A 46453-nucleotide genomic window follows, 5' to 3' on the forward strand; every position below is an offset into this window, starting at 1 on the left:
GTTGGTTGGACAATTATGTTTATTGTTGCAATACTTGTATCTGTAATACAAGGTGCAAGGCCTACTAAAGTATAAGTAAACGTTGAAGATGTAGCGCCAACGGCTGGTGTGAAAGTTCCTACTCCTGCATTGAATACTCCGCCTGTTCCTGAAGTGCGTGTCCAAATTCCTCCTGTTTGTTCTCCAGTAATTAAACTAAATAAATCAATGGTAACTGAACTAGTTTCGCAAACTGTAGTAGTGCCATCGGTTCCTGCGTTAGGCTGTGGATTTATTGTTATTGTAGCAATACTTGAAGCATTTATACAAGGTGCAACGCCTACTAAAGTATAAGTAAAAGTAGAAGTTGTAGCGCCAACTGCTGGTGTAAACGTTCCTGCTCCAGCATTGAATACACCGCCAGTTCCTGAAGTACGTGTCCATGTTCCGCCTGATTGTTCTCCAGCAATTAAACTAAATAAATCAATGGTAGCTACACTGGTTTCACAAATTGTAACAGCACCATCAGTTCCTGCTATGGGTTGAGCAATTATGTTTATTGTAGCAAGACTTGTATCTGTAATACAAGGCGCAACGCCTATTAAAGTATAGGTAAACGTTGAAGTTGTAGCGCCAACGGCTGGTGTAAATGTTCCTACTCCTGCATTGAATACCCCGCCTGTTCCAGAAGTTCGTGTCCAAACGCCTCCTGTCTGTTCTCCTGTAATTAATCCGAATAAATCAATGGTTGCAATACTAGTTTCGCAAAATGTAGTAGCACCATCAGTTCCTGCAATTGGTTGAGCAATTATGTTTATTGTAGCAAGACTTGTATCTGTAATACAAGGTGCAACACCTACTAAAGTATAAGCAAAAGTTGAAGTTGTAGCGCCAAGGGCTGGTGTAAATGTTCCTACTCCAGCATTGAATACTCCGCCTGTTCCTGAAGTACGTGTCCAAACGCCTCCTGTTTGTTCTCCAGTTATTAAACTAAATAAATCAATAGCTGCAATACTGGATTCACAAATTGTAGTGGTGCCATCAGTTCCTGCATCAGGTTGACCGCCTATATTTATTGTAGCGATACTTACATCATTTATACATGGTGCAACTCCAAGTAATGTATACTCAAAAGTAGAAGTTGTAGCTCCAGCTGTTGGAGTGAATGTTCCTAAAACAGAATCGAATACTCCTCCAGTTCCTGAAGTACGTGTCCATGTTCCGCCTGATTGTTCTCCTGTGATTAAACTAAATAAATCTAAAGGGATTAAACTGCTTGCACATATAGTTACGCCTCCATCTAAACCTGCATCGGGTTGCTGATTTACAGTAACTGTTCTAGATATATTTAACGGCTGTGAACAGATAATAATACCTGAAGAGTCTAAATTTCTTACTCCATTTAATGTATAAGTTCTTGTTGAATTTAATGTTTCGTTAATAATAAATAAACCAGAAGCAGGGAATATTGAAGTTTGAATTGGTCCACCATCAATTGTATAATCAAAGGTTGCTCCGGGAGTTCCAGTATAGGTTACAGTTACACTACTACCATTACAAATGACCGAATTAGAAACACTCAATGTAGCATTTGGAACTAAATTAACAATTAAATTAAAACTAGTTGTACTAAAACATCCTGTTGAAATATCGGTTACTCTAGCATAAATAGTCTGTGGATTTGATGTATTTGAATATATATTTGGTAATGGTAATATATTATCAATAGCATTTGAAATTGTAGTATGAAATGAAATTGTATTTGATACGGTATTAGAGTTTATTAGAGGTCTTAGTGTATTGAGATCGAAAACCCCCACATTTGGAGTATTGCTACAGGTTTTTACATCAGCAATTGAATTGGCTGTTGGTGGTGTTGGAAAAGCTCCTGCTCCCGCAGTAGCAGTTCCTGTCCATTGTATTTGAAAACCACCATTTCCTACTGGTCTATCAACAGCAATATAATAGGTTTGTCCAGGATTTACAGTTAACCATCTCACGAATCCATTCCCATTCGCACCTGGTCCAACTGAAGTTGCCAATGTAGTTCCTACCATCCCTGTAACATTGCTTGTTAATCCGGCAAGAGCTGGATTAGTTGAACAACATCTAATTGGAGGTCCTAAAGCACCGCAAACAGCATTTGCTGCAAAAACATAAAAATCATAATCAACACTGATTGCTGGATCATCTGGAATTAAATTAAAACCTAGAGAACTACCTGGGATAACAGTTGGAGCAATCGTGATTTTTAACCATAATGAATTACTCTCGGTTCCTCCGCAAGAATTACTAACAATTTCTTGGAATTGACCAATACCGCTGGCATTGGAAAAGAAAGTCCCATTACCACATACTGTAACCGCTCTTACACAATCATTTGGGAGAGTTTGTGCAACAGTCGAACCAACTGAAATTAACACTAATACTATTATTAAAATCTTCTTCATGAGAACTTTCTTTTATAACACAATAGCCAATCTCAAAATTATGAGATTAGCTATCATTTTACAATCATTAATTATATTAACTTTTTAACTTTATTATCAATGAATGTTTTTTGTGTATGTATGTTTAAATTAATCTTAAATCTTATTTTTTAACTATTACAAATTCAGATCGTCTGTTTTGCGCATTCTCTTCTTCTGAACATGGCTCACACTTGATTTTTGGTTCTGAATTACCAAATCCTTTTCCAGAAACTCTATCTTTTGTTATCCCTTTTGAAAGTAAATATTGTACAGTTGATTGAGCTCTTCTCTCTGATAATTTAATATTATAATTGCTTTTCCCTTTTGAGTCGGTGTGAGATTTTACAAAGATAACCATTGATGGATTTTCTTTCATCACTTTTACCAATTTATCTAACTCATTTGCACCTTGAGCGGTGATATTACTTTTATCAAAATCAAAATACACATTTTTTAAAATCACTTCGGTTTCTGTAATTATCACTTCTGAAGGAACTAACTGTGCTTGAACGATTACTTGACCAGATTTTGTTTTTTGTATTGGAAATGATTCTGTTTCGAAATTATCCGCTTTTACAACAAAAGTATATGCTGTTTGACATTCGATATCATAACTAACTTTACCTTCCGAATTGGTTTGCTTTGTTTCAATGGTATTTCCTTTAGTATCTAAAATAGATACTGTAGCATTAGTCAATATTGCCCCTGTTTGTTTGTTGGATACAACAGCAATAGCTTCAGCTACACAAACTGGTGTTGCTGCAAAAATAGCATCTGTTCCATTTCTATTGGAAGCAAAATAACCTACATTAGCTGTTGTGTTAAATGACAATGAAAAATCATCTTTCTCACTATTCACTGGCTTTCCAACATTTTGAGCTTCTTCCTTTTTATTTAAATCAACTTTAAAAACATCCAATCCACCAAATCCTTGTTTTCCCGAAGACGCAAAATAAAGAGTATTATCATCTGTAATAAAAGGAAAGTTTTCTTTTCCAGGTGTATTAACATTAGGACCTAAGTTTTGTGGTTTTCCATAACCATTTGCTTCAATGGAAACTTTCCAAATGTCAGATTCACCCAAACTATTTGGCATATTGGAAGCAAAATACAACGTTTTGCCATCTTTACTTAAACTTGGGTGTGTTATAGAATAGCTAGTACTATTAAATGGTAATGCTTCAATTTGTGTCCATTTACCATCTTTTTTTGTTGCTTTATAAAGTCCTTGTTGACCAATTTTTGTTTTAGTAGATTTATTGTTTTCATATTGACCTTCACTATGACCATCTCTTGCAAAGTACATGGTATTTCCATCACTGCTGATAGTAACAGGTCCATCATGATAAGCGGTATTCAATTCACTAACGCTGGTTGGTTCTGAAAAAGTTCCAGACTCACTTCTAGTAGCTTTGAAAATATCCAAATAAGGTTGATTTATCCACTTATCAGTCTTTTTAGAACTATTTCTTGTACTTACAAAATACAGCGTATTTTCATTTGTTAATACAGCACCAAAATCACTCTGTCCATTACTTTTAATATTGGTTTCAGCAATATCAAACATTTTGGATTTATTAGCTAAACTTGGAATATAATTTGGATTGGCTTTATGCTCTTTGGCTCTACTATCATTAGGAGATAAACTAGCAAAAATATCCATCTGTTTATTAGCTTCTTGATATTTGCCTTGAACTTTTAAGGTTTCTGCATAGTGATAATATATTTCAGCAACATTTTTCTCTTTGGTAGCTTTAGCATACCATTTAGAAGCTTCTGAAGTATTGAATACATTGTAGTAACTCTCTGCAAGTTGTGTGTAAACATATTGGTTAGCATTTTTACTATCTGCAAGTTTTAAATACTCATCTATTGCGCCAATATATTGATAACTTTCAAATAATTTATCCGCTTTTTCAGTTGACTTATTTTGAGCATAACTCACTGTTAACAACAAAATCAAACTTAATGTAATATATTTTTTCATTTTAATTGATGCTTAAGTATTAGAAAAATCTTGGTGAAACAGAAACTTTTTTAGGGAAATTCAAATCAAACAATAGCATAAACTCATGGGATGCTGGCGTTGTTGTGTTCAAGTCAGACATAACATGATCATAAGCATACCCTATTCGAATACTTGGTGTTACTGCAAAATTTAGCATCGCTCCAAATGAATCATCTAATCGATAAGTGGCTCCAGCCTCAAATTTTTCAAAAAATAAAAAGTTAGCTGACACATCTAAAGATGTTGGTGCATTGAAAGCTGACTTTAACATAAAGGATGGTTTGAACTTAGTGTTTGCTGATAAGTCAAAAACATATCCACCCGTTAAAAAATAATGTTCAGTTTCATTTCCAAACTCATAGGTATTATCGTTTACTGTTAAATCAAGATGTGTACTATTTAACATGTTGGGCACAGAAAAAGCAACATAGTATTTATCGGTATAATAAAATACTCCAGTTCCAATATTAAAATAGGTATTGCTAGTATTTTCACTAAAAGCGATATCTCCTGGTTGTGGAACAAATCCGTTTCCAATATCTGAAAACAGTCCTATGTTTTGGAAAGTTACACCAGATTTCAAACCAAATGCCAAGTTATGACCATTTCCTAAACGAAGCGTGTAAGAGAAATCGGCATATATATTATTCTCTTCCACTGGTCCAATTTTATCAGAAATGGCAGATAATCCCAAACCAACATTTTTTCCAACTGGACTATGAAAAGAAAAAGTTGCTGTCTTTGGTGCTCCTTCTAAACCAACCCATTGTTGTCTATATAAAATAGCTCCAGATAAGTTTTCTTTTGAACCTGCATAGGCTGGATTCACCACACTCATATTATACATGTATTGGGTATAATGTGGATCTTGTTGGGCTTGAACTTCCAATGCGAACAATGATAGTAATACTAGTGCTAAATATCCTTTTTTCATTAGGCTTTTCATTTTTATTAATTAATAGTTTGACTTAAATATAACCGAAATCAAACTTTTTATGTTTATTGATTAATATTCTCTGTTAATATAAACCCATCCTGTTTTACTAGCTCCATCAACTGTATGTATGCTATAGAAATAAGTTCCGTCTGGCAATTCATCTCCTTGATCTGACTGTCCTTTCCATTGATTGGTGTATGTACCATTGTAGTAAAATACAGTAGTACCATAACGGTTGAAAATAGTAATTTCTTTTACTCCATATCCTGTCAAATCAAAAGTGTCGTTGAAACCATCATCGTTTGGCGAAATACCTTTTGGTATGATTTTACAAGGATTATAAGCCACTTCAAAATCATCAAAACCTTCACATCCATCAACTGAAACTGAAACGCTAAATGTTACAGGCAAAGTAACTGATGGATTTTGCTCTAAATAATCACTAACATTAAATGTCGATGCATTTGAACCAAACACTGGTGTATTGGATACACTCCAACTGTAAGTTACATTATTTGGATTGAAAGAACCATTAACTGGTTGTGCGTCTAATACTAACTGTTGGTTTTGACAACTATCATCTATCACAACAACAGGTTTTGATGAAATGGTCAATATTGAATTACTTGATCCAGCAATTGTACATGTTGAACCATCTGCTGCAATACTATAAACTACAGTATACGTTCCAGGTAAACTTCCAGAAATGTTTATTTCACCTGTAGTACTATTGATTACTAATCCCGTTGGGGTTGCTGTGAAAGTTCCTCCTGTTGTAAATCCAGCAGAAGTTGATGGTAATGCATTAGCAGAAGTTGCACAATAATTACTATCATAGCTAAATCCTGTTACTGGATTCACTCCTGAAGTAATAACTAAATTAGCTGTAGATGTTGCAGCTGCAGTACACGTTGTTGTATTGGCAGCCAATGTGTAGGTAATCACATGCGTTGCAACTGTAGCTGTTGCTAAATTTACTGCTCCAGTTGTTGGATTAACAGTAACCGTTGAAGAACTGTATACGCCACCAGTAACAAAATTAGGTGTCAATACAGGAAGTGGATTAACAGCTGCGTTAATACAAGTTTGAGCATAGCTAAAAGTAACATTTGGTGTAGTCAATGGATTTACAGTTATTATAGCTGAACCTGTTTGTGTTTGACTACAAGTTGTAGTGCCAGATACCACACTCACTAATGAATATGTACTACTTGTACTTAATACTGGAGTTGTAATTGATGCGGTTCCTGTGGCATTCAATGTTATGGTTTGGTTAGAACCACCATCAACTGTATAAGTCACTATAGCATTTGGTGTTCCATTGAACGAAACAAGAGCAGTTGTTCCTGTACAAATTGATGTTGTTCCTGAAATAGTAGCCGTTGGCAAAGCATTTACTGTTACTACAGCAGTTCCTGTTAGTGTTTGACTACATGATGTTGCTCCTGAAGTAACACTTACCAAGGCATAAGTAGTAGTATTAGTTATAACTGGTGTTGTAAGAGTAGCAAAACCAGTATTATCTAGGGTAATGGTTTGGTTAGTACCACCATCAACAGTATAAGTTACAGTTGCGTTTGGAGTACCATTAAATGTAATCACTGCTGTTGCACCTGAACAAATTGCTGTTGTTCCAGAAATGGTTGCTGTTGGTAGAGTATTTACAGTTACTACCGCAGTTCCAATTTGAGTTTGACTACAAATTGGTAATCCCGTTGAACTCACATTTACTAAAGTATAGGTACTGTTTGCAGTTAATGAAGGTGTAGTTACTGTAGCTAAACCACTCGCATCTAAAACAATAGTTTGGTTTGTTCCACCATCAACAGTATAGGTTACAGTAGCATTTGGCGTACCATTAAATGTAATTACTGCTGTTGTTCCAGAACAAATAGTTGTTGTTCCAGATATACTAGCTATTGGTAAAGCATTTACAGTTACTACTGCCGAACCTGTTTGTGATTGACTACAAACTGGAGTTCCTGCCGAAGTAACACTCACTAAGGCATACGTACTATTTGCTGTTAATGTTGGTGTAGTTAACGTTGCTGAACCTGTGGCATCCAAAACAATGGTTTGACTTACTCCTCCATCAACAGTATAAGTCACTGTAGCATTTGCAGTTCCAGTAAATGTAATTACTGCAGTTCCACCTGAACAAATTGTGGTAGTTCCAGAAATAGTTGCTGTAGGTAATCCATTTACAGTAACTACTGCAGAACCAGTTTGTGCCTGAGAACATGAAGTTAAACCGGCGCTAGATACATTTACTAAATTATATGTAAATACTCCAACCGCTGAAGTTGGCACACTGATTGAAACATTATTTCCTGTTGTAGTGGTTATAGTTTGATTGGCACCTCCATTTACATTATATGTAAAAGTATATGGACTTGCTCCATTTGCTCCTATAAATGTAACAACTGGACTAGCAGCATTCAAACACACTGTTGAATTTCCTAAAATAGTAGCTGTTGGCAATGAACCTACTGTAATTATTGCAGAACCAGTTTGTGCTTGACTACAAGTTGATGTACCTGAAGTAACACTTACTAAAGTATACGTGCTATTTGAAGATAATGCTGGTGTTGTAATTGTTGCAGCGCCAGTAGCATCTAAAGTAATCGTTTGGTTTGAACCTCCATCAACAGTATAAGTAACCGTAGCATTTGGAGTTCCGTTAAATGTTATTACTGCTGTGGCACCTGAACAAATAGAGGTTGTCCCTGAAATAGTAGCTACAGGTAATGCATTTACTGTTACAATTGCAGCACCTGTTTGCAGTTGACTACAAATTGGTAATGCTGTTGAACTAACGCTAACTAAAGCATAAGTACTGTTTGTTGTTAATGCTGGTGTTGTAATTGATGCTGTTCCAGCAGCATTCAAAGTTATCGTTTGATTTACTCCACCATCAACAGTATAGGTTACAGTTGCGTTTGGTGTTCCATTAAATGTAATTACTGCTGTTGAGCCAGAACAAATTGATGTAGTTCCAGAGATAGTAGCTGATGGCAAGGCATTAACTGTTATTAAAGCATTACCAGTTAGTAATTGACTACATGTTGGCGTTCCTGCAGAAGAAACACTCACCAAAGTGTAATTACTATTCAAAGTTAATACTGAAGTTGTCACTGTTGCCGAACCACTTGCATCTAAGATAATTGTTTGGTTTGAACCACCATCAACAGTATAAGTGACCGTAGCATTTGGTGTTCCATTAAATGTAATTACCGCAGTTGTTCCTGAACAAATGGTTGTTGTGCCAGATATAGTTGCCGTTGGCAAATCATTTACTTGAACTACAATTTGAGCACGTGAACCTTCACATCCAACACCATCAACTGAACTTACATAGTAAACTTGTGTACTTCCAGCAACCGATGTGTTTGGTGTAGGCGCAATAGTTGTACCTGTTCCTCCTGTTGCACTTGTATACCACAATAAGGTATTTCCAGTTGCAACAGTAGCTGTTAATGGAGATGCCGTGGCGTTCAAACAATAAACTGTTGGATTCACCACAATTGGAGTTTCTGCATTTCCTTGTTTGGTAATGGTTATTGTTTTATCACAATAACGTGTTTTCCAATGAAAGACATAGTTTCCAGGAGCCGTAAATCCGCTTACTGCAGTTGCTCCAGTGTTTGGAGAAGCAATAGTGGTTACTGCTGGATTTGTTGGTTCAGCTTCCCACATTCCAACTCCATTAGCATCAAAATTCATCGATGTTGTGGTACAGTTTAATGTAGTATTAGCCGTTGCGATATTGATATCCGTATTTGGTATAAAATTAGCAGCATCTAAAACGTGACCGACTGCATTTTCCTTCACTCTGAATATAAATCGAGTTGTTGTTTGACCCGATGGTACTATATAATTACCTTCAATAAGTTGCCAAACTAGTGTATTAGAAAAATTTTCCACAACTAATGTAAACGGACCAGATGGCGGACCTGCATACAACTGAAGTGTAGATCCATTTGTTCTAGTAGCGGAAGCAAAACTGTATGACATTTGAGGTATTTCAGAAGTATCAAAATCTCTATACAATCCTTTTATATTAGGATCATTTGGATCCCATGCAGCTGCACCATCTTGTATTAACTGAATACACTGCCCTCCTGAATAAGGAGTTACATTTCCTGAATTTGTGGCCTCCTGAAAGAACATTGTTCCCGAAACAGTATTTACTCTCCAACCTGGTACAACTCTCGCATTAATAATAGTAGAAATTCCAGTTACACTTTGCATTGGTAGTTTTTCAAAATCATAATTAAAGGCATTCATATCACAAGCATTTGGTGTTGTAATACATATGCTAAATGTTTTATTTGTAGCAACAGGATCATCTAAGGTAAACCTAATTTTATAGGTCTTACCTACAACCAATTCACTGCTATACATGGTAACCATCGAATTATTTTCGCTACATCCTTTTTGAAGTAATGATCCGTCTGGTTGCACTTCATATAAGGCCATCATTATTTTTGGCCATGCACCTTGATAAGAAGAAGCATAGTAAGTACCAGGAGCGAGATTACCAATTTCAATAGTATGTACTTTTGAAGTGGCAATAAAGTCATACCAAATATCTCCTGAATTATTTCCAGTACAAGTAGTCGGATTTGGAGAGACGGTAGCACCAATAAACGAGGCATTAATACCCGAAACATCACATGTTGTTCCAGTATTAACTGGTAAACGTATAGCTGTACTTGACTCGTCATTTCTTATGAATACTTTTGGACCCGTCCAGAAACTCTTATCATTAGCGCTACAAATAGCACGTACAAAAAATTCAAAAGTTCCCCCTGTTGGATTTACAAAATCAGCAGCGGTAGGTGTATAAGTTGGGGAGTTTATAATAGTTCCTGATTGTGGAATAGTTCCATTGGTAACGGGCTGCACAAATACTTCCCATTGTGTTTCAGAACCACCAGGCGTCCAAGTAAAAGTTCCTAAATTGTTGACCGCTACATTAGTTGGTTGAGGACAAGTAACAACTCCACAATTAGCCACTGCTGTGAAAATATTAGTATAAGGAGTTCCTAATCCTAATGGACTGGTCCAAACAATATTATTCAATTCGTCTCTTATGACTACTTGAGCTTGTGTGTACTGAGCTCCACTACCACCACCAGCGTTATAATACAATGAATATTCAACGCCTCTGCACAAAAAGACGTCATAATCTATAGATGTAGGTTGATTTGCACCAGTATATGGAAATATTAAATTTTGAACAATAACACCGTTTTGTCTCACTTCAACACTTTCATATACGTGACCTGTACTACCATTAGTAACCGTCATTTTATATTGACATACATTAGAATAATCACATTTTGTAGTAAACGTAAATGGTCCAACCCATTCACTTTGTGAAGATCCACTACAAATAGCTCTAATGTAATATTGATATTGAGTAGACGGAATTAAACCAGTTATAGTTTTAGGGTGTGTTGTTGTAGTAACAAGATATTCAGGAAGTGTGGCACCAACTGGTGCTGGAGTACCAGATGGCTGTACCGATATTTCCCAAGAAGTTTCAGAACCTACTACTTCCCAATTAATATCTGCAGTTGTATCAATAACATTAGTAGTTGTAACATTTATAACAGAAGGACAAGCTGGGATATCTTCAACAATTACATTATCAATAAAGGTGTATTGACCTCTATAATTCCATGGATTAGATGGGAAGAAAGGGGTCTGAAAAGCAAGATTAATATTTGTAGGAACAGTAATGTCCGTCAAATTAATAACCATTTCTCTTGCAATTGGATTGTTAATTACCTCATGAGAAAATTGAATATTTTGAACTCCTGTTTGAGTAATTGTGGCGTTATTGGTTAATGTTATTAGAGAACCCTGAACTGCAGCAACATAAGTAGGATAAGGAAATGGAAAACCTGGGATGTAGATAAAATCCCCTACTCTCACATCTTGTGGAGACGGTAATGTAACGGTGTTTGAACCTGTTACAACACCATTGGCATCTGTATATAAATTTAATGAATTCTCATATAAAATAGTTGAGAATTGATCAATTGCTGCACCAGTAGTAGACAGTCTTACTTTTAAATCTTCTTCAAAAAAGGAACTGTATGTTTTGTAATAAAAACGTAATCTTTGGTTTGGACGTGCCATTAAAGTTGGTGAAATCAACCAATCATTATTATTTCCATTAGAACCTGTCATCATAGCCGCCATTTGATCACCAAAAATCGGATTCGCTGTTTGGTTAAGAAACCATTCACTACCATCTGCATTGCCATTTTCAATAGCCCAACAGGATTCTGTTGTTGAATTACTGTCAAATGTTTCAGTAAAAGGAGTTGGTAAAGCAATACAAGTAGTTTTGAATCGAAATGGACCAACCCAGTTACTACTTTCTGTAGCACTACAAACTGCTTTAACATAATACTCATATAGAGTGTCAGGTGATAAACCAACAGCGCTGTAAGCTGGAGTTATGTTAACTGTTGTTCCAGATCCTGTTGGAACTCCAGATCCTGGGCTTTGAATAACAACTTGCCACTGTGTTTCTGTATAACCTGCAGTCCAACTTAAATTGGCTGTAGTTGTTGTAATCCCTGAAACATCCAAATTTGCAAGATTAGGATCAGGACAAGGTGGTGCATCATCAATAACCACATCATCAATCATTACAACACCAGAATTTGCTGGATCTGTCATCGTTGGTGGCACTCTGAAGGCAATATAAAATGTTCCTGTTCCAGTAAATAAAACAGAATCCTCTTGATAAGCACCGTTTGTAAAATCATGTGATGGAATCAATGTAGTATAAGTTGCAAAATCAGGTGTTGGAGACATTAATACTTCAAAATTACCTCTTGGAGATGGGTAAAAAAGTGAAGTAGCAGCTCTGTATTGAAATCGAAGTCTTTTTAGTCCAACAACATTAATTGGAACACTAATTAACCAATCGTCAAAGGAAGCGAAAGGATTCATAAAAGCTCCTTGGGGTTGTATACTGGCTTCAGTTGCGCTAATTCTCCATTGCGCTACATCACCAGCAACATTTCTGGTAGTCCAACAGAATTTTTTGGAATTTACATCACTATCGTTAAAACTCTCGTAATAAGGTGAAAATTGGGCTATACATGATGTAATAAACCTTGTTGGACCTATCCACTGACTTTGCAAAGTTGAGCTACAATATGCTCTAACATAAAATTCATATCTGGTAGACGGAATTAATCCTGTTAAAGTATAAGGATTAGTATTTACCAATTGTCCTGGTGTTGAAGCCGTTGGTGCTGGTGAGCCAAAGGGTTGTGCTATAATTTCCCATTGTGTATTGTTGTAACCATTTGTCCAAGATACTTCAGCTGATGTAGAAGTTATAGAACCTGGGGTAATAACAGGATATTGAGGTTCTGAACAGGCTGGTAAATCTTCTATATAAACATCATCTAGATAAAACCAATTTCCTTCTTGTAAAGCTCCCTCTGGTAGTACCCATGCAATACTAACATCACCCACTATAGTATTAGGTATTGGAACTATTATTTCAACATAGTTATAAGCTGTAGTATATTGTGCTAAAGGAATTAAAACTGTAGTAAAGTTATTTGGCCCAACTCCAGTTGTAGAAATTCGAACTTCAAATGAACATTTTCCTCCGACAGGATTATTCACAATTAGACCCCAATTACCATAGTTATTAAACTTGAATCGCAATCTCTTTTGAGTAACCCCATCAAAATTAAATTGAGGCGAAATCAACATATCATTTGAATTTTGTGTTCTACATCTTGCTACTGGCTCACTAAACGCACTATTTCCAAAAGCAAAAAATTGCAAATCATTATTCAGATTTTGTTGCGACCAGCACTCCAATGTAGAATCATTAAAACCTGTATAATAAGGTAATGGGAAAGGATTACATGGTGTAGTGAAAGCTCTTGGGGTGCTCCAAGGACCAGGGATACCACCACAAACTGATCGAACATAAAGATTGTATTGTGTCCCTGCTGTAAGTCCTGATATTGTATTACCCACATTAGTATTTGTTGAGGTCAAAACCGTAGATCCAATTGGTGCTCCAGCACTAAATGGCATAGCCACGTATTCCCAACTACTAACTAAATTCTGCACATTATTCCAAGAAGCAACTGCAGAGGTTTGCTGTAAACTGTCAATAGTTAATGTTGCAGGAGCTGGACATGTTGAACCGCTTATGGTAAATGTAAAACAAATACCTGCCCCAGGATTAGAACGTTGGTAAGGAGAAGAAATAACAAATATATATGTTTGACCTGCTACAACATAAAAATTAGAGATGTTATTAGTTTGCTGATTACTTTCTGTAGTCATCGCCCCTAAACAAGATGCAGAAGTTCCAACCCCTGTACAACTATCAAAAATAAAAACACTAGATGAAGAATTGTAACAATTATTTCCACCTCCACCACTAGCAACAGTTATTGCTTGTCTGATGTTAACTAACCCAGTTGTTGATGGAGTAAAAGAAAGAAAAACGTGATTGCCTAGCAATTGGTTCTGAGTTGAAGCGTTTGGAGGCACACAACTTAATCCAATACTATTATAGGATGTATAAGTTTCACTGTCATAGTACTGAGCTAAATTAGCCGACAAAGTATAGGGACTAGTAATTACATCAGAAGGAACAATAATAGGTGAAGCACAATTCAGACCCAAAAATGATGTCCTAAATGTAAAAGGTCCAGCCCAACCACTTGATGTATCTGCATCACAGACAGTTCTTATGTAAACATCATAAGATGTGTTGTCTGTTAATCCTGTAGCAGTATAGGTAGTTCCGGTAACAGGTGTTCCTACAGTACCATGACCTGCTCCAATAGGCACTACTTCGATAGCAAAGTTTGTTGCTGTAGGATGTGTCCAATTTATAACTGCATTATCTGGTCCAACTACTGTTGTCACAGCTGTAACCTGAGCACAAGTTGTGATTACTCTAACGTTATCTACAAACCAAGAATCTCCAGCAGTAGATGTAACGCCAGTTTGATTAGTGACAGCGACAAAAGCAAAATAAACCGGAACTCCAGCAGGAATTCCAGAAACATCAACAATTTTTTCTTCATAAGTAGTAGCAGCTACATTTAACTCAGTCTCTGTCCACTGTTTCAAAACCACATTAAAACTAGTTATATCTGGTTGGTTGGAAAGCGAAACTCTTAACTGGTAAATAGTACCTCTATTGGAGAAATTACCTTGCTTGGTGAAAAATCTGACTTCTGCATTTGACGGTGTTATAATTTGAGGTGTAATCAAATAATATTCAGCAGTTGTACCAACAGTATTATTTGCGGCTGGATTTACCGTAGCAGCTCCTGTGGATTGTAAACCACCCGTAGCAGTATGAACCCAATTATTTGCTACCACTTGATTACTATTAATAGCCCATGTAGCAGGTATTCCTGAATTGAATGTTTCCGTTTGACTATAAACTAAACTCGTTAGTGATAACATTAATAACGAAACAATCACTTGAAAATTTATTTTAGCAAATAAGAGATTTGTAAAAAACATTAGATTCTTAAAAATATTAGAACAAAAGTTCCATATTGATTTCCCAAAAAAGAGTTGATTTTTATTCATTATAAAGTATTTTATTTTATATTTTTATTTAAAACAAGTTTCCAAATCACAATTAATATTTTAGAACTATAATTAATGGCTGCAATAAAAAAACAGACATTAAAATTACTTAAAAAAGCAATATCTGATACATTAAAAACGATTTAATTAATCTAAATTATTGAAATTAAAGCTGTATTAATCACTGATACACAGTATTATTATTGTAAATTAACCAATACAGTGTGCTAAAGTATAACAACATCAAGGATTATGAAATTTATATACTTTATAAATTCAGTAAATTAGAAAGGAAATAAAGAAGTTTTGAATAGAATACTAAAAAAAATAATGGAAATTATTTTCTTTTTTCTAGTTGCAGGTCGTTAATTTGCTTCTTAAGTAAAGCAATTTCTTTGTTTTCTTTTTTTATTAAAACAGTGAACAAAAAAATTATAAGCAACAAGATAAAGAACGATAATATAAGAAAATAATAAAATTTAGATTTTTCATCCTTAAGTTTATTATTCGACTCAGTCATTTTTAAATCAAGTGACTCGCTAACTGATTCTCGTTCGCTTTTCTTTACTAACTTTTGGACATTTAAGTATTTTGAATGGTAAACTTTAAATTTTTCCCATTCACTAGTGGCCAAATAATTTTCAGATAATCCTTTGTAAATTTCTTGATTTAAAACCAAATCTTCCACTTCATCAGAAAGCACTAGAGCCTCATTTAATTTTGCTATGGCATCCGTATAATTTCCTTCCAAAGTATAGACTTGAGCTAACCCTTTATTGGCAAAAGCTTGTAGACTTTTAGCATTTATGGTTTTAGCCGCAATAAAAGACTCTTTAAAATTTTGAATGGCTAATGCATTTTTGGACATCAAAATATAACAATTTCCTTTATTGTATTTTGCAATACTAATAATACTGTATGCAGGTTTAGATTTTATTTTTAATAACTCTGTGATACCTCTGTTAAAAAAATTAATAGCAATATCACAATTAAATTCTTCTTTATAAATAAATCCTCTTACAATATAATTTTTTCCCAAATCAGTATGGATAGAATCCTTCACAGGATATTCCATAATAGCCTGTTCCGCTTGATCCAAATATTGAATTGCTTTATCATAAATTTTTAATTGATGATAAATTATACCCGCTTTATTTAAAATTATTATTTTTAACATAGCATTATTTGTCTGGGGCAACATGCTATTGGCTTTGTTTAAATACTCAAGGGCTTTTACATAATTTCTTTTGGAAGTATAGGCATCACAAATCAATTTGTATCCTTTGATTTTACAATCTATATTATTAGCAGATTCTTTAACAATAGAAAATCCTATTTTAATAACTTTATCTGGATTAGAATAAATATCGTTACTAGCTTCATTTATAATGGCACCACAGGAGTTATTGTTTTGCGCATACGAAAAGTTCGTTAGACAAAAGCAAACAATAAATAAAAAATAAAAATTGGGTTTACTACTTTTCATTAAGAGACTAGCTTGTTTTCATTTTCACTGTTTAACAGTTCAATAAATGTAACAGGAGATATTCCTGTGATTGATTTGAATACGGTAGCAAAACTACTATGAGAAGAAAATCCACAATTTTCAGCTAAGTAACTAATTTTATAATTCATAAAATTAGGATCAGTTTTTAATTTCTCAACAATATAATTAATACGCAATCTATTGATGTAGGAATTAAAATTCATGTTGTAATGAGAGTTTATAACTTCAGACAAATATTTGGTATTAGTATCAAACTGTCCTGCCAAAACAGATAATGAAATGTCTTTATTATTGAAACGTTTTGAATTTTCGAATCGTTTTAGCTTACTTAAAATAAGTTCTTCCGTTTCTTTAAGAATAATATTTTTTTTAGGTTCAGGTTTTTTATCAACAATTTGGGCAGTGAAATTACTAGTAGTTATTTCAATGTATTTGATAATCTCTCTTAGATGAACCTTATTTTGAAAAACTTTCCACCAATAGAACAAACATCCTAAAATCATAACTAAAAACAACCCTAATACGATATACAAAACAGTAAAATTGCTTTCTTTCTGTTCAATAAAACTGTCATTGTACCCATCAGAAACTAAGTTATAAGCAGTGTTAATTGCTTCTTGCTCAATAATTTCAGACTTAAGTTGATTTTGAATAAAAGCGGCGTTTGTTAATTTGTAATTGGAAGTATCATTTAAAGCTAAATAGTTAACAATCTGCTGCTGCACAATCTTCTCTTGAAAAAAAACATTATTTAGGCCTTGAGAATTCTTGATTGCTTCATTTAATAATAATGAAACTTCGTTGTGCTTTTGTTTTAGAAAATTCAAATTGGCCAATCCAAGTAACGCATCAATTTTAGCATCGATTGGCGTATTCTTTTTAGTATTAGTTATTGATAAAGCTTCACTATATAAAAATTGAGACTTAGCAAAGTCCTTTTTTTCAAGATACGTTTCCGCTAGGACAATTGTGTAATATAAATTAAGATCTTGATTTGTCGTTAAAAATTCTTTTGAGAAAATTTCTTGATTCTGCAACAAATTCAAACCCTCTTCTACTTTATCTTCTTTAAGTAAGAATTGCACTTTTTCAAGTGTAATAGATGCTTTTAAAAACAATACTATTTGTTCATTAGTATTTGATGAAAAATTCTCCTCTAATTCTTGTAACGTTTTTTTGGCTTGTTTATCTAATGACAATTCTCTTAAAAGCTTGATTTTTTCAATCTCAATATTTATTTTTTCCTCCTGCGACAAATAAGATTCATAATTCTTTTCTTCGTACAAAAAATTCAAAGCACTACTGTAATCGCCTTTAACTTTGTAGGTTTTTGAAATTAAAAAATTAATTTTTGCCTTTTCATTATTAGAAATATTGGTTTTACTCAATAAATGCTGTGCAATTTTTAATGCTTGATCAGGTTTAGAATTTAGTAATTGTTCAATATCATTAGATAGATATTGCTTATTTAATAGAGACTGGGAATGTATTGCACTTGAAAACAACACAAAAAACATGATGAACAAAAAATACTTGTATGTTTTATAAATATACTCCATATATTCCTTTACCACTTTACTAGTTTCATATCGCAATTATGGCAAATATATAGAATAAAAAAATAAAAAGAAACTTTAAATTTATTTCACTAGACATAGCACATAATTAAGCATCTGACAAAATCCTATTTATAACAAAAAAAACCTTCTCAATTACTTGAGAAGGTTTTAATATTAATAGAAACTTATTTAGTAAAAGCTACTTATCTTTTAACTACACGTAGTGTTTTCATTTCTTCTCCTTGAGTAATATTTACATTGTAAACACCACTTGGATAACGATCACCAATAGCTAAATTTTCTAAATCATTTGGAGTAGTATCACGTTGTTCAATCAAACGACCAACCATGTCATATACTTTAATGTTAATAGTTTCTTTTGTAGAAGTTGTAACATCAATCATAAAGTTATTAGCAAATGGGTTTGGATAAGCCACAGCACTAAATGCATCTGTAATTTCTGCGTTAGCAGTTTGTTTTGCAACAACATTTGGTGTTGTAATTTCACATACTGTACCAAACCCTGATGCATAATCCTGACCGTCAATAGTTACTATTGCTTGAACCGATACATAGTACTTCGTCGCATACGTTAATGGTAACGTGGTCAAACTAGTCAATCTAAAGTTAGTGTAAGGTAGATGCAATATCATTATATTGTCCTACAACTGGATTAGGAACTAAAGACACACGGTAAACATAAGAACTTGCACCAAGTACCGAATTGATATATAGTCTTTGATTTATAGTTTCTAATGTCTGATTACATCCATTTATCGAAACACTTATCGTGCTTACTGCTGGTGTAGTAACATTACATAAAGATGAATACGGCGTAGTAGTAGCCACTCCATTAATAACTAAATCCGATTGAACTTCTACAGTATACGTTTTACCATAAGTAAGTGGCAAACCTCCGGTAACACTACCCAATCTGAAACTAGGAAAAGGAGTGGTATAAATATAAGTAGTTCCTGGTGCTGTTGACAACGCTACTCTCCAACGATACAATTGTGAACCAAATACAGTAGTTGCAAATATTCTATCATTGATTAACGAAAGGGTTTGGGTACATGGTCCTACGGCATTGGAAGGTGGTGCAGGTGTAGTAATAACACATACAGCACTATAAGGCTGTTCTACACCATTAACTATCGCAGCAACCTGAACATCAAAGCTCGTGCTATAAGTATAAACACTGGTCATCGTTAAATTAAAGTTAGGTACTGAACGATCTACAGTTGGAGCGGTCACTCCTGTTACATTGTTTTTCACTTTAAATCTATACCCTAAGGTACCTACAACACCACTTGGAACTGAACAACCAATACCACTATTGATAAATGGTAATGTTTGTCCACAATAGTTAGTGATACTTGTAAAATAAGGAGTGCCAAAAACATCATTAGTGATAATATTACTTGAAGCAGTATTTGTAGATAAACATAAACCTCCTGTAACTGTAATGTCTACACTTACTTGGTCGTTATCTACTAGATTATTAACAACATAAGTAGCAGAAGCACCACTTTGAACAGAAATACCATTCACTTTGAAATTATAATTAGCTATTCCACCACTTAAATTTCCAGCTGTTGCAGTAAAAGTAATAGGTGTTCCATAAGCAAAAGAATTATCCAAATCACTACTTGTTATTCCAACTGTTGGAGTTGAACTAGTTAAAACAGTCAAATTTAAAGTATTAATAATCGTACATCCGCTTCCGTTTACTGTGTTAAAAGTATAAACTCCACTTACATCATAAGTTAAACCACTAATTGACCATGTATAACTACCACAAGATACTTGATTATCAGTAGAAGTTAATTGCCCTGGCTGAGTTACAGTACCTGATGTTGTTGAAGTACAACCATTAGCATCTGTTACTGTATAAGAGTAAACACCTGCACTAACTGTGAATGTTCCTGCACCTGAATAAGGAGCTGTTCCACCTGTAGCAGATACGTTAACTGTAGTAGTTCCACCAAAACATGCAATTGAACCTGCAACTGAAGATGCAACTAAAACCGCTGGTTGCGATACTGTCCCTGATGTAGTTGAAGTACATCCATTATCATCAGTCACTGTAAAGCTATAAGGACCAGCAGATACAATGAATGTTCCAGTTCCAGAAGATGGATTATTACCACCTGTAGCAGAAACCACTACTGTAGTTGTCCCACCATTACACAAGATTGTTCCTGCTGTTGACGAAGCTACTACTGCTGTTGGAGTTCCAACTGTTACAGAAGTAGAAGTTGAACAACTGCTAGCGTCAACTGCTGAAATAGAATAAGTTCCTGAAGCAAGACCTATGAAAGAACCTGTTGTATTTGAACTTCCACCAGGAGTAATTGTATAAGTTACAGTTCCTACTCCACCAGTTGATGATGCACTAATGCTACCATTAGTTCCACCAAAACAAGATACATCAACATGCGTTGCAGAAATTGCAATAGCACATGCTGGTGCTGTAACTGATGCCGAAGCAGTTGTTGTACATCCATTTTGATCTACAATTGTTGCTGTGTAAGTACCTGCAGAAAGACCTGTTGCAGTAGCACCATTTTGAACTGGTGTAGTATCCCAAGAGATTAAGTAAGGACCTGTTCCACCAGCTGGAATAGCTGTAGCTGTTCCATCATTTGAAGATGGAGTAGTTGTAGCTGTTGCTGAAGCCGTAGCAGACAATACTGCTGGCGAACCAACTGTTACAGTTGAAGTTGTAACACATGAATTGGCATCAGTAACAGTAACCGAATGTAATCCTGCTGCTACATCTGTGAATAAAGCTGAAGTTTGACTAGCTCCACCATCTAAAGAATAAGTGTAAGGAGCTGTTCCGCCATTAGCCGTAGCTGTAATTGTCCCTGTTGCGCCAATAGCACAAAGCGTATTAGTGTGTGCCAGTGATAATGAAAGTGCCGATGTTGGACCATCAACAGTAAAATTTACAGTAACTGGAGTTGTACAACCACCATTACCAGTAACAACTACTGAATGAAGACCTGCTGCCAAACCTGAAACAGTAAAGGCATTTGCCACTAATGTTCCTGGAGTTGAAGCTCCACCATCTACCGTATAGGTAATAGCATTATTTGAAGCTGCTGGTGACATGGTAATAGTAGCCGATGTTGTTTGACCAAAACAAGCTATACCACTTATAGTACCTGCTGAACCACTTGTAAAACAAGTTTCAGTTGGTACGTTTAAGGGAAGAGATAACGGACTAGCTTGTGTATATCCTAATGCCAATGCTCCAGCAACAGGTGCTGTAGTTGTGATACTAACCGCAGGAGTAGCTGCACCAAATGGATACCCATTTACAAGTGAATTTGTTTTCCCGGTTGCTAATACATTTTGCAACCACAAAGTAGCATTGCTACTTGTAGCCCATGCTACACTATTAGTAATTCTATAAGTCCCAAGGATTAATGTTGTTCCTTGTGCCATATCAACACCGTTTGCTCCTGATAAAGCTTGTAAACTTATACGCATATGTCCTGCTGTTGCTACACCAGGAGTAGGAATAACCATTGCATCTAATGCAGGACTACTCTTTGAACCTGCAACATAAGCGGCAGAAATAGTACCTCCATTTATAATAGCAGTGTTGAAGTTAATTCCTGCTTGGTATCCAGCAAATCTTTCTCCACCAGCACTGTTACATGTTAATGAAAATGTTACGTCCATCGTTCTATCCGTTGGAGCTGTAGCGGTTATACTCATAGTATACCTTGTTTGAGCCTTTCCTGAGATGCTAAACATCATCAGGAAAAGGATCAATCCAAATTTGCACATTGTGCCTTTTATTGAATTTTTCATTTTATTAAATTTATAGTTTGTTATTGTTATTAAAATGGACGTAATGATTCGATAAAATTATCGGAATTATTAAACAAGTAAGGAAAATCCGCTCCCTCAACAAATCCATCACCATTCAAATCAGTTGTTTGAAAACCTTCAAAGAAATTATCACTATCGTTGAATAAGAATGGGAAATCCCCTCCTTCAATAAATCCATCTTGATTAATATCTCCTGAATAGAAACCAAATACACCACCTAAATCTTTCATGTTATCTCCAAACGCTTTGTTAGCGGCTGTAGTAAAATCATAAGATAATGGCACAGCTCCAACCGTTTGTGTAGTAGCACTCCAGGTTTCAAGAGCATTTCTATGTTTCACAGCGATGTAGTATGAACCAGGTAAAGCTTTCATGGTTGCCGATGCATTCCCATTGGTTTGTAATGCCGCTGTTGAAGTAGCTACTAATGCATAAGGTGCAGTAGCACTTCTCAATTCAACCGTAACATCATCAACAAGTGTAGTGCTAACACCAACTCCTTGATTTGCTTTTACTGGTGTCATTAAACCACCACCTGCATAATATCCTTCGATGAATAATTTTAAATCAACTTGAGGACATCCACCAACATTTGCCACAACAGGCACTCTTGGTGTAGCACACAAATCAGAAATATTCAAATCAAAGAAGTTATTATATTCTTGATTCGATGTTGCATCAAAATTAGACGCACCTAAAGTAACACTAACCGAACCTGTTCCTACAGGAGTAACAATAGATCCAGTTGCAACTCTTGCAAGCAAATTATTGGCATTTAAACCAGAAGTTACCAAAAGTTTATAACCATTACCTGCAGGTATGTCATAGTTAAGATTCACTACGTTTGAAATGGCAGCAGAGATTGTACTTGTATTAGTAGCAGGAGTAAAAGTTACTGCATCTGTTCCTGGTACCTGAACTCCATCTTTAAACAATTTGATAGTAATTGGTGCACCAGCACCATCACCACCAGCTACTTGTCTTGGGTGCAGTTTTACCGAATTTAAACGGACATTTTTAGAAACATTTAATACAATACCTGTGAAGTTATTACCCGCAGAAGCAGTTCCCGACAATGTTCTACCAGAGGTATAAGTAGTCGTTGTTTCAGCAGCAACATAATACGTAGTAGTAGTTGCTGGCGACGATGTATAAGTAGGTGTCAATGCTAAAGGACTTCCGCCTGTTGCAGCAGCATACCAAGCAAGTGTACCTGTTGTAGCTGTAGCACTAACCGTTACTGGTGTACTTGGTGTACAAGTAATACCTGCTGTAGTAGTTCCAATAGCAGCCGAATTGCTAATAGTTATTTGAACTCCTGTAGAAGCTACAGTAACTGGACCTGAAACACACGTTACATTACATCTGTAATAGGTAGTTGCTGTTGGCACCGCTACATAAGTTGCAGCAGTTGCTCCAGAGATATTAGTGTAATTATTCACATTACTATCCGGAGAACTTTGCCATTGATAAGTAACTCCACCACCAATAGATGGGTTTTGTAAACTTAATGAAACTTGTATAGGTCCACACACTGATGAAGGGTTTTCAAATGTGAAAAATTTTAGTTCTGTTTGAGTAGTAGAACTAATTGTAGCCGGAAGTGATAACACTAAAGCCGTTCCACTAATTGAAACTACAGTGGTACCCGATTGAATACCTGCACCTGAAACCAATAATCCTGAAGTAATTAAACCATTAGAAGCATTAAGAGTTACATTAACTGAACCACTTACTATTCCATTACTGCTTGCACAGTTTTGTATTGCTCTAATTTGAGTAATTGAAAAATCAGCTAGAGTATTACCTGGATTAACTGAAGTACAATTTGCTTGATTAGCATAAGCAAAAAACCCTGTAAAGCTAGTTCCTACTAAAGGAGTAGTGGTAGCAATAACATTTGGTGTTCCTGCTGTATAGGTAACTGTATTTCCAAAAACATTATCATAAGTTCCTTGATCTGTTGACGCTTGAACAACTATATTATTTGCTGCAATAGAAGAACTTCCCAGAGAAACATTAAAGTTAGTGAAAGTACCTGCTGTACCTACTCTTTCAGCTTTCCATCTTTGAGCACTTAAATTAGTAGCATTAATGGTTGTTGAACCAGTATTAGTAGTAAATGCCTCAGCCATGAAATAGCCACCGTTTGCAACAGCTAATCCAATTGGCATATAAACTCCATTTTTACCTACTGGGAAATTACCAAAATTAGTAGATAACGATGTAGCGGAAAAACTTCTTGCATAAGGACCATCAATATGAGCAGTATTACTTAGAGCTCCACTCACATTAGGATTAGAAGATAAATCTGCGGCACCATGGTATAAAGGATAGGTAGCAGAAGTATGCACAATTCCATTATTCATTGTAAGTGAACCTGTTAATCTGAAGTTAGGGAAACTAATTGTAACTCCACTAGTGCTTGTGTTATTAACTGTTAAATTAGTTAAAGAACCAGTAGCAGTAGCCACAGTTAAATTATTATAGAAATTCCCAGACCCTGAAATAGTTTGTGGCAAGGTTGTAAAACCTGTAACCGCATTTCCAAAAGTTGTAGCTGCATTGTTAACCATAAAAAACGAACCATTATTGGTTACATTTCCTCCAAAGAACATACCACCTGTAAAATTTGTTTTCTTGAAAACACTACCCGCTGTAATAGTAAATGCATTTTGTACATTCAATATATTGACAACGTTAAAGAATCTATTCGCTCCATCTTGTGGCGCATCAATTGTCAAATTACCTAAAGAGAAAGTTCCACCACCTTGAATAAAATTACAAAGGAAACCATTAGTAGTTACCGCTCCTTTATCGGTTGATGTACTATTTCCAATTTGTAATGTATGGTTTAAACCAGACACATAATTTACTGGTGCATTATAAGCAAAAGCATAACTGTTTAAGTTACCCGCATAAAAACTCAATGCCACTGGTGCTACCATAGCTCCTGTAGTTGGAAGTGACAAGTCTAATCTCACTTGTGAACCCACAGTAGTTATAACTGAAACGGTAGTTCCTGCTGCAATACCTGTTCCAGAAACTGCTTGACCTACCGAAATTAAAGAATTGGCGGCTGGTAAAATAATAGTAGAACAGTTAGGTGAAGCCGCAGAGAAAGTAATTGTTTCAGCCGCTGTAATTGGCGATGTGGTTAATCCTGTTACAGGATTTGATAAAAACACAGTGAACGCTGAGTCACCAAATCCACTAGCAGTTTCTGTCACAGTGGTTCCTGCAGGGATTCCGTTTCCAGAAACCAATTGTCCTACAGCAATGTTTTGCCAGTTTGCTGTTGAAGTAGGGAAGTTAATCCCTTTTGCATCATTAGACATGGCAGAAAAATTCAAACTCGTCCCCGTAGGGATAAGTGCTGTTGTAGGAGTATCTAATGTAAGTGTAATTGCTGCATTAATAAATAGCGGAACATTAACATTTGTTATTCTTGTTCCTGCAGCAATTCCTGCTCCTGTAACATACTGTCCTACAGAAAAAGTATTGGCACGGTTAAGACCAGCCATAGATATTACTGTTGTACCCGATGCTGCATCACCAGTTGTTGGTTTTGCAAAAGTACCAGCAATGGTAGTCATGGTGTAAGACGTAGCTGAAGTAGCAGTAGTACTGATTACATTATTAATCAATGGATCTACAATAGTAATTTTACCACCAGTTAAATTCAAGTTTGAAGTATCTAATTTTAATGAAGAACCACCTTGACCTACACTTGTTGATGCATCACCAGCATTGTTACTATCAATAATGACATCACCACTTGTGTGGTTGAATGTACTTCCTAGTTTATGATAAACCGCACCATTTACTACCAATGTACCTCCAGAAACAGTATTTGTTCCAAAGTTGGTGAAGATGGCGTTATTGTTAGTACAACCCACTGTTAAAGTACCTCCAGCGTTAACCAAAGTACCACCAGCGTTGATTGTTATACCTGCAACACCTGTTGCAGGAGTAGCACTTACTGTAATAGTATGACCTGCAGCAATAGTAACTACATCACCACAAGCAGGTACTCCACTTGGAGACCATGTTGCTGGAGTATTCCAATCACCTGAAGCAACTACAGATGTTCTAGTAGTAGCTGGTTGTATAGAAGTTGTAGCAGCACCTACATAAAGTGGCCCTGCAGTTATATTTGCTAAGGTTAACCCTGATCTAGCTATAAATGGAGTAGTTGTTCCATTAATATGTGCTCCAGCTAATGGCCCAGAAGCATAAACAATTCTTGAATTACCATCATTTGGTGCAAAAGCACCTGTAGCATATAGACCCAAAGAATAAGCATTAGTACTACTTGTATAAGTAAACAAAGGTGCAGTACTAAGTGTATTATCTATTCTACTATCTGGAGTAGCAACAGACCAACTTCCGTCATAACGGCTTCCCACAGTAATTCCATCAACAATTGAAGCAATACTCATTGTAGTAGCATCAGTATAAGTAACTGCTAACTCTCCCGCAACTGTAGCTGCAGAAGAAATAAGATAAGCCCATCTGTTTTGTCCAGTAGCACTTAAAAAAGGATACAATGCTGTACCGTTTGGATTGTAGTCAATTCCAGCATCGATAGCAGCACCAGTAGCACTTGTAGTATACCATTTCGAAACCGTTCCACCAATGAAACCAGTTCCAAGATTACATGCTAAGTTTGTACCAAGCGCTCCAAAATTTCCAAGGATTATTTTATTACTACCAAGAGCAATTCTACCACTTGTTAGCGTTAATTTACTTTTAATTCTAACATTGTTTAGTTGCCAATTGATATTAGGAGTAGCCGTACTAGTATTAGTAACGGTTAATTGATTGATAATTCCAAAAGTATTACTAGAAGTATTCAATTTTGAAGTTCCTCCTAAAAAGCTACTACCATCTGTAGAAATAGTTTGTAGTGTTGTTCCATTTAAAACTAATTCTCCAAAACCAGCAGATGTATTTCCAAAAGTAACATCTAAGCGTCCAGCACTAGTATAACTAATATCGTGTCCTACTTTTAATAATTTACCATTACCATTTGGTGTAGTTGTTACACCAATAGGCTCAAATACATTAAATTGAGCTCCTGACCCAGAAATTCCTAAGTCATTGTTTATAGTGAATTGGTCAGAGAAAAATCCAAATTGAATTCTTGCATTAGTACCCGCAACAAAAACATTTTCAGCACCAAAATTAACTCTACCGTCAATGGTAATTAAATGATTTGCATTAACAACAATATCATCTGCTGGAGAAGGCACATATCCTTCAGACCAAGTTGATGCTTCTGTTAAAAGTCCTGTTTTAGCAGAATTAAGAGTTTGCCCACCAGCTCTTGAAACCAATGAAATATTATCAATAGCCAATGGAGGATTTGTTCCACCACCAATACTATTTGACCATACAAAAACTAATCTAAAAGAAGTTCCTGTTGCAAAACTTGGAGGTATAAATCCTGTTGCCGTTTGTGTAGTAGTATTTGTATTTGATAAAACAATAGGAGTTGCACCTGTAAGAACTATTGGTAATGTAGTTTGAGCATCAGTACCAACTGGTATGTAACTTGTTGGTACAGCAAAAACTTGCCAAGTATTAGCTCCTGATTTCCAATCAAATTTCAACATCATGTTGGTTTGACCTACTGTAGTTGGAACGTCTGTGTAGAAAAACACCGTTCTGGCTCCAAAGCCTTGAGCGGCATTTGTAACACCATTGTCATTTGACACATAAGCTGATCTACCTGAAATGTTAGCCGCTAGTGCTCCAAAAGTTAGTGTTATATTCGAAGCCGCTGCTCCGTTTGTAGTTGGTTGTGTCAATAATAATGTAGTACCACTAATATTCGACACATAAGTATTGGCAGCAATATTTGTTCCAGTAACTAATTGCCCAATAGCAATATTAGTATTTACTGCAGGCAAAGTAACCGAATAGGATACTGCGGGTAAAGTTGCTACTGTAGAAGTTGTGCTAGGACTAGTATCAGAAACAGCGTTTCCTAAAGCCCATTTAATTTGACCACTGCCTTCATTAGCAACAGTCCATCCATTAGCAGCAAATGTTGAACCAGTACTAAAAGTACCATCCGCAACACTAGAACCTCCAATAGAATTTCCAATCCGTGTGGTTTGTGCTTGTATGCCAGTTACAGCAAACAACAACATCAAAACCACTGACACAAAACTCGTTGGTTTTGCTTTTAGTCCATCATGCCTTACGGATAAAACCGAAGGATGCCACAAAGAACTTTTTAAAGTGTAATTGATAAACATAATTAAATTGTGTTAGTTAATAATTTTTTATGAGGATGTAAAAATATATTTAATCACTATACCATATATAGTATATACTTTCTAATTTATTGAATTTTAAAAGAATTTATGGACTTTAATTCATTCTAAAAGTCAAGCTACATAAGGAAAGTTATGAAATATTAGTTATTATTCGTCATTTTTTTTATTGTTAAAAATTTGGTAAAAAAAACATACAAATTGGAACGAAAACGTTTTCTTTTATTTGAAAAAGCATTTAAATTAAAGAATTTAGAAAAGGCTATAATTATAAAATAACTTACAGTTAAACTGTTTATCAAAGGGTTGCGTTAAATTGATACTCCATAACTATACATAACATTTACGACACCAAAACTATTAAATAGTTAATGATAGGATTGGCTTATAGTTTACAAATCGTAAAATAAATGACTCAAATTTTATACTTTATTTAACCACACAAATCTGTCTGCCTACAGGCAAAAACATAGAAAGAAAGACTAGGATAGCCTATTAGCTGTTTTTTGCTGAGATTCCTCTTTCGTCCCAAAAGACGAGACGGAATGACAAGAATATGAAAATTATTTCTCAACTTAATGACATTGATTGCTTGGGTCTTGGGTTGATATAGCTATGGAATTCTCAAATTAAGTGAAACGTCTTTCATAATTTACAAAACCTATGTTCCTATGTGGTTAAGTTTTTTTTTATAAATTACACCCAAAGGGTTTAAATTAAACTCAATTAAAAAAAATAAAAAAACCACCAACTTTCGTTGATGGTTTCTTGCATTAATCTGAAAATCCCAATTCAAATCAAAAAAACTACTCTTTCTTAACCACTTTTATAATTTTAGATTTAGCATCAGCTTCTACTCTAATTAAATAAGTTGCTGATGGATATGATGATAAATCAACCGTTACTTGTAATTCGTTTGATTTATTTTCTTGAAGTACTTGACCCAATAAATTCATAACCGTAACTTTAGTTATAGCGTTTGAATATGCAATGTTAACTATACTAGAAGTAGGGTTTGGATAAAACCTGAAATTCTCATTATTAAATCCATCAATACCAAGCGCCACAGTAACGGTTACCCCAAATGGTGTGCTACGACATCCTCCTGTTACATTTACAGCCCAATAAGTTGTTCCATCTGTTAGTACTGTTGTAGAAGGCAATTCATTTGTTCCTGCTTGAGCATCGGATAAAGAGCCATACCATAAAACAGCTGCTGGACTCACCACTAGATTAGCAATAGTAGCATCATTCAAGTTGACAACATTAAATGTTTGTGTTGCACTTCCTGTTGGTGTAGGAGATGTATTTACCGTTAAATTCAACGTAGCTGTATTACAACCTGTAACAACAGTTACACCAGATTGCGCTGTAGTATAGGTTATACCATTCGCTGGCCATGTGTATGAGTCACCTTGACAAATAGAAGTTGTAACGCTTCCGTTTGTAGTTGCTGGATTGATGGTTAAATTCAACGTAGCTGTATTACAACCAGTAACAACAGTTACACCAGATTGCGCTGTAGTATACGTTACTCCATTCGCTGGCCATGTATATGAATCACCTTGACATATTGAAGTTGTCACACTTCCGTTTGTAGTTGCAGGATTGATGGTTAAAACCCCGCTGTTATTTGAAGTACCATTCCAAAATCCATTGTTGGTTCCTCCATATTGCCATTCAGTACAAGCACTTAGTTTATATCTGAAAGTGTAGTAATATGTTCCAGCAACCAATGAATTACTAGTAGTAAATTGGTACTCATCATTATTTCCTACTTGAACATTGAATGTAGCTGGTGACCAGTTTGTCCATGTATTAGGATTTGTATTGGCAGGATTTAAACCAAACTCAACAGTAATTCCTGCACCTTGCCCAGCTGCTTCTGTTATTCCTTGTTCATACACTTGTCCGTAGGCAGTCATTGTTCCTCCTTGACAAATAGTTTCAGTAGCTGGGAATTGAAGATTAGCAAAATCAATAGCATTAACTGTAATAGTCATTGTAGCATTACCAATACATTGCCCTGCAACTGGAGTTGGCGTAAATGTATAGGTAGTAGTAGCTGTATTATTCAAAGCAGGAGACCATGTACCGGCAATTCCATTGTTAGACGTAGTTGGTAAAGGACTTAATGTTCCTCCACTACAAATTGGGTCAACTTGTGTAAAAGTTGGAACTGTAAGTGGTGTAACTGGAACATTTACTGCCTGTAAAGTTGAACAACCAGTTAGTGTATTTGTTACAGTAACAGAGAAGTTAGTATCTACATTTAATACTCCCGTATTAGTTGTTTGGGTTAATGAACCATTTGACCAAACATAGGATAAAGGTGGTGCAGGTGAAAGTGTAACTGCAACTTCATTTGCCGTCATGGAAGCTATAAGTGCCAAACCGTCGGCTTGTGTAATACCATAAACAGGAATTGTAACTCCGGGTGCAGCTCCACCTATATTTAATGCACCAGTAGTATTATTATAAATGATTACACCAATAGCACCTGCATCTTGTGCATTTTGAGCTTTTATGGCAAAGGAACAAGTGCCTCTTTGAATCAAAGCTATTTTACCTGCAAATAAACCAGGGGTAAAAGCGGCACAAGCATTGTTAGGTGCAAGAGCTAATATACCACTTAAAGGACTTGTTACTGGCACACCAAAGGCAGCAACTGTCATGTTTAAACTTTGACTAACCGCACTTGCGTTAACAAAATTAACCGTTGGTGTAAAATTAGTAACTAGAGCTGTTAAAACGGTACTAGTTCCAACACAAACTGGGAAAGGATTAGCGCCAAAAGTAACTATTGGATTTGGGTTTACCACAATAGTCATAGTGGCTGTAGTGGCACACTGACCAGAATCTGGTGTGAAAGTATAGGTAGTTGTCACTGTATTGTCTAATGCTGGTGACCAAGTACCTGTAATACCATTATTTGAAATAGTAGGCAATGCACTTAATGTACTTCCGCTACAAATTGGAGCTACTTGTGTAAATGTTGGTGTAACATTTGGATTTACTGTTAAAACACCGCTGTTATTTGAAATACCATTCCAAAATCCATTGTTTGTTCCTCCATATTGCCACGCAGTACATGAACTTAGTTTGTATCTAAATGTATAATAATAGGTTCCAGCTACTAATGTATTACTAGTAGTAAATTGATACTCATCATTATTTCCTACTTGTACGTTGAATGTAGCTGGTGACCAGTTTGTCCATGTATTAGGATTAGTATTGGTAGTGTTTAAACCAAATTCAACATCTATACCTACTCCTTGCCCTGCGGCTTCTGTAATTCCCTGCTCATAAACTTGTCCATAAGCAGTTAACGTTCCACCTTGACATATAGCTGCCGTAGTTGGGAATTGAAGATTTGCAAAATCAATACCATTAACCGTTAAATTTAATGTAGCCGTATTACATCCAGTAACAACAGTTACACCAGACTGTGCTGTAGTATAGGTTACTCCATTAGCTGGCCATGTATATGATTCTCCTTGACAAATTGAAGTAGTTACACTTCCGTTTGTGGTTAGTGGTGTAACCGTTAAATTCAACGTAGCAGTATTACAACCTGTTACTACAGTTACTCCCGATTGCTCAGTAGTATAGGTTACACCATTAGCTGGCCATGTATATGAGTCACCCTGACAAATTGAAGTAGTAACACTTCCGTTAGTAGTTAATGGAGTAACCGTTAAGTTCAAAGTAGCCGTATTACAACCAGTAACAACGGTTAGACCTGACTGTGATGTGGTGTAAGTTATGCCATTGGCTGGCCAAGTATAAGAGTCACCTTGACATATAGAAGTAGTTACACTGCCATTTGTAGTTGCAGGTGTTATTGTTAAATCCAAAGTTTCATTGACAGTACATCCACTTCCATTAGTAGAAGTACCAGTATAAATTCCACCAACTGTATAGGTCAAACCTGTTACAGACCAAGTGTAGCTGCCGCAAGCTGAAATAGTGGTTGTGTTAGTTAATGCTGAAGTTGGCCCGCCAATAGTAAAAGGAACTGTAACATCAGGACATCCTGCGTTTGAAACAACTACTGAATAAGTTCCAGCAGCCAAACCTGTGATCGTAAATTCACCAGCCACTAAAGTAGCTGACTGTGAAGTACCACCATTAATAGTATAAGTTATGGCAGCAACACTAGGTGTTAATGCAGACATTGTAATCTTAGCAGAACCATCATTACCTCCAAAACAAGTTACTGGTGTAGTAGTAGCTGAGCCAATTGTAGCACAGTCTTGTGTTCCAGCATTTAAAGGTAAAGATAATGGACTAGCTGATGTAAAACCTAATACTAATGCTCCTGCTATTGGCGCAGTTGTTGTGTAAGTAGTTGCCGGAGTAGTCGCCCCGTATGGATAACCAAATACAGCTGAATTTGTTTTCCCTGTTGCTAATACATTTTGCAGCCATAAACTAGCATTACTACCAGTAGCCCATGCAACAGTATTAGTAATCTTATAAGTTCCAAGAATAAATGTAGTTCCTTGTATCATGTCTACCCCATTTGCTCCTGACAGAGCTTGTAAAGACAATCGGACATGTCCAGGTGTCGCAACTCCGGGTGTTGGAATAACCATAGCAGCTAATTCAGGACTCTTAGAATTTGGAACATAAGCTGCAGAAATAGTACCTCCATTTAAAATAGCAGTATCAAAATTAATTCCCGCTTGATAACCTCCAAATCTCTCACCACTAGAACTAGATGCTGTAATCGTTAACGTGACATCTATAGTTCTGTCTGTTGGAGCCGTTGCAGTCATGCCCATGGTAAATTTAGTTTGAGCAAATCCTGTTAAGGACAACACAAACAAAAGAAGGGTTAGCATTTTTTTGTTTAAAGTACTTTTTTTCATATTTTAAGGATTGTATTAATTTAGGTTAGAAATAATCTTGTGAAACTCATTAACAAAAGTACATCGTTTTATTTATGAACTACATAAAAAGTAAAAAATAATATCTTTTAGTATGCATGATCCACTGAATAGATGAACATACTAATGATTAAAGCAAAATAATTTTAATAAACAAAAGTAATATTATAAATTTTTTCAACGAAAAAATGTATTTAAAAATTACTGAATTTCAATAAGCTTTTGCGACACTATAATAGGAATTTTAAAACCTTAGTCAAATTGTATCTTTACTATTTAACCAGCTGTGAGTAAATAAATAAACTGTTCTAAAAATCATTTTTTAGATTAAAAAGGAATACGATACTAGCAAAATGTTAGCCTTTTTAAAATCTTCGGGAATAGAAGATGTTTTTTTAATCTAGATAGACTACGCTGAATTAAGGGATAACTGGATATGACAAATTGCTAATAATTAAGTACAAAATTACTCCTACTAGTTTAAAATTAGTTTATACGTACTCAAAATTAGATTTATAATGAAAATAATTTCATTTAGTCATTATGCATTCTATAAAGATATACATATTTTAAATTAAAGATGTATAGAATTTTATAAAAAGATATACATTAATTGCAAATTATTTGTACATCTTTTTATATATTTGTCATTATTAAATTATTTTTATGTCAGTACAATTTAAAATGATACCCAAACAAAATAGTTTAGTGTCACCACCAGAAATAAAATATTATCCATGCGCAGTTAATAAAGGTGAAGCAACATTGAATGACTTAGCTAAAATCATAGCAAGTCGTTCTACTATCAGCAAAGCGGATTGCTATGGGGTAATTATTGGTCTGAGTGAAGTGATTAGTGAAGCTTTAGCTGATGGAAAAATAGTGCGAATTGATAATTTGGGGTCATTTCAACTTAGACTTCATGGTATTGCAGCGGAAACAGAAGAAGTTTTAGGCAAGAGCAACATTAAAGAAGCAAAAATAAGCTATAAACCATCAAAAGAGTTAAAACAAAAACTAAGACATATCAACTATAAGAGAATACGATAACGAATAAAATATCTTAATTTGCTTATTTGTCTTTTTTGAAACAGAAGCCTATCTACAATCTTTCTGTAAAATCGTTATTTATTAATTAAATATATTCCAAAGTTCGTTCCAAAGCCATTCCTCGAGAACCTTTTATAAGAAGTGTTTTATGCTCTAATTTAACTAATGAGAGGTACTTGGCGAAATCTTCAAAACTATTATAGAAATGAAAATTATCGTTTTGAATGCTGTTAGCAAAAAAATCTTTGCCTACAAAATGACATTCAAAACTGTTGTTTTTATTTAAAAAATCAACTATTAACTTATGTTCTGTCAAACTTTCTTCACCAAGTTCATACATATCACCAATAATAACCACTTTATTACTTTTATCTAATTGTATAAAGTTTTCCAAGGCTACCTTCATACTGCTGGGATTGGCATTGTAAGCATCCAAAATAATTTCGTTAGTTCCTTTAGTTAATAACTGTGAGCGATTGTTTTCGGGCACATAGCTTTCAATGGCTGTTTTAATATCGTTTGGTAACACATCAAAATGATTTCCAATTGTGATTGCTGCATTGATGTTAGTTGCATTATACAAACCTATTAAATGAGAATTGATTTCTACTCCCATTGTTTTAATTTTCACAAATGGATTTGCCGTAACGTTTTCAATAAAAACAGTAGCGTCTTTATCTTTCTGACTAAACGTAATTCTTTTAAATTCAGAAGTTTTTGTATTTTGAATTTCATCATCTAGATTTACAAAAACAGACTTATTATTTTCTTTTAGAAAAGTGTACATTTCACTTTTCCCCTTAATTACGCCTTCCACTCCACCAAATCCTTCAAGATGTGCTTTACCAAAATTAGTTATATAACCATAATCGGGTTGCGCAATTTCACATAAAAACTCAATCTCTTTTTGATGATTGGCGCCCATTTCTACAATTCCAATTTCAGTTTGGTCTGTAAAAGACAATAAAGTTAAAGGAACACCTATGTGGTTATTGAGATTGCCAATTGTTGCTTTCGTTTTATACTTTTTGGATAAAACTACATTGATGAGTTCTTTGGTAGTGGTTTTACCATTACTTCCTGTCAATGCTATTATGGGTAACTTTAAGTAGTTCCTATGAAATTTAGCCAAACTTTGAAGGGTAACCAAGCTGTTCTCTACTAAAATTGTTCTTTCATCTATATAATAGTCTGGATTATCAATTACAACATAACTAGCTCCTTTTTCTAATGCCTCTTTGGCAAAAGTATTGGCATCAAAACGATCACCTTTTATGGCTACAAAAAAAGAGTTATTCTCAATATTTCTGGTGTCAATTGAAACTTTAGTACAAGTTAAAAACAACTTATGTATGTTTTGAATGGTCATATCAAAATAATTTATAATAAAAAAGCCCTTAAAAATAGGGCTTTTTTATTGGTATTCAAAAACTAAAATTAGTTTCTAGCTCTCTTCTTTTTATCTGCTTTAGGCCCTACTCTAGACATTGCACATCTGAAACCAATGAAATCTGTTGCGATGTCTTGAGGGAAATATCTTCTTTGTGCTGGATCTAACCAGTAAGCTCTATCTCTCCACGAACCTCCTTTATATACTCTAACATCGTCGTTTATCAAAGTGGTTCTTTTGTTTGACTTATCATATTTCTTAATCATATTCCCTAAACTATCGGTAGAAACGTTATGTTTTGGAGAATCATACATTCTTTGATCGTCTTTCATTTTACCTTTTTCATCTCCTTCTTCTGAAGAACCAAATTTGAAGTATCTTGTAGATTGTTTATCACCATCACGGTAATTTCTATTATCAGACTTATCAAAATTTTGTCTTAAATAAGTTTCTTTATCGTCAACTGGTACTTGTGCAATTTGACCTGGGAAGTTTCTTGATATGATTTTACCGTTAGATAAAGTATCAAATTGTTGTGTTTCGGCAGTAACTAATTCTACTTTACCATCTTCGCCTATTTTATCTTTCATATAAACGTTACCTCTGTAGTAGTTGAAATCATTTGCTTCATCATCAACCACTGGTCTGTATACGTCGGCAACCCATTCAGCTACATTTCCTGCCATATCATACAATCCAAAATCATTTGGAGGATATGATTTTACTTTATTTGTAATATCTGCACCATCGTCAGACCAACCAGCCAATCCACCATAATCTCCTTTACCTTGCTTAAAGTTGGCCAATTGATCACCACGAACTTGTCTTTTACCTGAACGTGTGTATGAACCTGACCAAGGATATTTCTTTTGTCCTTTATAAGCATTGTATTCTCTTTGTCCTACGTCAGCTGCAGCGGCGTATTCCCATTCTGCTTCTGTTGGTAATCTGTATTCTGGTAATATTAAACCAGATGTTCTTTGAGCATATACATTTTTAGCACTATTCCCAGCAGTATTATTTGCACCTGCTGCTGCGCCATTCTTACTTGGTTTTGCTGCTCCTCTTCCTTGTCCTTTTTGTAAAACAATTGCTTGGTCACCACCCATAGCGGTTGACGGTGAAGCTAAATAAGCCTCAGTACTGAAAACTTTATCAGCACTAACATCAGTAACTTTAGCATCTTTTTTCAAATAACGTTGCTCTTCAAGAATTTTTTCGTTTACACGATCTGTTCTCCATTTAGCAAATTCTGTTGCTTGAATCCAGTTAACTCCTACTACTGGATATTCAGCATAGGCTGGATGTCTCAAGTAATTATTAGTCATTGTTTCGTTGTAACCTAATCTATTTCTCCATACTAAAGTGTCTGGGGATGCACCTTCGTATATGTTTTTGTAATTTTCTTGATCTGGTGGAAAAACAGTTTTTAACCAATTTAAGTACTCCATGTACATCATATTAGTTACTTCTGTTTCGTCCATGTAAAAGGACATAACGTGTTGTTGATTTGGCGTATTGTTCCAATCATGCATTACATCGTCAGCAACTTTACCCATGGTGAAAGTTCCACCTTCAACCATAACTAAACCTGGACCAGTAGCTTGTTTTTTAAACTTAGAAGCGTATTGAAAACCACCTTTTTTATCATTGATTTTCCATCCAGTAGCTTTAGAACCACCTTTTGAGTCGGATTTTTTACTACAACTAGTAAAACCAACAATTATCACTAGGGATAGCAATAATTTAAGAGCAATAATTTTGTTTACTTTCATAATATTAGTAGGTATAATTTTAGCGGTGCAATATAATAATTTACCTTTAAACTGCAACATATTTTTTAAATTAATAGTAAATTTGGCCTTTTTACAGGCTTTAATACATAACGCAAAATTAATTCTTTTATTGTATTTTGACTTAAAAAAATATTTTTTTTGCCTTAATTATACTAATTTAACCAATTCTACGTTTAATGTTAACTATGAAAAAGATTTTTACTGTTATACTATTAGTATTAAACATTTCTTTGGCTATTTCTCAAGAGCAAGGAAGTGTTGTAATAAATTGGACAGACAAAAAAGAATTATCCTATGGTACTTATTCCTATTTAGTCCCGCAATTTAATGTTGAACATTATCAGTTCGACACCTACAGTAAAACTTTAAAATATTCTTTACAAATTAAACTAAACAATTTAGTAAATGAAAACGGACTTCAGATAAGTAATATTGTTTTTGAACCTATTTCTGAAAACCAATTGGGAGATTTATCCATAAAAAACATCCCAACTGAGCTAAAATACTCGTTAAAAAATTCAATTGCTCGTGATTTATATTATGGACAAATAACTATTTCTCCCATCATAAAAGAAGGGAATACTTTTAAAAAACTAGTTTCTTTTAGTTATTCTATCGAGCAAAATATAGCTAATAGAAATCAGGCATTATCAAATAATAATGTAACTGCTGTTGAAAATTCCGTTTTGAGTTCTGGAAATTGGTATCGTTTTTACGTGGAGAAATCTGGTGTTTATAAAATATCTAAAAGTTTTCTTCAGAGTTTGGGATTAGAAACTAACGTTGATCCCAGAAAAATTAAAATTTATGGCAATGGTGGCAGAATGGTTCCACTTTTAAACTCAACGCCATATCCAATGGATTTAGAAGAAAACGCCATTCAATTCATTGGAGAAAACGATGGTGTTTTTGATAGCCAAGATTATATTCTTTTTTATGCTGAAGGTGTTGACAATTGGAACGAAGAAAACAAAACCAATATAAATCTTTACGCCAACAAATCGTATTATTATGTAACCGCAGCAGGAAATACTGGAAAGAGAATAACTGATATGGTTCAACCAACAGGAAGTGCCACAACAACATTTACTACATTTGATGATTATCAGTTTAACGAAGTTGACGAAGTTAACATAGCAAAATTAGGTAGAGTTTGGTTTGGAGAACAATTTAGTTTTGATAATGAGCAAGAATTCAAATTTAAATTTCCAAATATTGTAACTACATCTCCTATTCAAGTTTCGGTGCATGCTGCTGCTAGTGCCTTTGCGCAAACCAATCTTAAAATTGAAGCCAACAGCCAATTAGTAGGCAATATTGCTTTTAATGCATTATCAGTAAATGGTGGTTATCTTGCCTTTGATGGCTCTTTGACTGCAACTGCTAATATCTCCTCAGAAGATGTGACTATCAAAGTTACTTATGACAATGGCGGTGTTCCCAATTCTAAGGGATATCTTGATTATATCAACATCAAAGCAAAAAGAAATCTTCAAGGCTACAACAAGCAATTTAGATTTCAAAACGATCAAACTAATTCATTAATAGGTATTGGAGAATACCAATTATCGAATGCATCCTCTATAAATCAGGTTTGGGACATCACCGATATATATAATGTAACCAAGGTTGAAAATACAAATCAGAATACTTTTTCTTTTAAATCAACTCTAGGTGAAGTTAGAAAATACATTGCTGTTGCCAATACCGATTATTTTTCTCCCTTAAAAGAATCCAAATCAAAAGTGGAAAATCAAAACCTTAAAGGGACAATTTTTAGCAATGCGCAAGGACAATTTCAAGATGTAGATTACTTAATTATAACTCCAAAATCACTCAACACTCAAGCCGAAAAACTTGCCAACTTTCATCGAAATTATTCTGGCTTAGTGGTGAAAGTGGTGAATTTAGAAACTATTTATCCTGAATTTTCATCAGGAAAACAAGATATTGGCGCCATCAGAAACTTTGTAAAATATGTTTATTCCAATGCTTCTTCAGAAAATAAACGAGTGAAGTATCTTAACCTCTTTGGCGATGCGTCTTATGATTTTAAAGATAGAATTGCAGACAACACTAATATAGTTCCTATTTATCAAGCTTTAAATAGTTATTCTGAAGGAGAAACCTCATTTGCCACAGATGATTTCTATGGATTGATGGATGCTAATGAAGGAAGAATAGACTCGGCTACTTATCCGGCAAATGGTAGCGCTAATTTCTCTTATAATTTTAGTGGAGTTGACATAGCAATTGGAAGAATGATCGTAACATCTTCTCAACAAGCGGAAGAAATGATAAATAAAGTGATTGAATATCACGATATAAAATCATACGGAAGTTGGAGAAACAATTATGTGTGTATTGGTGATGATCCTAATCCAGAAAAACCAAGTGACAATCAATTACAGTATTACCAAAATAGACTGGCAGACAGAATAAATTTAGAAAAGCCATTTATTAATATTGAAAAAATACTTACAGACTCGTTTGTACAAGTAACTGCAGCTGGAGGAAAACGATACCCAACAGTTCGAGAAGAAATCATAGCTTCATTTGAAAAAGGCGCATTAGTATTTAATTACTTAGGTCATGGTGGTGAAGATGGATTAGCAGAAGAACGCATTTGGGAAAAATCAGACGGTCAAAATTTGAGTAATCGATATAAATACCCTTTATTCATAACTATAACTTGTGACTTTTCACGATTTGACAACCCTTTTAGACCTACGGCCGGAGAATTTGCCTATTTAAACCCTAAAGGTGGCGCTATTTCAATGATTACTACTGTTCGTTCAATAGGCCAATCCACTGCGCAATACTTTAACGATGATCTAGCCGAAAAACTTTTTTCGTATGGAAGTGACACCTATTTTTCAATTGCAGAGTCTTTACGATTAGCTAAAAATTTAGGTCCAAATTCTGCTACAAACATTGTTGTTTGTTTAGGTGATCCAGCATTAATGCTTGCCATTCCAAAGCCAAAAATTGTATTGACAAAAGTGAATGATGCTCCAATTACAGGGCCAATAGAAGATTTTCAATCACTTGATTTGGTAAAGCTGACTGGAGAAATACTCGATTCAAACAATAATATAATGCCTAGCTACAATGGAGAATTGTCTGTAAATATTTTTGATAAAAATGTTATTGTGAATACGCTGAGAAACGATAATGCTGATGCAGTTATTAATGATCAATTACAAACTGCGCCAACTATGAGTTTTACAAAGTTAGGTGAAACCATTTTTAGAGGAAACGCTTCTGTAATCAACGGTAGATTTGAATTTAGTTTTGTGGTTCCTAGAGATATTAGAATTCCTGTTGGCAATGGACGTATCAGTTTTTATACCAAAAGAAACCAACTGCTTTTAGACAAAACAGGATACAACACTGACATTAAAATAGGAGGAATAAATACTACGGCTGTAGCAGATAATATTGGTCCTACCGTAAAACTATATATGAATGACGAAACCTTTGTCAATGGTGGTATAACTAATGAGTCTCCATTCTTTCTTGCGGTACTTGAAGACGAAAACGGTATAAATACTGCAAGTGGTATTGGGCATGATATTTTAGGTATTCTTGATGGCGACGAAAGTAATCCCTACATCATGAATGATTATTATGAAACTGAATTAGATGATTATACCAAAGGAAGAGTATATTTTCCGTTTAGGAATTTAGCACCAGGATTGCACACCATTACATTCAAAGCATGGGATGTTTACAACAATCCTATCACTGCCGAAATCCAATTTGTGGTTGTTGGCGATGAAAGCGTAACGCTAAAAAATGTTTTGAATTATCCAAATCCATTTGTGAGCTACACCGAATTTTGGTTCTCTCACAACAGACCATTTGAACCCTTAGAAGTTCAAGTACAAGTTATGACTATTACAGGTAAAATTGTTTGGACCAAAAACCAAACCGTAACAACTGAAGGTTTTCTTTCAAGAGAAATTACTTGGGATGGTAAAGATGATTTTGGCGACCGAATTGGAAAAGGAGTTTATGTGTATAAATTGACTGTAAAGTCCACTTTAACGAATAAAAAAGCAGAAAAAATAGAAAAACTTGTAATCCTTTAGGAAAATACTATATTTGTTAACTTTTATAAAATTGAATATGAAGAAAATTGCATTATTGTTTTTATTATCTACTACTATACAATCTCTATATTCCCAAGAAGATAGCCGTGTTATTACCACAGGAGTTCCTTTTTTATTGGTTGCAGCCGATGCACGTTCTGGAGGTTTAGGCGATCAAGGTGTTGCCACAACTACCGATGCATTCTCGCAACAATGGAATCCAGCAAAATATGCTTTTGCTATTGACAAACAAGGATTTACCGCAAGTTATACTCCCTATTTAACGGATTTGGTGAATGATATTTCTTTAGGTCAAGCTACTTATTACAACAGAATAAATGAAAGAAGTGCCTTTGCAGGAAGTTTACGCTTTTTTGGTTTAGGTGAAATTGAATTAAGACAAAATGCAGATGATCCTGCTGTAGTTGTTCAACCAAGTGAAATGGCATTAGATGCATCCTATTCATTAAAATTGAGTGAGCGATTTGCCATGGCAGTTGCCGGAAGATATATTCGCTCTGCCTTAAGAATTCCAACTGGCGAAGGAGATGCAACTCCAGCGAGTTCATTTGCGGTTGATATTGCAGGTTTTTATCAAGGAGAAGAAACAGCTTATTCTGATTTTAACGGGCGATTACGACTTGGATTTAATTTCCAAAATATGGGTCCAAAAATCAATTACGATGCTGGTGCTTCAGATGATAACAGTGCCAACTTCCTTCCTGCTACAATGAGATTGGGCGGTGCTTACGACTTTATTTTTGATGATTACAACAAAATTTCTTTGAATGTTGAATTTGCTAAACTAATGGTGCCGACACCACAAAGCTCCGATTTGAATGGAGACGGTTTAATTACCACACCGGAAGAAATTGAATTAAGACAGCAAAACAATATTGAGTACAATAAAATTAACTGGGTAGCAGGAATGTTCCAATCCTTTACTGACGCACCAGATGGATTCAGCGAAGAATTAAAAGAAATTACATACTCTGTAAGTACAGAATATACCTATCAAGACGCTTTTGCACTACGTTTAGGCTATTTCCACGAAAGTCCAGATAAAGGCGCTAGAAAATTTTTTACTCTTGGAGCAGGATTTAAGTACAATGTTGTTAAAGTAGATGTGTCTTACTTATTCTCAGCATCACAAGTTAAAAATCCTCTAGAAAACACACTTCGCTTCTCGTTAACGTTTAGCTTTGGTGATAAATATGATGATTATTAATCCCTATCAAAAAACAAAAATAACATCCAAATTTCAAATCAGAAATTTGGATTTTTTTTCCTTAATAATGAAACATCCCTTCGAATGAAAGAAATAAATATTAACGCTTCATTCTCTGTTTATAGTTCTATTGATGAACTACCAGAAGAAATTCAGTCTTTAATGCTTCAAGCTATTGCCATAAGAAAAAAAGCTTACGCACCTTATTCTAAATTTAGAGTTGGAGCTGCTTTACTTTTAGACAATGAAAAAATAGTTTTAGGTTCAAATCAGGAGAACGCAGCTTATCCTTCTGGTCTTTGCGCAGAAAGAGTAGCCATTTTTCAATCTGGAGCCATTTATCCAGAAGCTAAAATTTTAAAAATGGCCATAACGGCGGCTTCAGATTCAAATGAAACAAAATCGCCAATACCTCCATGTGGCGCTTGCAGACAATCTATCTCGGAATATGAATTTAAGCAAAACACTCCTATCGAAATCTATTTTATGGGCGAAAGTGGCGAAGTTTACAAATCAGATTCAATCAAAAATTTACTACCACTAAGTTTCGATAAAAACTTCTTGTAGATTTGATATTAAGAGGAGAATGTCCAGTGGACATTCGGTAATTTTTTACTCATTTTAGGGTAAAGTAATATTTTTTTTAGCGATAGGTGCAAAGTCAAGATAATAGTTAAAAAATTACTGTTTTAAATTTTACTTCTTACTTGGAATGTTTTACTTTTGCTCTTCGCAAATTTGTGAGTGAGTGAACTATTTTGCGTTGAATGATAATTTACAACTTAATAACGCTTTATTAAAAGTAACAAATGAAAGAAGTAACAAAAGAAGTTTATTTAAAGTGGTATGAAGACATGCTACTTTGGAGAAAATTTGAAGACAAATTGGCAGCACTTTATATTCAACAAAAGGTTAGAGGTTTTCTTCACTTATATAATGGCCAAGAAGCGGTTTTAGCAGGTGCTTTACACGTAATGAACTTGGGCGGAAAAGACAAAATGATTACTGCCTATCGTAATCACGTTCAACCTATTGGAATGGGTGTTGACCCAAGAAAAGTAATGGCTGAACTTTTAGGAAAAGTAACAGGAACTTCCAAAGGAATGGGTGGTTCTATGCATATTTTTTCCAAAGAACACGGATTTTATGGAGGTCATGGTATCGTTGGAGCACAAATTCCAGTAGGTGCAGGAATGGCTTTCGCCGATAAATATTTTGAAACTGGTGGTGTAACTTTAACCTATTTTGGTGATGGTGCAGCACGTCAAGGTTCATTACATGAAGCTTTTAATATGGCGATGCTTTGGAAACTTCCAGTAGTTTTCATTTGTGAAAACAACGGATATGCTATGGGAACATCTGTTGAAAGAACAGCCAATCACACTGACATTTGGAAACTAGGTTTAGGATATGAAATGCCTTGTGGTCCTGTAGACGGAATGAATCCTGTAAAAGTAGCCGAAGCGATGCACGAAGCTATGGAAAGAGCACGTCGCGGAGACGGACCAACTTTCTTAGAAATGAAAACTTATCGTTACAGAGGACATTCTATGTCTGATGCACAATTATACCGTACTAAAGACGAAGTAGAAGAATACAAAAAAATTGACCCAATCACTCAAGTTTTGGATGTCATCAAAGAAAATAAATATGCTACCGACTCAGAAATTGAAGCAATTGACGAAAGAGTAAAAGATTTGGTAGAAGAATGTGCAACATTTGCCGAAGAATCTCCTTTCCCTGAAGCTCAACAATTGTACGATGTAGTATACGAACAAGAAAATTATCCTTTCATTCCTCACAGACTTTAATTATGGCAACAAAAATAACAATGCCGCGTTTGAGCGATACAATGACGGAAGGAACTGTAGCTACTTGGTTAAAAAAAGTAGGCGACAAAATTTCCGAAGGAGATATTTTAGCGGAAATTGAAACTGATAAAGCTACTATGGAATTTGAATCTTTCAATTCAGGTACTTTACTTTACATAGGTATTCCAGAAGGTGAAACAGCTCCTGTAGATTCTCTTCTAGCAATTATTGGAAAAGAAGGTGAAGATATTTCAGGATTAATTTCTGGTGGCGATGCAACAGCAGCAGTTTCAGAAACAAAAGTTGAAGTTTCATCTGAACCACAAACTACAAACGAAAAACCACAAACTAAAGAACTGCCAAAAGGAGTTATAGTAGTAACCATGCCACGACTAAGTGATACGATGACCGAAGGAACTGTAGCCACTTGGTTGAAAAAAGTAGGTGATGAAGTAAAAGAAGGAGATATTTTAGCCGAAATCGAAACCGATAAAGCTACTATGGAATTCGAGTCTTTCAATGCAGGAACACTTTTGTTTATTGGAATTAACGAAGGACAATCAGCTCCAGTTGATAGTGTTTTAGCCATCATCGGTCCAGCAGGAACTGACATAACAGGCATAGCCGAAAATTATAAAAAAGGCGGTGTTGCTCCGTCAGCTGCACCAGTAGCAACAGAACAAGCAGCAACTAATACTCCTGCAGCCGAATCAACAACATCAACTGATGGAAGTAGAATTTTCGCTTCTCCATTAGCCAAACAAATTGCTAAGGATAAAGGAATAAACCTATCACAAATAAAAGGTTCTGGCGAAAACGGACGTATTACAAAAAGCGATGTTGAAAACTTTACTCCATCAGCAAGTGTTTCAACTACAGTAACTCAACCACAAACTATAAACAACGAACCACAAACAACAACAGTAAAACCATTCGTTCCAGCTGGCGAAACCTTCTCAGAAGAAATCAAGAACTCGCAAATGCGTAAAACCATTGCAAAACGTCTTTCAGAGTCTATATTCACAGCTCCACATTTCTATTTAACTATTGAAGTGGGCATGGACGAAGCAATGAAATCTCGTGCAACTATCAATACCATTCCAGATACCAAAGTATCGTTCAACGATATGGTTATCAAAGCTTGTGCAATGGCATTGAAAAAACATCCAAAAGTAAACTCTCAATGGAGAGAAGACGCAATAACAATCAACTACCATGTTAATGTTGGTGTAGCCGTTGCCGTTGAAGACGGATTAGTAGTACCAGTTTTGAAATTTACTGACCAAATGAGCTTAACTCAAATAGGTGGTAACGTAAAAGACTTGGCTGGAAAAGCAAAAAGCAAAAAACTACAACCAGCCGAAATGGAAGGAAGCACATTCACAGTGTCCAACCTAGGCATGTTTGGCATTCAATCCTTTACATCAATCATCAACCAACCAAACTCTGCCATTCTCTCCGTTGGAGCCATCGAAGAAAAACCAGTAGTAAGAAACGGTCAGATAGTAGTAGGAAACACCATGACATTAACGTTAGCTTGCGACCACAGAACGGTCGATGGAGCAACAGGAGCACAATTCCTGCAAACACTAAGACAGTATTTAGAAAATCCTGTTACGATGTTGGCGTAAATAGAATTGAAATTATCTAATATAAAAATACCATTCTAATCAGAATGGTTTTTTTATACACACCTTTGTCATTGCAAGGCACGAAGCAATCGCTATCCACTAATAAGCAAACAACACTATATAAAAAACCCGATCGCGCTGATTTGCAATCGGTGCCGAATCCACAATCATAACGCTTTAGAAATATGCCACGTCAATTTAAATATATCTCATACTGATTTAGATTTACACCATGACGGTTTAGATATATTTAATGTCAATTTAGACATATACCATGACAGTTTAGATTTATGTCATACCAGTTTAGATATATGTCAGACCCGTTTAGATATATATCATGACGGTTTAGATATATTAT

Annotated in this window: 17 protein-coding genes and 1 pseudogene; 6 read left to right on the top strand and 12 right to left on the bottom strand. The window is 35.0% G+C overall.

Going from position 1 to position 46453, the window contains the following annotated elements; all coding sequences use genetic code 11:
• From ACSVH2_RS13895 to ACSVH2_RS13940, 10 genes and pseudogenes are all read right to left on the bottom strand, one after another.
• Positions 1 to 2429, bottom strand: a pseudogene (locus ACSVH2_RS13895) (hypothetical protein); the annotation flags it as partial.
• A 142-nt stretch (positions 2430 to 2571) separates the two neighbouring features.
• The gene (locus tag ACSVH2_RS13900) at positions 2572 to 4437 is read right to left on the bottom strand and encodes an OmpA family protein (RefSeq protein ID WP_438093786.1); all 1866 of its coding nucleotides are present in this window, start codon (positions 4435 to 4437) and stop codon (positions 2572 to 2574) included.
• Between the two features lie 19 nt (positions 4438 to 4456).
• Positions 4457 to 5392 (bottom strand): PorP/SprF family type IX secretion system membrane protein, encoded by a 936-nt coding sequence (locus tag ACSVH2_RS13905; RefSeq protein ID WP_438093787.1) that lies wholly within the window; start codon positions 5390 to 5392, stop codon positions 4457 to 4459.
• A 72-nt stretch (positions 5393 to 5464) separates the two neighbouring features.
• Positions 5465 to 14896, bottom strand: coding sequence for a choice-of-anchor J domain-containing protein (locus ACSVH2_RS13910; protein WP_438093788.1), 9432 nt, complete (start codon positions 14894 to 14896; stop codon positions 5465 to 5467).
• Between the two features lie 448 nt (positions 14897 to 15344).
• Positions 15345 to 16493 carry a tetratricopeptide repeat protein gene (locus ACSVH2_RS13915; protein ID WP_438093789.1) on the bottom strand — a complete coding sequence of 383 codons (1149 nt, stop codon included), beginning with the start codon at positions 16491 to 16493 and terminating at the stop codon, positions 15345 to 15347.
• Positions 16493 to 18073, bottom strand: a complete 1581-nt coding sequence (locus tag ACSVH2_RS13920; RefSeq protein WP_438093790.1) for a helix-turn-helix domain-containing protein — start codon at positions 18071 to 18073, stop codon at positions 16493 to 16495. The genes ACSVH2_RS13915 and ACSVH2_RS13920 overlap by 1 nt, the downstream gene beginning before the upstream one ends.
• Before the next feature lie 203 nt (positions 18074 to 18276).
• The gene (locus tag ACSVH2_RS13925) at positions 18277 to 18726 is read right to left on the bottom strand and encodes a T9SS type A sorting domain-containing protein (RefSeq protein WP_438093791.1); all 450 of its coding nucleotides are present in this window, start codon (positions 18724 to 18726) and stop codon (positions 18277 to 18279) included.
• Complete coding sequence (locus ACSVH2_RS13930) at positions 18701 to 21898, bottom strand: beta strand repeat-containing protein (protein WP_438093792.1); 3198 nt, start codon at positions 21896 to 21898, stop codon at positions 18701 to 18703. Before ACSVH2_RS13930 ends, ACSVH2_RS13925 begins: the two co-directional genes overlap by 26 nt.
• 29 nt (positions 21899 to 21927) lie before the next feature.
• Positions 21928 to 28185 carry a beta strand repeat-containing protein gene (locus tag ACSVH2_RS13935; RefSeq protein ID WP_438093793.1) on the bottom strand — a complete coding sequence of 2086 codons (6258 nt, stop codon included), beginning with the start codon at positions 28183 to 28185 and terminating at the stop codon, positions 21928 to 21930.
• A gap of 824 nt (positions 28186 to 29009) precedes the next feature.
• Positions 29010 to 33077, bottom strand: coding sequence for a PA domain-containing protein (locus ACSVH2_RS13940; RefSeq protein WP_438093794.1), 4068 nt, complete (start codon positions 33075 to 33077; stop codon positions 29010 to 29012).
• Between the two features lie 684 nt (positions 33078 to 33761).
• Here ACSVH2_RS13940 and ACSVH2_RS13945 point away from each other — a divergent pair.
• Positions 33762 to 34145, top strand: a complete 384-nt coding sequence (locus ACSVH2_RS13945) for an HU family DNA-binding protein (RefSeq protein WP_438093795.1) — start codon at positions 33762 to 33764, stop codon at positions 34143 to 34145.
• Positions 34146 to 34230: 85 nt separating this feature from the next.
• On the opposite strand, the gene ACSVH2_RS13950 is transcribed toward ACSVH2_RS13945, so the two are convergent.
• Positions 34231 to 35514 (bottom strand): UDP-N-acetylmuramoyl-tripeptide--D-alanyl-D-alanine ligase, encoded by a 1284-nt coding sequence (locus ACSVH2_RS13950; protein ID WP_438093796.1) that lies wholly within the window; start codon positions 35512 to 35514, stop codon positions 34231 to 34233.
• A gap of 68 nt (positions 35515 to 35582) precedes the next feature.
• Positions 35583 to 37310, bottom strand: a complete 1728-nt coding sequence (gene gldJ, locus ACSVH2_RS13955; RefSeq protein WP_438093797.1) for a gliding motility lipoprotein GldJ — start codon at positions 37308 to 37310, stop codon at positions 35583 to 35585.
• A gap of 206 nt (positions 37311 to 37516) precedes the next feature.
• Between gldJ and porU the strand changes: the two genes are divergently transcribed.
• The 5 genes from porU to ACSVH2_RS13980 all read left to right on the top strand — a co-directional run bounded on the left by porU (position 37517) and on the right by ACSVH2_RS13980 (position 46095).
• A complete protein-coding gene (porU, locus tag ACSVH2_RS13960) occupies positions 37517 to 41425 on the top strand; it encodes a type IX secretion system sortase PorU (protein ID WP_438093798.1) in 3909 nt (1302 codons plus the stop codon).
• Positions 41426 to 41462: 37 nt separating this feature from the next.
• Positions 41463 to 42653, top strand: coding sequence for a type IX secretion system outer membrane channel protein PorV (gene porV / locus ACSVH2_RS13965; protein WP_438093799.1), 1191 nt, complete (start codon positions 41463 to 41465; stop codon positions 42651 to 42653).
• Between the two features lie 30 nt (positions 42654 to 42683).
• Positions 42684 to 43220, top strand: coding sequence for a cytidine deaminase (gene cdd, locus ACSVH2_RS13970; RefSeq protein WP_438093802.1), 537 nt, complete (start codon positions 42684 to 42686; stop codon positions 43218 to 43220).
• 242 nt (positions 43221 to 43462) lie between these two features.
• On the top strand, positions 43463 to 44464 hold the full coding sequence (gene pdhA / locus ACSVH2_RS13975; RefSeq protein ID WP_438093800.1) for a pyruvate dehydrogenase (acetyl-transferring) E1 component subunit alpha: 1002 nt from the start codon (positions 43463 to 43465) through the stop codon (positions 44462 to 44464).
• Between the two features lie 2 nt (positions 44465 to 44466).
• A complete protein-coding gene (locus ACSVH2_RS13980; RefSeq protein ID WP_438093801.1) occupies positions 44467 to 46095 on the top strand; it encodes a 2-oxo acid dehydrogenase subunit E2 in 1629 nt (542 codons plus the stop codon).
• The last annotated feature ends 358 nt before the right edge of the window (positions 46096 to 46453 follow it).

The organism is Flavobacterium sp. RSB2_4_14 (assembly GCF_051547085.1).
Taxonomy (GTDB): Bacteria; Bacteroidota; Bacteroidia; order Flavobacteriales; family Flavobacteriaceae; genus Flavobacterium.

Bases quoted from the DNA above. Each gene is read 5' to 3' on its own strand.
- ACSVH2_RS13915 (WP_438093789.1), bottom strand. From the start codon at position 16,493: ATGAAAAGTAGTAAACCCAATTTTTATTTTTTATTTATTGTTTGCTTT.
- ACSVH2_RS13905 (WP_438093787.1), bottom strand. From the start codon at position 5,392: ATGAAAAAAGGATATTTAGCACTAGTATTACTATCATTGTTCGCATTG.
- porV (WP_438093799.1), top strand. From the start codon at position 41,463: ATGAAGAAAATTGCATTATTGTTTTTATTATCTACTACTATACAATCT.
- ACSVH2_RS13930 (WP_438093792.1), bottom strand. From the start codon at position 21,898: ATGAAAAATTCAATAAAAGGCACAATGTGCAAATTTGGATTGATCCTT.
- ACSVH2_RS13900 (WP_438093786.1), bottom strand. From the start codon at position 4,437: ATGAAAAAATATATTACATTAAGTTTGATTTTGTTGTTAACAGTGAGT.
- gldJ (WP_438093797.1), bottom strand. From the start codon at position 37,310: ATGAAAGTAAACAAAATTATTGCTCTTAAATTATTGCTATCCCTAGTG.
- ACSVH2_RS13950 (WP_438093796.1), bottom strand. From the start codon at position 35,514: ATGACCATTCAAAACATACATAAGTTGTTTTTAACTTGTACTAAAGTT.
- ACSVH2_RS13920 (WP_438093790.1), bottom strand. From the start codon at position 18,073: ATGGAGTATATTTATAAAACATACAAGTATTTTTTGTTCATCATGTTT.
- ACSVH2_RS13945 (WP_438093795.1), top strand. From the start codon at position 33,762: ATGTCAGTACAATTTAAAATGATACCCAAACAAAATAGTTTAGTGTCA.
- porU (WP_438093798.1), top strand. From the start codon at position 37,517: ATGAAAAAGATTTTTACTGTTATACTATTAGTATTAAACATTTCTTTG.
- ACSVH2_RS13980 (WP_438093801.1), top strand. From the start codon at position 44,467: ATGGCAACAAAAATAACAATGCCGCGTTTGAGCGATACAATGACGGAA.
- ACSVH2_RS13940 (WP_438093794.1), bottom strand. From the start codon at position 33,077: ATGAAAAAAAGTACTTTAAACAAAAAAATGCTAACCCTTCTTTTGTTT.
- ACSVH2_RS13925 (WP_438093791.1), bottom strand. From the start codon at position 18,726: ATGATATTGCATCTACCTTACACTAACTTTAGATTGACTAGTTTGACC.
- pdhA (WP_438093800.1), top strand. From the start codon at position 43,463: ATGAAAGAAGTAACAAAAGAAGTTTATTTAAAGTGGTATGAAGACATG.
- ACSVH2_RS13935 (WP_438093793.1), bottom strand. From the start codon at position 28,185: ATGTTTATCAATTACACTTTAAAAAGTTCTTTGTGGCATCCTTCGGTT.